Below are 54844 nucleotides of genomic sequence, written 5' to 3'. Positions count from 1 at the left end.
TCGCTGTCGAACTTGGCCACGCCCTTCAGGCGCACCTGGGCGTAGAGCGCCTCGATCTGGCCGTCGATGCGCTGCAGTGCCTGCCAGGTGTCCTGGTAGTCATTGAGCAGCGGCAGCAGGTTGTCCAGGCTGTCGTCCACCGGGTCCATGAACGGCTTGCCGAAGGGTAGGTCGGCGGGCAGCAGCTGGCGACGGCGCAGGGCGTCTTCCAGGGTGCGTTCCTTGGCTTCCAGGTCGGCGAGCTGGCGACCCACCAGCTGCAACTTGGCGGAGAGTTGCTGGACGCGTTCGGTGAAAGCATCGGCGGAGCGCTTGAGTTCGTCCTGGGTGGCTTCCAGCTGCGCCAGCTCTTCCAGTTTGGCGGGCTCTTCGGCCGCCAGGGTCTGGCTTTTGCGGAAGTCTTCCAGGGCTTTCTGGGCGTCGAGCACGTCCTGGTACAGCTTCTCGGCCTGGGCCTTGCTCGCGGCGCGGTCGGCGGCCACGGACTGCTGGGTCTTGAGCTGCTTCAGCTCGCGCTCCAGGCGGTCCTTCTGGTCGCGCAGGGCGGCGCGGTCAGCCAGGGCTTGCAGCGCCGGCGGCTCGATGTGGGACAGGTCGATGGACAGGCCCGGCACTTCGAACTGGCTGCCCTTGAACTGGTCGAGCACGGTTTCCAGGGTTTTCACCCAGGCCTCGCCGTCGTCCAGCTGAATGCCTTTCTCGCCCAGAGGCAGGCTGAACAACTGGCCATTGAACAGGCGCATCAGGCGGTCCACGTCGGCCTGGGAGAACTCTTCGCGCAGACGGGAGTAGCTGTTGTTGTCGGCATGGTCGAGCTGCTGCTTGACCGCCTTCAGGCGCTTCTCCAGATCACGCAAGCGCTCGTCCAGGTCCTCTGCGGAGAACTGGCGGGACTGCGCCAGGGCGCCGGCCAGTTCGTCGTGTGCATCCTTGGCGGCGAGCAGCTGCTGCTCCAGCACCTTGGCATTTTCCACCAGGGCGAAACGGTTCTTCAGTACCGCCAGCTCACCCAGCCAGCGCTGGTTTTCGGTGATGGCGCGCTCCAGGCGCATCATTTCCTGGGTGCCGCCGCGTTGTTCGTTCTGCAGGCCGTCCTGCTCGCCACGGTAGTGCTCGGCCTGGATCACCAATTCTTCGCGACGGGCGCCGGAATAGTCCTGCCAGGTACCCAGCAGCGAATCCAGCAACGGCGAGATGCGATGCAGCTTTCCGCGCAGAGTCTCGCGCTGGGTCACGCCGTTGGCCAAGGCTTCCACCAGCGGGCCGGCGGAAACCAGCGCCTGGTAGTCCTGTTCCATGCGGCGCACGTCGCGGAAGGCTTCTTCGCAGGCGGCGATGTAGTCCACGCTGCCCGAACGCAGGCTGTGCTCGAAGGCATCGAGGAACAGCTGCTTGAGCTTGGCCGCGGTGATCTCGCGCATGTGAAGCAGGTTGATGAACAGCGAGCGGAAGGTCTTCAGGCTCTGCTCGCTGGTGGAGCGCAGCGGGATCAGCGTCAGGTCCAGCGGGATGGAGGTGTGACCGCCCACTAGCAGGCGGCGCAGTTCATCGGGCTTGAGCTCGTAGGCCTTGATGCCTTCGCGTTCCAGACTGTTGAACAGCTCGCGCTGACGCAGGCAGGTGCCGTCGCGCTGGTAGTGCTCCAGGTTCAGTTCGCCGCGGTAGGCGAAGAACTGGTGGCCGAAGCCGCCACCCGGGCCGCGACCGGCAACGCCGATGACGTGCGGGCCGTGGGGCAGGGAGACTTCCACCAAGATGTAGCTGGTATCGGTGGCGAAGTAGAACTTGCGCGACTGCTCCAGGCTGTACTTGCCGAAGCTCATGTCCGACATGCGCGCCAGGATCGGGAACTGCAGCGCGTTGATCGACGCCGATTTACCCAGGTTGTTGGCGCCGTAGATCGACAGCGGGGTTTCCAGCGGGAACAGGCCCAGGCTGTATCCGGCGGTGTTCAGCAGGGCGAAGCGGCGGATGCCGTAGCGTTCCTGGCTCATGCGTCTTCCTCCTGGGCGGCGCGTTCTTCGGCCATGGCGCGGGCCAGGGCGTCTTCTTCGGACTCGGCGGGCGCATCGACAGCCTCGGGCTCGTCGATGGGGATGATGGCGTCGCCGCTGTCGTCATCCATCAGCACCGGAGCGCGCAGCTCCAGGTCGGTGCTGTGCAGGCTGGCGGCCAGGTCGCGGTCGTGCTGCACCGCCAGGCACACATCGAGGAAACGGTGCATCGGCGGCAGGAAGCGGTAGATACCGTTGCTGTCCTCGGCGAAGCCCAGTTGGGTGAGGCGGCGGATCACCTTCTCTTCCAGCTCTTCATGGGTGGTCACCTCGGCCTGCATGAACAGGTCGCGGTACTTCTCCAGCAGAGCCGGCAGTTCGTCGCGGCCGATGCTGCCGCCGTCGAGCACGGAAAGGGGGTCGCGGCCCTGGTCAGCCAGGTGCTCCACCAGGATGAAGGTGAACAGCGCCAGACGCTGGGCGGTCTTGTTCACCTGGGCGCCCATCTGCTCGGGCACGAAGTAGTAGAAACCGCGCGGGTCACAGACCAGTTCGAAACCGAGCGCCTTGAAAAGCGCGCGGTACTGGTCCTGCATGGTGGATAGCTGGGCGTAGCACTCCGGCTCGCTGCGGGAGAGGTGATAGCCCTTGAACAGCTCGCGGAAGATGGGCGCGAGCTGGGTCAATTCTTTCAGGTCGATATTCATCAGGAAGTCTTCTCGGCCGCGGCGGTGGGGCTCTTGATCAGGGCATAGGAGCTCAGGCTGACCTGGTGCTCGGCGGTCAGGTAGTCACGGCGCTCCAGGCGATCACGCGAGAAGCGCGCATCGCGGGACAGACGCGAGAACCAGTAGAGGAGTTCGTCGGTGGCGCCTTCGGGCTCCTGTTCCAGCAGCCAGACCATCAGGTCAGGCAGCGGCAGGGCCTGCTCGCAACGGTCGAGCATTTCCCGCGCGGTCTTCGGCGAGCGCGGCGCAGCGGTCTTGCGTGTGCCGCCGGACTTCGGGAAGTGCGCCGGTTTCGGCTGGAAGCGTGCGAGGGCATAGACGTATGCCTCCACCTGCGAGCCGCTGCCGAGGAAGGTGGTCTGCGGACGGGTGAAGAGCGGCATCGCGGCCTGGGGCACCGCGTCCAGACCCTTCTTGCGGATCACCGACAGTGCCAGGGCGGCGCCACGGGTCACGGCGTTGTGCCGGCGCGCTTCTTCGCGCAGTGGAAGCAGCAGTTCACGGGCCTTGCGCAGGGTCAGCTGGGCGCTGGTCTGCATTTCCAGGATGCGCGCGTGGGTGCGCAGCAGCAGGTCGTCGTCCACCAATTGACCGAGGCGTTGCTGCTCGCCCAGGAGACGCAGCAGCACCTGCTCGACGCGCCGCACGCCCTGTTCGAAGGCGCCGTCGGCGGCCACCAACTGGATCATCGGCTCGACGTACTCGTCCCAGGTGGCCAGCACTTCGGCGTAGCGCTGGCGCAGGGGAATCTGCCGGTCGCTGGTCTTGGCGCGATCGGCCACGGCCACCAGGGCCTGCTCGTCGTTGTCGAGCTTCTTCAGGACATCGCGAACGCGCATGTCGAGCAGACGCAGCTGGCGCGCCAGGTCGTTGCCATCACGGATTTCGAAGGCTTCCTGGATGTAGCCGGCGAGGCGTTCCAGGTGACGCAGGTAGGCTTCGATCTCCAGGCACAGGCCGAGGCGGTGTTCGCGCCGCAGGTAGGCGAGGAAGTCGTGGATCTGCGCGTTCAGCTCGAAGCGGTTCGGGCTCTTGGCCACGGGAACCAGGATATCCAGGCGCACCCAGAGGTCGAGCAGGGCGGTCACGTCGGTGGGCGTGCCCTCCGGCAACTGGCCGGCGAGCTGCACGCGCAGTTCCACCAGGCTCAGGGTGCCGGCATCGAAGCGCTCGCAGAGCGGCTCGAGCAACGTCCAGTGTTCGGCTAGGGCGCGCAGTACGCGCTTGGGATCGATCATCGATTGGCCGGGGTTCGCTGAAAAAAGAGGCGATTGTACTTCAGGTTGCCGGCAGCGATTGAGCTTCAACCGATCAGAGGAGTGACACCTGTCGCGGACTGACGTTTTTTGGCAGTTTACGACTGGCATCGTGCTATCAGAGGCCCGAAAACAGCCGGGAACCCCCGTGCAAGTGATTGAATTCGCTGGCATGTTTTCTGCGTTAGGGAGACGTCCGATGTAATGCCGCAGAAACCATGAGCCCCGAATCCGCACTTCTCGCCGACGCCCGCTGGGCCGAGCTGGAACGCCAGACCGACTTGGACTGGGACCTCGACGCCATCACCAACCGGCAAGAGGCCATCGACTTCCTGCTGCACTTCGAAAACCGCCTGTGCGTCTATTCCGCCTACGTGGAAAAGCTCTACAGCCGCTACAGCTTCGTGGTGCCGGAAGAGGAACACGGCAGCATCACCATCCTTCCCGACGAGTTGGCCTGGCACGACACCTTCCATGACATTCCCGCCGACGCCGTCCTGCCTACCGGAATCCATGTCCTTCCCGGTGAAGTGCTGGGCTCGACCGGCCTCTACCTGAAGATCCCCGGCGAGCACCGCCTCAGCGCTTCCCACGAACTGCCCTTCCAGGACGGCCTCAGATTCCTGATCCAGCGCTACCAGTCCCGTGGCGTGCAGTTCTTGCCGGTGCTGGTCAAGGGCGACCTGCGCGAGTACGAGGCACGCATGCCTTCGTTGCACCTGCATCGCATCGACACGAGCCGCCTGGGGCGCAACTCCCGGTTGGAAGTGTCGAACATCAAGGGCGCTATCGCCGACCACCTGATTGGCCTGTTCCGCCAGGGCTGACCTCGGCGTTACCCCGTTGTTGCGATGGGTAACAGCTATCCGTCGCCGACCTCCTGCCAAGCACCCTCAACTCGACTATGGGTCGGGACGCTTCCCGGCCGGCCTCCCTATAGTGGCTAGAAAGGGGACGAGTCTTCGTCGCTTGCCCATACAAGAACAATCAGGGATGTCGCCATGCGTTCGAATCCGCTGCCCGCCTGGTCGCTGAAGGCCGTTCTTCTTGCCGGCCTGTTCGCCACGTCCATCGCCCAGGCGCGCATGGAAGAGCTGGCCGACAACGAACTCTCGAACATCACCGGCCAGGCGTTCATCAACCTGACCACCGACGCCAACGCCGGGATCAACTACACCCGCGTCAACTTCGGGGTGAACGTCGATACCCAGCTGAATATGAAGAAGCTCCAACTCGGCCAGTACGACGACGCCGCAACCCGCGCGGGGGAAGTCGCCGGCTCGTCCGACATCCTCATCAACAACTTCGCCCTCGGCACCGTGAATGCCGACGGCTCGGTGAACCCTTTCCGCATCGCCGATCCCTTCGTCGAGCTGGCCTATTCCGGCAACAAGGTGGTCGGTGTGCGCATCGGCTTCGGCGAGGCCAAGGGTGTGTTGTCCGGAGATATCCAGAGCCTGACCGGGAACATTCCGGTACACATCACCGGCACCGCCCAACCCATCATTGACAAGGCTTCAGGCTGGGACCGTTTCCTGCTGGGACTGGCGGGCATCACCGGCAGCACCAAGCTGCAGGGGGACGCGACGCTGGTGAACTCCGGCGGTGATGTCGACCCGGTGCGCGGCAGCCTGGCCGGCATGCCAAACGGCGCGGCGTTGAGCTGCGTCAGCGGCTGCAACCTCGGCGGCCTCTCCGATGCCCTGCTGGGCCTGTTCAAGTCCAGCGGCTGCGGCATCCTCTCCCTGTCCACCTGCTTCCCGCTCGCCGACTTCAAGTCGCTGCCGGTGGGCAACATTTCCAACATGAACACCATGGACGGCGCCGCGAAGGGCTTCTTCATCTCCTTCCAGACCCAGGACCTGGCGTGGAAGGACATGGATCAGAACGCCTTCATGACCGCCCTCAAGGGCGCCTTCATGAATATGCCCAAGTACCGGGATGCCAACGGCAACCTGGTGTCGCCGATCAACATCGACTTCGAGCAGGCGTTCAATGGCATCCCGCGCCAGGACACCTGCCTGGGCACAGCCACCGCGGGGTGCTGAGCATGAGCAGAGCTGTCGTGATCCTGCTGTCGCTGGCCGCCGCCACAGCACAGGCTGAACTCAAGGCGCTGGACGACGCGGAGCTTTCCAATGTGGACGGTGCCGGGATCGGCTTCGTGCTGGACCAGGTCCTGCTGGACGCCAACAACGCGACCATCACCATCAATGACATCACCAACGCCGCCAAGCAGAACGTGCCGATCGCGGTGAAGGAGTTCTACCTCGGTGCCGCCGGCAGCAACAAAGGCGCGAACCTCAATCCCGTGACCATCGGCCGGCTCAACCATCCCTTCGCCCTCAACCTGGCCAAGGGCGAAGACATGCGCACCCTGCGGGACGACGGGCAGTGGGTACAGACCACCCCGAGCAATGTCACGGTCCTCGAATTCATGTTCCCCGAGCGTCTGACCGGTGCCGCTGGCCAGCCCTGTATTGCGGGTCTGGCCGCAGCCGGCAACAACTGCTCCAGCCGCGCCAGCGAAAAGGTGGACCTGGGGATTCGCTTCGACTTCCAGGTCGCCGCCGGGCGCACCGATATCCTCAACCTGGACTTCGCCGAATTGGCGATGGACGGCTCCTACCTGCGCCTGTGGGGCGACAGCAGCCGTAGCCAGATGGTGGGTGAGGCGCGCATCAACCTCTTCACCAAGAGCCTGCAGATCATGAGCTGCGCGGCCGGCACCACGGGCTGCACGACCGCCACCGAGCAGCGTGATCGGACCATCTTCCTCAATAACGCCTACGCCAATATCTCCCTCGGATACGGCAAGACTCAGCCGTTGTTGTTCGACGTGAGCAGCAACGGCCAGTTCGTGCTCGAACTGCCCAACCCCACGGCGTCTGGCACCACCCAGGCGCAGAAGGATGCGCTGGCCGCCGACTTCTACGCCAACGCGCCTCGCACCAATATCGTCATCAACAGTCTCCAGGCCGGCAGCGGCAGCTTCAGCAGTGGTGGCTACAACTTCGGCTACAACGCGCTCCAGGGCCTCAGCATCAACTATCTGAAGGTGACCAGCCATGATCTCTAGGGCGCTCTACCTGGCGGTGCTGCTAGGGCTTCCCATGCTGGCGCGAGCCGAACTGCAGGCGCTGGAGGATGCTGACCTGAGCCAGATGAGCGGGCAGGGCGGGGTGTACCTCTCTGGCGAGTTCAGCATCAACAAGAATGGCGGCGTGCTGTGGAACACCCCGGTGTCCAACAACCCCACCACCTGGAAAGCCAACGAGCGCAGCTGCGCCATCGCCGGTGCTGCCACCTCTGAAAGCTGCGGCTTGCGCATTGCCATTCGTTCCGAGGCCAATGGCGGCTGGTACGTGCTGGACAACCTCAAGGGCATCTTCAGCTTCGAGGGCCTGACCCTGAATACACGGCTGATCAACAGCGGTTTTGCTGGCGACGGTGCGGCCTTCAACCAGGACGTCCTGGCCATCGGCCTGCCCAACGAGATGCGCTTCAAGAACGGCAGCTTCGCCTTCGGCGTGGCCAACCAGGGCGGCTGGCAGAACAAGTCCGGCACCGTCGCCAACGGCGGCAACCCCAGCTACCAGCAGACCAACATTTTCTCGGCGAAAGTCGACGGCACCATCCGCATGCAGGGCAGCGTGCTGATCTTCCCGAAGAACTGAGGAACCGACCATGCGCCCAGCCCCCTTGCTGCTCAGCATGCTCCTCGCCTCCCAGGCCCAGGCCATGGAAGCGCTGGATGACTCGACCATGGCCTCGGTCAGCGGCCAGGGCGGCATCAGCCTGGAAACCTCCAGCCAGGGCTGGTCGGCCAGCAGCGTCAGCTATACGCAGGACGGCCGCAGCCTGAACCTGCGTGACGTGAGCAATCGCGCCGCCAGCGGCACCACCAGCACCTCCCAGTCCACCATCGACGTGCAGGGCGGGCAGTTGCAGGTCCAGCACAGTTCCACCCCCCAGGTGCTGGCGGTGAACAACATCGAGATGGATGGCAGCAGCAAGAGCTTCGGCTCGTTCCGCGCCTTCTACACCCTCGGCGCCACCTTGAAGCTCAAGGGCGGCGGCGCCAGCGGAGTCAGCGGGATTGCGGTGGACGACAGCCGGCTGTCCCTCACCGATGTGACCTTCTATTACCGCGACAACGGCTTCGACCTCATCGTCAAAGGCCTGTCCTTCGAGACCTATCTGAACAACGCCTACCTGGACGTCGTCAGCGGCGGCAGTGGTCAGGAGGTCAAGCTCAACCTCGGCGACGCGCGCTTCATCGGCACCATTGGTGGCATCAGCCTCGATCTCGCCCACAGCGATCCCACCGGCTCCCCCGTGACGCCTGGCGCGCCCGACCTGCGTGATCCCAACGCCAGCCGCAGCTTCGGCAAGCTGAACATGGACCTGCGCCTGGGCGGCAGCCTCAGCGTCGCCAGTGGCGGTGCCAGCGGCGAAGGCATCCGCATCCGCCCGGATCTGAATATCGGCAGCAGCCTGTTCCAGTACCAGGACGAAGGCATCCTGCGCGCCGAGAACTTCTCCGGCACCCTGCGCAGTCTTGGCGGCCTGACCTTCGACCTGGCCCAGGACGTGGGCGGCAGTTATGCACAGGTGGCGTTCCAGGACCTCAAGCTCAACGCCACGCTGGGTGGCCTGATCATCGGCAACCCGACCAACCAGAAACTCGGCAGCCTGGCCATCGACCTCAACTTCGCCGACGACGGCGCCAAGCAGAACTGGCTCAAGCTGCGGCCGGGCGGCGACCCCAATTCCGGTGCCAAGGGCCTGACCGCCGATGTCAGCTGGAACATGGCCAACAGCTCGGTTTCCCTCACCGATAACGGCAACAGCATGTGGTTCAGCGGCCTGCGCACCAACGGCACCGGCCAGATCACCCTGGACCTGACCAGGAGCTGCGCCGGCGGGGCCAGCACCGGTTGCTACGCTGGCACCCAGAGCGACATGAGCAAGGGCAGCTACAACGGCCATTTCGACGGTCTGCGCCTTGGGCTTTCCAACATCAAGGGCGGCTACAGCTTCGACGGTCTGCGCGTGGGCTCGCCCAACGCGCCGCTGCAGGGCGGCACCGAACTGCTGGTGCTGATGGAAATCTTCCCGGCCTACGACTTCACCCTGAACGGTCAGATCACCCTGATGCCAGGTGGCAGCAGCGGCGACGGCGTGCGCTACAACGCCGACTTCCTCTTCAGCGATGCCCGCGCCGCGATCTCGGTCGACGAGACCGGCAAGGGCCTGTGGCTGGCGGGCACGACCTACGACATACACTTCCGTGATGGCTCGGTGGACGTAAGTAACAACGGTGTGGAGCTGCGCAAGGGCACCTACTGGTCGAAGCTGGAAGTCAGCGACCTGCGCTGGGGCGATCGCACCACCGGCACCAGCCTCGGCCGACTGGTGCTGAAACGCTTCGAGCAGGGCTCCACCCTGGCGCTAAGTTCCGGCGGTGCCGGCGCACTCTGTGTGGGTGGCAGCGGCACCTCGGCTGGCGCCTGCTCGGCCAGCGGCGGCCGCTGGGAAGATCGCGGCAATGAAGGGGTGTCGGTGAAGTTGAAGAATGTCTTCGTCCGCGATACCGCGATCGAAAGCACCACCAACGGTGTGGCCACCGACGAGAAGCGCAACCAGATCGTCTGGGAAACCAACCGCGTCAACGGCGCCGCCGGCACCGGCAGCCAGCTGGTTGTGGATAACTTCTCCACTTCCGACGGCAACCCCAGTGATCCCAATGCCAACACCTACGGTTTCAACGCCGACCTCAACCTGGACGTGGCGCCCACCAAGGTCTGCACCAAGAACGGCGGCACCTGCAGCCCGGTCAGCCCGGACCCGCTGGGTTTCGCGGTGAACGGCCGCATCCACTTCAAGGAAATCAACGTCGACCGCCTGCAGCACGTCCACCCAACCGGCGGCGCCGTCACCTCCATGTATGGCATCAAGGTGCAGAACGCCGACATCAGCGCCAACCTGACGGCTACGCCGATCAATTGAGGAGGAGGGCGCCGCTTTTCTGTGGGGGCGAATTCATTCGCTGACCGGACCGCAGGTTCGGCCTGTGGATGCCCACAAGAATCACCGGGAGCCCAACCGTTTTGTGGGAGCGAATTCATTCGCGATTGCAGGACGCAGTCCTGCTCTTGCCCGATGGGAGCGCTTCGCACTCCTTTCGCGAATGAATTCGCTCCTACAAGGGATGCTTCCGCGTAGAAATCCACCCGCCCGCCGACCTTTCCGCCTCCCACTTTTCACGCCACAATTCCCTGATCGGGTGCCGTCGCCACAAGCAGTCCGGCACCATCAGCCTGAGCCCCGGCCGCACGCACGGTGGGGCCGTGAGGAGCGAGCCCATGAGCAGCCAAGATCGCGTCATCATCTTCGACACCACCCTGCGGGACGGCGAGCAGAGCCCCGGCGCTTCCATGACCAAGGAAGAAAAGCTGCGCATCGCCAAGGCCCTGGAACGGATGCGGGTGGACGTGATCGAGGCCGGCTTCGCCATCGCCAGCCCCGGTGACTTCGAGGCGGTCAAGGCCATTGCCGACAGCATCAAGGACAGCACCGTATGCAGCCTGTCCCGTGCCGTGGATGCCGACATCGACCGCGCCGCCGAAGCGCTGGCCGGTGCCAACTCTGCGCGCATCCACACCTTCATCGCCACCAGCCCCATCCACATGCAGTACAAGCTGCGGATGCAGCCGGACCAGGTGGTGGAGCAGGCCATTCGCGCGGTATCGCGGGCGCGCAACCTCTGCGATGACGTGGAGTTCTCCTGCGAAGATGCCGGCCGCTCCGAGATCGACTTCCTCTGCCGCATCATCGAAGCCGCGATCGATGCTGGTGCCCGCACCATCAATATCCCCGACACCGTGGGCTACGCCATTCCGCACCAGTACGCCGATACCATGCGTCAGCTCCTGCAGCGCATCCCCAATGCCGACAAGGCGGTGTTCTCGGTGCACTGCCATAACGACCTCGGGCTGGCCGTGGCCAACTCCCTGGCGGCCGTGGCAGTCGGGGCTCGCCAGGTGGAATGCACCATCAACGGCCTGGGCGAGCGCGCCGGCAACGCTGCGCTGGAAGAGATCGTCATGGCGATCAAGACCCGCCAGGACGTGCTCGGCGTCTACACCAACATCGATACCCCGCACATCCTCAGCACCTCGCGCATGGTGTCCGGCATCACCGGCTTCCCGGTGCAGCCGAACAAGGCCATCGTCGGCGCCAACGCCTTCGCGCACGAGTCCGGCATTCACCAGGACGGCGTGCTCAAGCACCGCGAGACCTACGAGATCATGTCCGCCCAGTCCGTCGGTTGGCACACCAACAAGATGGTGCTGGGCAAGCACTCCGGGCGGAACGCCTTCCGCACCCGCCTGGACGAATTGGGCATCGCGCTGGCCAGCGAGGCGGACCTGAATGCCGCCTTCGCCCGCTTCAAGGAGCTGGCGGACAAGAAACACGAGATCTTCGACGAGGACCTGCAGGCGCTGGTCTCCGACACCCTGGGCGAGGAAGCCCCGGAACACTTCAAGCTGGTCTATCTGGAGGTCGCCTCGAAGACCGGCGAAGTGCCCCAAGCCAAGCTGGTGCTGTCCATCGACGGTGTGGAACAGGGTGCCAGCGCCGACGGTTCCGGCCCGGTGGATGCCACCTTCAAGGCGATCGAAAGCCTGGCGACGTCCGAGTCGAGCCTGCAGCTCTATTCAGTCAATGCCATCACCCAGGGGACCGACTCCCAGGGTGAAGTCACCGTCCGCCTGGAAAAAGCCGGACGAATCGTCAACGGAAACGGTGCGGATACCGATATAGTTGTCGCCTCCGCAAAGGCCTACCTCAACGCGCTGAACCTGATGCAGGCCGGCGTGCGCAAGGCTCACCCACAGGTTGCTGACGTTTGATCACAGAACACCGTCGTCGCGCGTATCTCGATGCCATGCAGGTAGCCACCTGGCTACCTCGCACGGCATTGCCCTTCGCCGCGCCCTCCAATCCCGAATTGCTCGCACCGGCCCCGGAAGTTCCCCTCGAGGACACACCGGCTCCGGTCGCTGATGTAAAACCCGCAACCCCCGCAGCGGAAGCCCGCCCGGCGGCGACGCCGGTGCGCGCCAAGATCGAGGTACCCCGTCCTGGCAGCACGCCGCGTCCGACGGTGCAGCCCGAACCCGAAGCTGCCGCCGAAGCCGAAACCGCGCCGGCCAAGGCAGAGGTGCTGCCGCCGCCACGCTTCTCCCTGCAGCTGCTGCGTGCCGCCAACTGCCTGCTGCTGGTGGAATTGCCCACCGGCGAGCCCTTCCAGAGCCGCGACCCGGCGTACCTGCTGCTGAAGGACCTGTTGCGCGCCGCCGGCCTGCCGGATAGCCCGCAGATCCTCGGCGAGCCCGTGCGCTGGCCGTTGCTCAGCCGCGGCAACATGGACCAGGGCCCCGATGCCGCCCGCGACTTCATCCAGGGCTTCGTCGGCGTGCGCATGGAAGAGCAGGGCGAATGTGCCTGCCTCTGGCTCGTGGGCTTGCCGGCAATCCGATTTGCCGGTGAAGCCGACGCCACTGCGTTCGACCGAGAACTGCAGGTCGAAGGCCTCGGCGCGGCCTGGGCACTGCCTGGCCTGGAACTGTTGATGGACGAGCCCGAACGCAAGGGCGAACTCTGGCAAGCCATGCGCCGTGTGATGCGCCGCTGGAAGCACACTGAATGACCGATGCCGTTTCCTTCCGCCCGATGACCGAGGCGGACCTCGATGCAGTCCTGAAAATCGAATACGCCGCCTTCAGCCACCCGTGGACCCGCGGCATCTTCAACGACAGCCTCAAATCCTACGATTGCTGGCTGATGTTCGACGGCGATCAGCAGGTCGGCCACGGCGTGATCAACGTCATCCTCGACGAGGCCCACCTGCTGAATATCACCGTCAAGCCGGAAAGCCAGGGCCGCGGCCTGGGGCTGCGTTTGCTTGAGCGCCTGATGGAGCGCGCCCGCGAGCTGCAGGCCGGCGAATGCTTCCTTGAAGTGCGCGCCAGCAACCAGTCCGCCTACCGCCTATATGAGCGCTACGGCTTCAACGAAATCGGCCGTCGCCGCGATTACTACCCCGCCGTGGGTGGCCGCGAAGACGCCCTGGTCATGGCCTGCACGCTGATCGATTGAGCCCCGCGCAGGCCATTGCCAAAGCTCCCGGTGCTCCGTAAGGTGCCGCCAGCCAGAAGAGGAGAAGACGCATGAGCGACCTGCAACAGCTGATCGACAACAACGCGCGCTGGGCCGAGAAGATCAAACAGCAAGACCCGGACTTCTTTGCCAAGCTGGCCAAGCAGCAGGTGCCGGAATACCTCTGGATTGGCTGCTCGGATGCCCGCGTACCGGCCAACGAAATCGTCGGCATGCTGCCCGGCGACCTCTTTGTCCACCGCAACGTGGCCAACGTCGTGCTGCACACCGACCTCAACTGCCTGTCGGTCATCCAGTACGCCGTGGACGTGCTCAAGGTGCGGCACATCCTGGTCACTGGCCACTACGGCTGCGGTGGCGTCCGCGCCGCCATGCGTGACACCCAGTACGGCCTGATCGATGGCTGGCTGCGTACCATCCGCGATCTCTACTACGACCAGCGCGAGCACCTCGCCACCTTCGCCACCGAAGAGGAGCGCGTCGACCGCCTCTGCGAGCTGAACGTCATCCAGCAGGTGGCCAACGTCAGCCACACCACCATCGTCCAGAACGCCTGGCACCGCGGCCAGGAGCTCTCCGTCCACGGCTGCATCTACGGCATCAAGGACGGCATCTGGAAAAACCTCAACGTCACCGTCAGCGGCATGGAACAACTGCCGCCGCAGTACCGCCTGCGCCCACTCGGACAGAACTGAACCATGACGCAATACAACAGCCGGGCCGTTGGCCTGGCCTGGCTCGGCCTGCTCGTGGCCAGCGTATTCTGGGCGGGCAACGCCCTGGTAGCCCGCGCTTTCCACGATGCCATTCCACCCTTCACCCTGGCCTTCTGGCGCTGGACGCTGGCGCTGGCCATCCTGTTGCCCTTCGTTGCACGGCCCATGTGGGAGCATCGCAGCGCGCTGCGTCATGCCGGCTGGCGCCTGCTGGTAGTGGCCGTGCTGGGGATCAGCACCTACAGCGTGCTGCTCTACTTCGCCGCGCGCACTACCGTGGCCATCAACCTTACCCTGCTCAATACCTGCCTACCGCTGGCCACCTTCATCGGGGCTGGTGTGCTGCTCAATGAATGGCCGCCACGGCGCGCCTGGCTTGGCATGGCGGTAGCGACCAGCGGGCTGCTGGTGCTGATCGCCCAGGGCCGCCTGGCGCAATTGGCCGCGCTGTCGTTCAACCCGGGCGACCTCATCATGCTGCTTGCCGTAGTGGACTGGGCCCTCTACACCCTGTTGCTGCGCCGCTGGAACCACTACTTCAAGCTGCCGCCGCTGGTGCTGCTGGGAGCGCTGGTGGGATGCGGGGTGCCTGTGCTGCTGCCGTTCTACTTGCTGGAGCTGGCCAGCGGGCAGCGCTTCGAACTGTCTGTCGAAAACTTCGCCGCCATTGGCTACACAGGTGTCTGCGCCTCTCTCCTGGCCTATCTTTTGTGGAACCAGGGTATTCGCGTACTGGGCGTGGCCAAGGCTGTGCTCACCAACTACCTGATGCCGGTGTTCACCGCGCTGCTCGGCTACCTGCTGTTGGGCGAGGGCCTGCAGGCCTACCATTGGCTGGGTGGGGCGATGATCTTCTCCGGCCTGTTGTTGGCGACGCGCCCCTCGCTGAGGTGAGTCCATGCACAAACTAGTCGTCATCCCCGGGGATGGCATCGGACACGAAGTGGTGCCTGTGGCGGTCGAGCTGCTGGAAAAACTCCTTCCGGACCTCCAAACCGTGGAAGCGGAGGCCGGCTGGAGCTGCTTCCAGCGCCACGGCAATGCGGTTCCCGAGGCCACCTTCCAGACGATGCGTGACTGCGGCGCCGGTATTTTCGGTGCGGTCTCCTCTCCCACAGGCCAGCGTGTGCCCGGTTACCGCAGCGCCATCCTGCAACTGCGCCAGGGTCTGAAACTCAACACCAACCTGCGCCCAGTGCGCAGTTGGCCCTGTGTCTCGCCCCGGCCGGGCGTCGACCTGATGATTCTCCGAGAGAACAGCGAAGGCCTCTACAGCGGCCGCGAGCATTGGGAATCCGAAGGCGTCGCCATCGCCGAACGGGTCATCAGCCGCGATGCCACCGAAGCCCTGGCCCGCCGCGCACTGGAAGTAGCCAAGGCCCGCAAGGCAAGGCGCATCACCCTGGTCCACAAAACCAACGTCCTACCCGTGACCTGCGGCCTGTTCCGCGACACCTGCCGCGAAGTGCTGGAAGGGGAGGGGTGGGCCGCCGAACTCGACGAACGCCTGGTCGATCTCGCCGCGCTGCAACTGGTGGAGCAACCCGAAGCCTTCGACCTGATCGTCACCAGCAACCTTTTCGGCGACATCCTCTCCGACCTTGCCTGCCACTGGAGCGGCGGCCTGGGCCTGGCGCCTTCCCTCAACTGGGGCAACGGCATCGCCCTGGCTGAACCCGTCCACGGCAGCGCTCCCGACATCGTCGGCAGCGGTCGCGCCAACCCCATTGCTGCCATCCTCAGTGCGGCTCTGCTACTCCGCTACCACTGGCAGAAACCCGCCCTGGCCAATCGCCTGGAAACCGCTGTGGAAAACTTCCTGCGCGAGGAAGGCAAGGCAGACTTCGGCTTCGACACCACCCGGGTAGTAGGACAGGGCATTCTGGCTGCGCTCTAATGCTTTTGCTCCCCTCTCTCTTCAGGGAGAGGGGCCGGGGGCGAGGGCGATAACCCCGCACAGACTTCAGCTTCCACAAATAGAAAACCCCGCCAAAGCGGGGTTTCCACATTCACCCGGAATCAAGTTCCGGTGGCCCAGGCAGAGCCTTCTCTACCAGAACCAACATCCGTTTAGGCGCCCGAACCTCGAGTCGCGCCGAGCCATTCACAATCGGCCCAACCACAATCTCGATCCCCTCCGCCTTCAACATCTCCATCAACGCTGATTCGCTGACTCCTTCCAGCACCCTCAGCGTAAGCACGTCACCTTCCCTGCGTTCGCCAACATGAATCTGCATGTGGATTGCCTCGCATGGACGACCGCGCAAGGTCATCACGAAGGGTGAGAGCGGTCTATGCAGGCTAGAGCGAATCGGATAACTCCTACTAAGGCGTTCGTGGGTTCTGACGTTTTGATTCACCTTCCAGTAGCGGATCATCCAGCACGGTTAGCGGAGGGCGGTAACGTCCCAATATTATTCCAGCGATTGCAATGATTTCACCGGAGGTTCCATGGCCAGCATTACGATTCGCAACCTGGATGACGATCTCAGGGCTCGGCTTCGCGTCGTTGCGGCCAGTCATGGCCGGTCGATGGAAGAGGAGGTGAAGGTGATCCTCGCTGAAGCGCTTGCGAGACAGGACAAGCCCAGTGGAATGGGCTCCCGGATTCATAGCCGCTTTGCTGCTGTGGGTGGCGTTGATGTCGAACTACCCGCCCGCAAGACCAAGGCCCGTGCAGCGGACTTTGATGAATGATCCTGCTCGATACCAATGTGTTGTCTGAGGTATTGACGGTTGCAGTGAGTTGCTAGCCAGCATTCATGAGCTATAGACTTGTACAGTAAATTGCACATGAGGTACCGCCATGCGCGTGGTCAATTTCTCTGATGCCCGCAACAATCTGAAGAAAGTCATCGATGACGTCGTAAACGACTCAGACTTCACCGTGATTTCTCGCCGCGATGCGCCAGACGCCGTGCTGCTTTCCCTCGATAGCTTCAACAGCCTGATGGAAACCGTCCATCTGCTGAAATCGCCGGCTAACGCCGCTCACCTGGCGCGCTCTCTGGCTCAAATGGAATCCGGCAAAACGGTAGTGCGGGGGTTGATGGAGGACGAAGAGCCACCTCCTCGCAAGATTGCAGGCAGTCCGTCGACCGCTGGATCAGCCAAGCCTGAAACGAAGAAAGCGCGGGCTACAGCTGCGAAACCAGGAAAGGCAGCTCGTTGATGACAAGCCGCCTCGTTTGGTCGCTTGAGGCATGGGCTGACTATGAGTACTGGCAGGGCCAGGACAAGAAGACGCTGAAGCGCATCAACCTGCTCATCAAGGATTGCTGTCGAAGTCCATTTGAAGGAGTCGGCAAGCCTGAACCCTTGAAAGAGAACTTGTCGGGATGGTGGTCTAGGCGAATAGATGACACTAACCGACTGGTCTATCGGCAAGTGGGAGAGGCGCTGGAGATTCTGTCGTGCCGCTATCACTACTGACCGGCAACAGCGATGAGCAAAGAGGGGCGTAGCCACTATGGAGGAGGCACCATGACAATCAATGGCATGCGGCCCATTCATCCTGGAGAGATTCTGCGGGAAGAGTTCCTGGAGCCGCTGGGCATCACACCGGCCGCACTCGCTCGCGCGCTGCATGTGTCCGCGCCGACCGTGAACGATATCGTGTGTGAGCGTCGTGGGATCACTGCGGACATGGCCCTCCGACTCGGTCGCTACTTCGATACCACTGCCCAGTTCTGGATGAACCTGCAGACTGAGTGCGCCTTAGCGACTACTTACGCTGCGACTGGCGAAGAGATCGAGTGCGAGATAGAGCCGCTGCGAGCGGTCGAATAGGCTAGTTCACACACCACACGGAAGTTCAAAGCCCCCATATGAAGAAGCTCATCCTCATACTCGCTGTCGGTTTCGCTGCATGGCAGTTCTACTTCAAGCACTAGGATCGCCAGACAGTCACCAGTTACGAAAGTGATTCTGCACCTTCCAGCTTTGCCGCCCAGCCGTCTGCGCCCGCGCTTGCTCGTACCTATTCGTGTGATGGGCGGACCTACTGCTCGCAGATGAGTTCATGCGAAGAGGCGACTTACTTCCTGCAGCATTGCCCTGGAGTGAAGATGGACGGGAACAACGATGGTGTGCCGTGTGAGCAGCAGTGGTGCAACTGAGGGGAATGTAGACAGGGGGTAGTCACTTTGTAGTCACTACCCCAGAAAGCACAAAGGGCTAGCTTTCGCTAACCCTTTGATTTGTATGGTGGCTACACCGGGACTTGAACCTGGGACATCAGCATTATGAATGCTGCGCTCTAACCGACTGAGCTATGTAGCCGAGTGGCGCGCATTTTCCGTATCTCTTGGGGGACTGTCAACCCCTTCGCTTAGATAATTTTGTGATCTTTCAAGCGTTTAGGCGGTAAGAGGGTTTTCAGGAGGGCGCGGTGACGCTCGGTGGGATAGGGGAGGGGCGAGTGATGGGTTTCGCTTCACTCTACACCATCCTACGAAAGCAAAAAGCCCCGGAGGTCCGGGGCTCTTTGTGGATCAGACGTTGAAGCGGAAGTGCATCACGTCGCCGTCCTTGACGATGTATTCCTTGCCTTCCAGGCGCCATTTGCCGGCTTCCTTGGCGCCGTTTTCACCCTTGTACTGGATGAAGTCGTCGTAGGCGACCACTTCGGCACGGATGAAGCCTTTTTCGAAGTCGGTGTGGATAACCGCGGCAGCCTGCGGGGCGGTGGCGCCGACGCGGACGGTCCAGGCGCGAACTTCCTTCACGCCAGCGGTGAAGTAGGTCTGCAGGTTGAGCAGGTCGTAGCCGGCGCGGATCACGCGGTTCAGGCCGGGCTCTTCGAGGCCGAGGGCTTCGAGGAACATGTCCTTCTCTTCGCCGTCATCGAGTTCGGCGATTTCGGCTTCGATCTTGTTGCACACCGGCACCACGATCGCGCCTTCTTCTTCGGCGATGGCCCGGACCACATCCAGGTGCGGGTTGTTATCGAAGCCGTCTTCGGCAACGTTGGCGATGTACATCACCGGTTTGCTGGTGAGCAGGTGGAAGCCGCGAACCAGGCGCTTTTCGTCGTCGCCCAGGTTCTTCAGCAGGGAGCGTGCCGGCTTGCCTTCGCTGAAGTGGGGGATGAGCTTTTCCAGCAGGGCTTTCTGTGCCAGGGCGTCCTTGTCGCCACCCTTGGCGTTACGGGCGACCTTTTGCAGTTGCTTCTCGCAGCTGTCGAGGTCGGCGAAGATCAGTTCGAGGTCGATGATCTCGATGTCGCGCTTGGGATCGACGCTGTTGGAGACGTGGATGACGTTCTCGTCTTCGAAGCAGCGAACCACGTGGGCGATGGCGTCGGTTTCGCGGATGTTGGCGAGGAATTTGTTGCCCAGGCCTTCACCTTTCGACGCGCCCGCAACCAGGCCGGCGATGTCGACGAATTCCATGGTGGTGGGGATCACGCGCTCAGGCTTGACGATCTCGGCCAGGGCGTTGAGGCGCATGTCGGGCATCGGCACGATGCCGCTGTTCGGCTCGATGGTGCAGAAGGGGAAGTTCTCCGCTGCGATGCCGGACTTGGTCAGGGCGTTGAACAGGGTGGACTTGCCGACGTTGGGCAGGCCGACGATGCCGCAATTGAATCCCATGGAATGTGCCTCTGCGCGGAGTGGGTTCAGGCCTTGCGACTGTGCAGCTTCTGCATGGCGCGGGTGAGGTCACCGGCGAGCAGTTCTGGCATCACGTCGAGGGCGAAATCGATGCTGGTGTCGAGCAGTTCCTGTTCGCTGCGCGGGGCGCGGCTGAGTACGAAACCGGATACCAGGCTGCTGTGCCCCGGATGGCCGATGCCAAGCCGCAGGCGATGGAACGAATTCTGGTTGCCGAGCTGGGCGATGATGTCGCGCAACCCGTTGTGGCCGCCGTGGCCGCCGCCGGTCTTGAGCTTGGCGACTCCAGGGGGCATGTCGAGTTCGTCGTGGGCCACCAGGATGGCTTCGGGAGGAATGCGGAAGAACCCGGCCAATGCCGCTACGGACTGGCCGCTGCGGTTCATATAGGTGGTGGGGATCAGCAGACGAACGTCGCGACCTTGATGGGAGAATTTCCCGACCAGGCCGAAATACTTCTTGTCGAGGCTCAGGTTGACGCGTTCGCGATCGGCCAGGCGCTCAACGAAAAGGGCCCCTGCGTTATGCCGGGTCTGGTCGTATTCGGGGCCTGGATTACCCAGGCCGACGATCAGTTGAATGGCAGTCACTACAGGGGCCCTTTATCAGGCTGACGCAGAGTAAGAAATTACTCGGCTTCGCCTTCTTCCTTCACCACGCGGGAAGCATGGATGTTGGCAACTGCCAGGTCGTTGCCGTGGGCCAGGGCCACCAGCTCGACACCTTTCGGCAGGGTCAGGTCGGACAGGTGAACGGTCTGACCTACTTCGACCTTGGCCAGGTCAACTTCGATGAACTCCGGCAGGTCTTTCGGCAGGCAGGAGACTTCGACTTCAGCGATGGTGTGGGAAACTTCGCCGCCGCCTTGCTTCACGCCAACGGAGGTAGCTTCGTTGACGAAGTGCAGGGGCACGTGGGCGGTCAGTTTCTGGCCGGCAACTACGCGCTGGAAGTCAGCGTGCAGTACGAAGCCTTTGGCCGGGTGGCGCTGCAGGGCCTTGATCAGAACGGATTCGGTAGCACCGGCAACGTTCAGGGCGATCACGTGGCTGAAAGCAGCTTCGTTTTCCAGCAGCTTGGCCAGGTCTTTGGCCAGCAGGCTTACGGATACCGGGGCTTTCTCGCCGCCGTAGATTACAGCGGGAACCAGGTTGGCATTACGACGCAGGCGGCGGCTCGCACCTTTCCCCAGGTCGGAACGCGCTTCGGCATTCAGGGCGAAATCAGTCATTACAGTTCTCCAAAATAACCAAAACGCCCGTAATGCTTGCGACCAGCATCCGGGCGGTTGGGCAAAAAGCCCCGCCTGAGCGGGGCGCGTTTCGTCAGGGATGGCCGCTTAGCGGAACATCGCGCTGATCGATTCCTCATTGCTGATGCGGCGAACCGCTTCAGCCACAACCGGCGCGATATCCAGCTGACGGATACGCGAGCAGGCTTGTGCCGCGGCGGACAGGGGGATGGTGTTGGTCACCACCAGCTCGTCCAGCACGGAGTTTTCAATGTTCTCGATGGCACGGCCAGACAACACCGGGTGGGTGCAGTAGGCGTAGACCTTGGCAGCGCCGTGGTCCTTCAGGGCCTTGGCAGCGTGGCCCAGGGTGCCAGCGGTGTCGACCATGTCGTCGACCAGCACGCAGGTGCGGCCTTCGACATCGCCGATGATGTGCATGACTTCGGACTGGTTGGCCTTCGGACGACGCTTGTCGATGATCGCAAGGTCAACGCCGAGGGACTTGGCCACGGCACGGGCACGAACCACGCCGCCGATGTCCGGGGAAACGATCATCAGGTTCTCGAAGCGCTGGTCTTCGATGTCATCGACCAGGACCGGGGAACCGTAGATGTTGTCCACCGGAATGTCGAAGAAGCCCTGAATCTGGTCGGCGTGCAGATCGACGGTGAGTACACGGTCGATGCCGACGACGGTCAGCATGTCAGCCACTACCTTGGCGCTGATGGCCACGCGGGCGGAACGCGGGCGGCGATCCTGGCGGGCATAGCCGAAGTAGGGGATGACCGCAGTGATGCGGGAAGCCGAGGAACGGCGGAAGGCGTCAGCCATCACCACCAGTTCCATCAGGTTATCGTTGGTCGGTGCGCAAGTCGGCTGGATCAGGAAGACGTCCTTGCCGCGGACGTTTTCATTGATTTCAGCACTGATTTCGCCGTCGGAGAATTTGCCTACGGAGGCATCACCGAGGGGAATATGCAGTTGACGTACGACGCGACGCGCCAGATCGGGGTTGGCATTCCCCGTGAAGACCATCATCTTGGACACGCGCAGTACCTGCCGGCTGAGGGTAGACCTGATGAATCAAAAAGCCGTTCAAAGGCCGTGGGCTTTTGAACAGCTTTTCAAGTGTATGGCAGGGGCGGCTGGATTCGAACCAACGCATGGCAGGATCAAAACCTGCTGCCTTACCGCTTGGCGACGCCCCTATGTGTGTAACTCGCTATGCAGGATATTCGTTTCGCTGTACGCATGACCCAGTGGGTTAATGGCAGGGGCGGCTGGATTCGAACCAACGCATGGCAGGATCAAAACCTGCTGCCTTACCGCTTGGCGACGCCCCTGTATCGTACAACCGAATGCCTTGCATTCCTTCTCAAGCCAGACCTTGAAGCTTGCGGTGCAACATGGAGATGTTGCGGCCTTGGGCGACAAAGCTCGGCAGAGTGGCCGGAAGTTGGCGGCGAACTTTATCAGCATCGCCTTTGTTTGGGAAGCTCCCAAACACACAAGATCCAGTGCCGGTCAATCTAGCTGAAGTGAATTTATTCAACAAGATCAGAGCGTTACGTACATCTGGGTAACGCTTCTCGACCACCGGCTGGCAATCGTTACGACCGCCCCCCTCAAGAAGGCTGCGAACTTTAATGGGCGGCGAATTCCGTGTCAACTCAGGATCGGAGAAAACTTCTGCTGTGCTGACAAAGACTTGCGGCACAGCGACGAGGAACCACGGCTCTGGCAGTTCAACCGGCGTCAGCTGCTCGCCGACGCCTTCAGCAAAGGCCGCGCGACCGCGCACGAAAACCGGCACATCGGCGCCCAGGGTAAGTCCCAGGGAGGCGAGTCGATCCTCGCTCCAGCCCAGGTTCCACAGGCGATCGAGGGCGAGCAGGGTGGTCGCGGCGTCGGAGCTGCCGCCACCGATCCCGCCCCCCATGGGCAGGCGTTTCTCCAGCCAGATGTCCGCGCCGAGTCGGCAGCCCGACTCGGCCTGGAGCTTGCGCGCTGCGCGGACGATCAGGTTGCTGTCATGGGGAACGCCAGGCACGTCGGTTCGCAGGTGGATTTCACCATCGTCGCGCAAGGCGAAGCCCAGCTCGTCGCCGTGATCGAGAAACTGGAAGAGGGTCTGCAGCTCGTGATATCCGTCGGCCCGGCGGCCGAGGATGTGCAGCATCAGGTTGAGCTTGGCCGGTGCCGGCAGGATGAGTTGCGCATCCTGCATGTCACTGGCCGAGCTGGCGTGGCTGCCAGTCCTTGATCACGAGGGTGACGTCGAGGTTCTCGCCGCTGAGTTTGATGCGCTCGGGCAGTGTGTAGCCGTTCTGTTCGACGTAGCTCAGGTACTGCACCTGCCAGCCATCCTGCTCGAGGCGGGCAAGGCGGCTATCACCGTCCAGCGTCAGGCGGCTGCGGCTGTCCGGTGCGGGCAGGCCGCGTACCCACCAGAGCAGGTGGGAAACGGGCAGACGCCAGCCGAGTTGTTCTTCGAGCAGCGCCTCGGGGGAATCAGCCTGGTAGCGGCCCTGGTTGGCCACTTCCAGCTCGATATTGCCCGGACGGCCAGTCAGGCGGGCCGCGCCGCGACCCAGTGGGCCGGACAGGCGAATGTCGTAATAATCCTGGCGCTGCAGCCAGAACAGGGTGCCGCTGCCGGAATCCTTGGGTGCACGGATGCCGACCTTGCCGCTGATCTGCCAGCCATCGAGGGTGCTGACCTGTTCCTTGTGAGCTTTCCAGGTGGCCTGGTTACCCTGGCCTTCGAGGGTTTCGCGCGGGGCGAGGGCGGAGCAGCCGGTGAGCAGGACTAGCGCACCGACGGCCAGGAGATTACGTAAACGCATGGATCAGAGGTTTCCGGAGCCAGTCAGGCGTTGCAGGGTGTCACGGAGGATGGCGCTGTCGGGCTGCTTCTGCAGGGCTTCCGCCCAGACCTTGCGGGCTTCGACCTGTTTGCCCTGGGCCCAGAGCACTTCGCCGAGGTGGGCAGCCACTTCGTGGTCGGGGAACTCCTGCAGTGCCTGGCGCAGCAGTCGTTCGGCCTCCGACAGGTTGCCCATGCGGTAATTCACCCAGCCGAGGCTGTCGAGGATCGCCGGGTCGTCCGGGTTCAGCTTGTGGGCCTGCTCCACCAGCTTCCTGGCTTCGTCGTAGCGCGTCGTGCGGTCGGCGAGGGTGTAGCCAAGGGCGTTCAGCGCCATGGCGTTTTCCGGCTCACGTTCGATGATGAAGCGCAGGTCCTTTTCCAGTTGGGCCAGGTCGTTGCGCTTCTCGGCCAGCATCGCGCGGGTGTAGAGAAGGTTGAGGTCGTCCGGGAACTGCTGCAGCCCCTGATGGATGACCTTCCAGGCGCGCTCCGGCTGTTGGCGCTCGGTCAGGCTCTCGGCTTCGATCAGGTAAAGCTGGATGGCGTAATCAGGCTGGGCATCACGGGCCTTGGCCAGGCGTGCCTCGGCTTCATCGGCGCGGCCGCTTTCGAGGAGGATTTCCACCTGACGCACCTGCGCGGGCAGGTAGTCGTTGCCGGGGCCGACCAACGCGTACTCGATCAGAGCGCTTTCCTTGTCGCCGCGCTTTTCGTAGACCTGGCCCAGGTTGAAGTGGGCGGAATCGACGTGGCTACCGCGCTCCACCAGCTCCTCCAGGTAGACCTGGGCTTCGTCCCAGGCTTCGCCTTCCAGGCAGACCAGTGCCAGGGAGTAGCGGAGGTCGTCGTCGTCGGGGAACTGCTGTACCAGGCCGGCAAACTCGGACTTGGCTTCGTCCAGGCGGTCCTGCTCCACCAGCATGCGGGCGTAGGTCAGGCGCAGGCGCTTGTCGTCCGGGTGCTGCTTGATGGCTTTCTGCAGCAGCGGCAGGGCTTCATCGCCACGCTTGAGGCTTTGCAGCAGGCGAGCGCGGAGCAGGATCGGGGCGATTTCCTTGTCGTTGGCGGGGACGCCTTCGAGCAGGGTAAGGGCTTCTTCGGTGCGACCGTCCTGTTGCAGCAGCACGGCCTTGCCGAACACCAGCTGGCTGTTGTCGGGGTGCTTGGCCAGCAGGCGGTCGAAGCTCTGCAGCAGGCCGGCGCGGGTATCGGCGTCGGTTTCCGCGGCGGAGAGTGCGAGGAAGTCGAAGTGGGTGTCGCCCTGGCCCTGGAGCACTTTCTCCATATAGGCCATGGCTTCGTCGTAGCGTCCGGCGCGGGCCAGCTGCACGGCAGCGGCGCGCTGGGCGTCGAGGTTGTCAGGGGCGCTTTTGGCCCAGATCAGCGCGGTATCCAGCGCAGCCTGGTCGGCACCCAGGTATTCGGCGATGCGGAAGGCGCGCTCGGCCACGGCCGGGTCCTGCGTGGCATTGGCCTGTTGCACATAGTTGCCGAGGGCGATATCGAAGCGATTGCGCTGCCCGGCCAGTTCGGCGGCGAGCAGTGCGTAGAGGGTTTCGCGGTTGAACGAGCCATAGACCTCGGGCTTGGCGGGCGCGGAGGCCTGGTTGCCTTCCTCGACCGGGGGAGTGCCGTCCGGGGACTTGTGGGTCAAGCTCTGACAGCCGCCGAGGAACAGCAAGGCGGTCAGCAACGCGAGGGATCTATTCATATAGGAAGGAGGGGGCTAACCAGCGAGTGGCCCATCATGACACAAGCCGTCAGGCTAGCACATGGGGCGGGGGCCGACCTGCGGCGGGGCAAAACCTGTGCGGGCAGACAATTATCGGCAATGGTTGTCGTCGTTCGGGTGAAGTAGGACAATTGCGCGCCCTCCCGTTTCAGTTAGCGACCCTGCATGGCCTTCATTGCTCTTGGTATCAACCACAAGACCGCCTCGGTGGACGTCCGCGAACGCGTGGCCTTCACCCCCGAGCAGCTGGTGGAGGCCCTGCAGCAGCTGTGTCGCATCACGCCCAGCCGTGAAGCGGCCATCCTCTCCACCTGCAACCGCAGTGAGCTCTACCTGGAGCAGGATCACCCGAGCACCGATGAAGTCCTCGCGTGGCTGGCCGGCTATCACAACCTCAGCCTGGAAGAGTTGCGCGCCTGTGCCTACGTGCACCAGGACGATGACGCCGTTCGCCATATGATGCGCGTCGCCTCCGGGCTGGACTCCATGGTCCTTGGCGAACCCCAGATTCTCGGCCAGATGAAGTCCGCCTACGCCGTAGCGCGTGAGGCCGGTACCGTCGGCCCGCTGCTCGGTCGCCTGTTCCAGGCCACCTTCAGTACTGCCAAGACGGTGCGCACTGACACCGCCATCGGCGAAAACCCGGTTTCCGTGGCCTTCGCGGCGGTCAGCCTGGCCAAGCAGATTTTCTCCGACCTGCACCGCAGCCAGGCGCTGCTGATCGGCGCGGGCGAAACCATCACCCTGGTCGCCCGCCACCTGCATGAGCAGGGCGTGAAGCGCATCGTCGTCGCCAACCGGACCCTTGAGCGCGCCAGCATCCTCGCCGAGGAGTTCGGTGCCCATGCGGTGTTGCTGGCTGACATGCCCCAGGAGCTGGTCAACAGCGACATCGTCATCAGTTCCACCGCCAGCCAGCTGCCGATCCTTGGCAAGGGCGCGGTGGAGCGCGCACTGAAGCAGCGCCGGCACAAGCCGATTTTCATGGTGGACATCGCCGTCCCGCGCGACATCGAGCCCGAAGTCGGCGAACTGGACGACGTCTACCTCTACACCGTGGACGACCTGCACGAGGTGGTCGCGGAGAACCTCAAGAGCCGCCAGGGCGCGGCGCAAGCCGCTGAAGAACTGGTAGGCGCCGGCGTCGACGAGTTCATGCAGCGCCTTCGCGAGCTGGCCGCAGTCGACGTGCTGCGTGCCTATCGCCAGCAGGCCGAGCGTCTGCGTGATGAGGAAGTGGCCAAGGCCCAGCGTCTGCTGCAGAACGGCACCTCGGCCGAGGAAGTGATGGCGCAACTTGCCCGCGGCCTCACCAACAAGCTGCTGCACGCCCCCAGCGTGCAGCTGAAGAAACTCTCCGCCGATGGCCGCTTCGACGCGCTGGTCGTGGCCCAGGAACTCTTCGCCCTCGACGAGGGCTCGGATAAACGTTCGCAATGAAAGCTTCCCTGCTGAACAAGCTCGACCTCCTCCAGGACCGTTACGAGGAACTCACCGCCCTGCTCGGCGATGCCGAAGTCATCACTGACCAGGGCAAGTTCCGTGCTTACTCCAAGGAGTTCGCCGAGGTCGAGCCGGTGATCCTCGCCTTCCGCGAGTTCCGCAAGGTTCAGGGGGACCTCGAGGGCGCCCAGGCGCTGCTCAAGGACAGCGACCCTGACCTGCGCGAGATGGCCGAAGAAGAAGTGGGCCAGGCTCGAGAGCAGTTGGTGGAGCTGGAGGACCGTCTCCAACGCATGCTGCTGCCGAAGGACCCCAATGACGGCCGCAACGTCTTCCTGGAAATTCGTGCCGGCACGGGCGGTGACGAGGCGGCGATCTTCTCCGGCGACCTGTTCCGCATGTATTCCCGGTATGCCGAGCGCCAGGGTTGGCGTGTCGAGATCCTCTCCGAGAACGAGGGGGAGCACGGCGGATACAAGGAAGTGATTGCCCGCGTCGAAGGCGAGAACGTTTACGCCAAGCTCAAGTTCGAGTCCGGCGCGCATCGCGTGCAGCGGGTGCCGGAAACCGAATCCCAGGGTCGCATCCATACCTCCGCCTGCACCGTGGCCGTGTTGCCCGAGCCGGACGAGCAGGCCGCAATCGAGATCAATGCCGCCGATCTGCGTGTCGATACCTATCGCGCTTCCGGCGCCGGTGGCCAGCACGTGAACAAGACTGACTCGGCGGTGCGCATCACCCACATCCCGTCGGGCATCGTCGTCGAGTGCCAGGAAGAGCGTTCCCAGCACAAGAACCGCGCCAAGGCCATGGCCTGGCTGGCGGCCAAGCTGAACGACCAGCAGGAAGCCGCAGCCCACAAGGAAATGTCCGATACCCGCCGTTTGCTGGTGGGCTCCGGCGATCGCTCCGAACGTATCCGCACCTACAACTATCCGCAGGGCCGGGTCACCGACCATCGCATCAACCTCACGCTCTATGCGCTGGACGACGTCATGGCCGGTAGCGTCGAGGCCGTGATCGAGCCGCTGCTTGCCGAATACCAGGCTGACCAGCTGGCAGCGCTGGGAGACTGACGTGACTATCATCGCCAGCCTCCTCGGCGAAGCCCGCCTGCCGGACTCGCCCACCCCGCGCCTGGACGCCGAACTGCTGCTGTCCGCCGCCCTTGGCAAGCCGCGCAGCTTCCTGCACACCTGGCCAGAGCGCGTGGTTTCCAGCGAAGTGGCCGAACGCTACGCCAGCTTCCTGGAGCGTCGCCGCACCGGTGAACCGGTCGCCTACATCCTTGGCCACCAAGGCTTCTGGAGCCTGGACCTGGAAGTGGCCCCGGATACCCTGATTCCGCGCCCGGACACCGAATTGCTGGTGGAAACCGCCCTGGCGTTGCTGCCCGCGAATCCGGCCGAGGTGCTCGACCTGGGCACTGGAACTGGCGCCATTGCCTTGGCCTTGGCGTGCGAACGCCTGGGTTGGAAGGTCACCGGTGTCGATCGCATTGCCGCCGCCGTGGAACTGGCCGAGCGCAACCGCGCGCGACTGAAACTGAACAATGCCCGGTTCGTGGAAAGCCACTGGTTCTCCGCGCTGGGCGAACAACGCTTCGCGATGATCGTCAGCAACCCGCCCTACATTCGCGCCCAGGACCCGCACCTGGCCGAGGGCGATGTGCGCTTCGAACCCTCCAGCGCCCTGGTGGCCGGAGCGGATGGCCTGGACGACATTCGCCGGATCATCGCCGACGCGCCGCGGCATCTGCTGCCGGGTGGCTGGCTGCTGCTGGAACACGGTTACGACCAGGCCCCGGCCGTGCGCGACCTGCTTGTTCAGCAGGGCTTCCAGCAGGTGGAGAGCCGCCGCGACCTGGGCGGTCATGAACGTATTTCTCTTGGGCAATGGCCATGCTGAGTGACCAGGAACTCCTTCGCTACAGCCGGCAGATCCTCCTGCCGCAGATCGATATCGATGGTCAGCTGCGCCTGAAGCAGGGCCGCGTCCTGATCGTTGGCCTCGGCGGCCTCGGCTCGCCGGTTTCCCTCTACCTGGCCGCTGCCGGCGTGGGTGAGCTGCATCTCGCGGACTTCGACAGCGTCGACCTGACCAACCTGCAGCGGCAGATCGTCCACGACAGCAACAGCGTCGGGCTGAGCAAGGTCGACTCGGCCATGGCCCGGCTTGCCGCGCTGAACCCCGAGGTCCGTCTGGTGCCGCATAGCCGCGCGCTGGACGTGGACTCCCTGGCCGCGGCAGTCGCCGCCGTCGACGTGGTTCTGGATTGCACCGACAACTTCGGTACCCGCGAAGCGGTGAACGCGGCGTGCGTGGCTGCCGGCAAGCCATTGGTGTCCGGCGCCGCGATCCGTCTCGAAGGCCAGCTTTCGGTTTTCGATCCTCGTCGCGACGACAGCCCCTGCTACCACTGCCTCTACGGCCATGGCAGCGAAGCCGAACTGACCTGCAGCGAAGCCGGCGTGGTCGGCCCGCTGGTTGGACTGGTGGGCAGCCTGCAGGCCCTGGAAGCGCTCAAGCTGATCGCCGGCTTCGGTGAGCCCATGGTCGGCCGCCTGTTGCTGGTGGACGCCTTGGGCAGTCGCTTCCGGGAGCTGCGAGTGAAACGCGACCCGGCCTGCGAAGTCTGCGGAGTGCGGCATGCCTGAGGCGGCGGTTGGGGTCTTCGACTCAGGCGTCGGCGGCCTTTCCGTACTCCGGGAAATCCGTTCTTTGCTGCCTCGCGAATCCCTTCTCTACGTAGCGGACAGTGGCCACGTGCCCTACGGCGAGAAAAGCGCGGACTTCATCCGCGAGCGCAGCCATCGTATTGCCGAGTTCCTGCTCGACCAGGGTGCCAAGGCGCTGGTGCTGGCCTGCAACACAGCCACCGTGGCTGCCGTGGCCGACCTGCGGGAACGTTATCCACAGCTGCCTATCGTCGGCATGGAGCCGGCAGTGAAGCCGGCTGCGGCAGCGACGCGCAGCGGCGTGGTAGGGGTGCTGGCGACCACTGGCACCCTGAAGAGCGCCAAGTTCGCCGCATTGCTGGATCGGTTCGCGGGCGATGTGCGCGTCATTACCCAGCCCTGCCCGGGGCTGGTCGAACGCATCGAGGCTGGCGACCTGATGGGGCCGGAAACGCGCGCCCTGCTGACGGCCTACGTCGAGCCGCTGCTGGCCGAGGGCAGCGATACCTTGATCCTCGGCTGTACTCACTACCCCTTCCTGCGCCCCTTGCTGCGCGAGATGGTGCCGGACTCGGTCAGCCTGATCGATACCGGCGCGGCGGTCGCCCGGCAGTTGCAGCGGCTGCTCGAGGCACGCGGCCTGTTGGCGGAAGAAGAGGCCGAGGCCTGCCTCTTCTGGTCCAGCGGCGATCCATCGGCGATGCAGGAAATCTTGCCGATTCTCTGGGGCGAATCCGTCCATGTGGACAGGTTTCCGGATTGATACAAAAGTCCGCCAGATGTCTTTCCCCGATTAAAAAGCTATCTATAATCGCCGTCAGATATTAAGAATTTTCTGCCTGCACTTCAGAAAAAGGATTGGTTTCATGAAGAAGCTTTTCTGCTGGGCCGCCGCTGCAACCCTTTCCCTCGGCCAAGTCGTTTCCGCGCAAGCTGCGGACGTTTCCCTGGACATCGGCCAGACTGGCGAATCCACCATGGTGTATCGCCTGGGGACCCAGTTCGACTTCTCCAGCAGTTGGTTTCAGACCAATGTAGGGCGTCTGACCGGTTACTGGGATGCCGCCTACACCTACTGGGAAGGTGATGAGACCTCCAGCAACAACAGCCTTTCCTTCACTCCGGTGTTCGTTTACGAGTTCGCTGGTGAAACCGTGAAGCCTTACATCGAGGCTGGTATCGGCGCGGCCGTGTTCTCCGATACCGACCTGGAAGACAACGACCTGGGTTCCTCCTTCCAGTTTGAAGACCGCATCGGCCTGGGCCTGCGCTTCGCCAACCAGGAAGTCGGCGTGCGCGCCATGCACTACTCCAACGCCGGCATCAAGCAGCCGAACGATGGCGTGGAGACCTACACCCTGCACTATCGCCTGTCCTTCTGAGGCGAATCCGCAGTATCGAAAGCCGGGCCAAGCGCCCGGTTTTTTATTGGCCGCGAATCTTCAAACGGTGCGTTCCGAAAGGTTCCGGAATGCCTCCAGTGCCCGATCGCGGCTGGCATAGAGGTCCACCAGGGGCAACGGATACCCCGTCACACCGTACAGGCCACCCAGCCCGGCCGGGTTGTGGATATCGCGCTTGTCGAGATGAGCGAGCTCCGGTAACCACTGACGCAGGAAGCGGCCGTCCGGGTCGAATTTCTGCGACTGGCTAATGGGGTTGAAGATGCGGAAGTAAGGAGCCGCATCGGTTCCGGTGGAGGCGCTCCACTGCCAACCTCCATTGTTCGCCGCGAGGTCACCGTCGATAAGGTTACGCATGAACCAGCGCTCGCCTTCGCGCCAGTCGATCAGCAGGTTCTTGGTGAGGAACATGGCCACCACCATGCGCAGGCGGTTGTGCATCCAGCCGGTGGCGAGCAACTGGCGCATCGCCGCGTCGACGATGGGAATCCCGGTGCGACCCTGCTGCCAGGCTTCCAGTTCCTCCGGCGCTCGGCGCCAATGCAGCGCTTCGGTTTCCTTGCGGAAAGGCCGGTGGCGGGAAACCCGTGGAAAGGCCACCAGGATGTGCTTGTAGAACTCGCGCCAGAGCAGCTCGTTGATCCAGCAGACGGCGCCGGGGTTGCCACTGTCGAACTCCCCTTGGTTGTTGCGCAGCGCCGCGTGCAGGCACTGGCGGGGTGAAAGCACACCGGCGGCGAGGTAGGGCGAAAGCTGGCTGGTGCCGGCTGCCGCAGGGAAATCCCGGCGTTCCTCGTAGCACCAGAGCTCTTCCAGGGCGAAGGCATCCAGGCGTTCGCGTGCGGCCTCTTCGCCAGCCGGCCAGAGTTGGCGCAGGCTTTCCGGGGGTATCGGGAAGCCTTCCACCAAAGCCGGGAGCGTATCGCTGGGGATATCCAGTTCCTCCTGCGCCACAGGGGGCGGCAGGCACCTCGGTAGCGCGGTGTGCAGGCGCTGGTAGCAGGCCTTGCGGAACTGGCTGAAGACCTGGAAGCAGGTGCCGGACTGGGTCAGCACGCTGCCGGGACGGAACAGCAATTGGTCGAGATGGCTGTGCAGGACGATATTGTCTGCCGCCAATAGATCGGCCACCTGGCGGTCGCGCCGGGCCTCGTTGATGCCGTATTCCTCATTGACCTGCACCGAGCCGATGTCGAACTCATGGCAGACCTCGCGCAGCACTTGTGGCGCTTCGGCCCAGGTGTCGACGTGGCGAACCAGAAGCGGCACGTTCAGCCGGTCCAGTGCCCAAGCCAGCTCAGCCAGGTTGCGCAGCCAGAAATCCACCTTGGCAGGGGCGTCGTCGTGCACCTGCCACTGACCCGGGCTGATGAGGTACAGCGCCAGCGTGGGGCCGGAGGTGAGGGCGGCCTGCAGGGCTGTGTTGTCCTGCACGCGCAGGTCGGTGCGGAACCAGATGAGCTGGCGCATGGCGCATTCCTTTATCGGTTGTGCAGCAGGCCGAGGTCTGACAGGGCCTGCAAGGCGTCGAGCGGGCTTTGGGCCAGGATGACGCCGGGAGTGGGATCCGCTTGGTGGATGGCCGCTGCGGGGCCTGCCAGCAGAAATGGACAGTGTTGGCCGTTGAGCAGTCTGGGCAATTGCCCCGGGCTTAGCGGCTGGCTGGAATAGAGCAACAACGCGCAGGGCTGGATACGCGCCACGGCCAGGGCCAGTTCGGCGGCGGGCACCGGCCAGTCGAAGACGACTACTGTGCAATCGGCGCTGCTGGCGAGCCAGGCCGTGAGCCAGAGTCCGGGCTCCATTGGCAGCTCCGAAACATTGATCATCAGGATCGGTGCCCCGCTGTACTGGCGGTTGTTGTGGTAGAGCCTCGCGCCCAATTTGGTACGCAGCCAGGCGTGCAGGAACACACGCTCCACCTGGCTGCCGAACTGGCCGCGCCAACGTTGATCCAGTTCTTCCAGCAGGGGCTGCAACAATTGCCGGTAGAGGGTCTGTGGCGGATAGAGCGCCACGGCGGCGTTGAAGTATTCGTCCAGTGGGCGTTCGGCGAGATTGCCGATGGCTTCCAGCAGGTGCCGGCGCTGCTGGTCCCAGGGTGAGTCCTGCGTGGGCTCGACGAGGGGCAGTGCAGATTGTTCCTTGAGGAGCCCCTTGACCTGGCCGACGGCGACGCCTCGGTCCAGCCAGGTGAGGATCAGGCGAATGCGCGCTACATCCTCCGCCGTGTAAAGACGATGGCCCTTGCGGGTGCGCAGCGGCACGACCAGCCCGTAGCGGCGTTCCCATGCGCGCAGGGTCACCGGGATCACGCCGGTCTGGCGCGCCACTTCGCGTATGGGCAGCAGCCCCTGAGACAGCGCAGCCTGGTAGTCGATTTCCATGGAGGTTTCGCTTGGGCTGTCCATGGCTAGACGGCGTTGCGCAGGCTGAGTTCTTCCGGATGCGGCTGCAGATAGGCCTGCTGGGCGATGTAGCGATCCGGGTGACTGTTGAAGTGATGCTTGAGCAGGGTGATAGGCACAACCAGCGGGATGACGCCGCTGCGGTACTGCTCGATCAGGCGCTGGAGCTCGGCCTTTTCCATGGGCTTGAGGTGGGTTTTGAGATAACCACTGAGGTGCTGCAGCACGTTGCTGTGGGTGCCACGCGTGGCGCATTTGCCAAGGGCCGTCATGAGTGCGGAGAAATAGCGCGGCCCAATCTCCGTTGCCAGGTGCGCGCCGATGTCGCCAAGCAGTCGGCCAAGGACTTTGTACTGCACCGGGTCGTGGGCCATCAGCTGGTACTTGTAGCGGGAGTGGAACGCGATGATCGCCTTGTGCGTCAGTCCCTCGCGGCACAGTGCTTGCCACTGCGCATAGGCGTAGACGCGGGTGAAGAAGTTTTCCCGCAGCACAGGGTCGTTGAGGCGACCTTCTTCCTCCACCGGCAGATCCGGACGCAGGGCGCAGAAGGCGTGGGCGAAGATGCCTCGGCCGCCGCCTTCAATAGCCTGGCCACTGACCTGATGGACCCTGACCCGTGCCAGCCCGCAGGAAGGTGACTTCTGCATGAAGATGTAGCCACTGATGTCGTCGAGCTGCTCGGCCATGACCTTGCCGAATTCGGCCAGCGCTTCGGTGTGATCGTGCTGCGGCTGGCGCGTGCCGACCGCGCGCGGTGCTTTGGGGTCGCCAATCAGTCGTATGGGCGCGCGGGGTATGCCGAGTCCGATGGCCACTTCCGGGCACTGGGGAACGAAGTCGAAGTACGCCGCCAGACTGTGACTGCACAGCCGTGACGCCTTGTGCCCACCATTGAAGCGCACGGGTTCACCAAGCAGGCAGGCACTGATACCCAGTTTGGGACGCTGTGTCAGATCGAAATGCATGGCCATGGGTGTTACCTGGACATGAGTTGTACAAGGCGTGAATCTTGTACATATTTTCTGAAATCATAGAGCTTTACTTGTACAAGTCAAATGTCTTGTACAAGTTATGGTTGAGGGGAATCAGTGACAGCCGAGCAGTCAGGACGTCACTTCTCATCGATGACGGGAGGGGCGGACGGGGACGTGTTTTCCGTGTCTGGACGGCCGCAGGGCCGTCCATTTCGAGCGCGGGAATTTGCGCAGGTCGGGTCGCGCGATTACAGGTGCTCGAGCAGACGCCGAGCGGCTTCCTGGCCACTGAGCCAGGCACCTTCCACGCGGCCGGACAGGCACCAGTCGCCACAGGCGTAAAGACCCAGATCGGCATCGGCGAGTGCGCCCCACTGGTGCGCCTGGCTTGGCCGCGCGTAGAGCCAGCGATGCGCCAGGCTGAAGTTCGGCGCGGGAACGGCGCAGCCGATCATCTCGGCGAAGGCACCGTGCAAGTGTTCGATCACCGCGTCTTTGGGCATGTCCAGGTGTTGCTTGCTCCAGTTGCTGGTGGCGTGCAGCACCCAGGTATCCAGGCTGGTTTCGCGGCCGGGCTTGGAGCGATTGCGGGCGAGCCAGTCCAGCGGGCTGTCTTGCAGGAAGCAGCCTTCGACGCGGGTATCCAGCGGTTCACTGAAGCCCAGCGCCACGGCCCAGGTCGGCTCCATGGCGACGCTCGCGGCGGCACCGGCGAGCTTGGGCGCGGCGGCCAGCAAGGCTGCAGCGTGGGGTGCCGGGGTCGCGACTATCACATGACTGAACGGACCGTGACTCAGGCCTTCGGCATCCTGAAGGCCCCAGTGGCGTTCGCCACGGAAGACCTCGGTGATGCGGCAGGCGAAATTCACCGGCAGGGCACCGAGCAGGGCGCGGGTGATGGCGCTCATGCGTGGTGTGCCGACCCAGCGGATCTGCTCGTCGGGGGAGGGCAGCAGCTGGCCTTCGCTGAAGTGGTAGAGACTGGGCGACCATTCTGCGACCCAGCCACGATCGCGCCATTGCTGCACCACCTCGGCGAAACGACGGTCGCGGGCGGTGAAATATTGAGCGCCAAGGTCCACGGAGCCGGCGTCGCTGCGTTTGCTGGCCATGCGTCCGCCGCTGCCGCGGCTCTTCTCGAAGAGCTCCACGTTCTGCCCAGCCGCATGCAGCGCCTGGGCAGCGGAGAGGCCGGCTATGCCGGTACCGATGATGGCGATAGGTGCACTCATGGTCTACCTCGTTACCTATGGCTACAGGCTACGCTTTAGACAACACCTGTACAAATTTCAAGCTTTGTACAGGTCGATCGGTTCCAATCGCTGACTTCTGCATTTCTGACGATACGTGGCCCGAACCGGGGCACGTTGATTCGTCATAAACCAGACTAGGGCGATATCCGCAGTTAGCGCCATGCGAGGAGGATGCCATGCACATATTGCTGACCGGCGGTACTGGTCTGATCGGCCGTGCGCTCTGCCAGCGTTGGCTCGCGGAAGGTCATCAGCTCACAGTGCTGAGTCGGCGGCCGCAGAGCGTGGCAAGTCTCTGCGGTCGCACGGTGCGTGGCATCAGTCAGTTTCCCGAGTATGGCGATGAACCCTTGGACGCCATCGTCAACCTGGCGGGCGAACCCATTGCCGACCGGCCGTGGAGCAACAAGCGCAAGGCACAGCTTTGGGGCAGCCGCATCACCCTCACCGAGCAGATGCTGGAGTGGCTGGAGAAGCGCGGCCAGATGCCGCAGGTCCTGCTCAATGGCTCCGCGGTTGGCTGGTACGGCGATGGGGGCGAGCGGGAACTGACTGAGGATTCACCTCCGGTGACCGACGATTTCGCCAGCCAGTTGTGCGTGGCCTGGGAGGAGACCGCGCAACGCGCAGAGGCATTCGGCATCCGCGTGGTGCTGGTGCGCACCGGTCTGGTGCTGGCGCGTGACGGTGGGTTCCTCAAACGCCTGGTGCCGCCCTTTCGCCTGGGGCTGGGCGGCCCCTTGGGCAATGGTCGGCAATGGATGCCGTGGGTGCACCTCGACGACCAAATTGCCCTGATGGATTTTCTCTTGAAGCGAAGCGACGCGCGCGGTCCTTATAATGCGTGCTCGCCGCAGCCCGTGCGCAACCGCGACTTCGCCCGAAGCCTGGGTCGCGCATTGGGGCGGCCAGCCTTCATGCCGGCGCCGGCGTTCGTCCTGCGCCTGGTGCTGGGCGAACTGGCCGGTCTGTTGCTCGGCGGCCAGCGTGCGGTACCGGCCCGATTGCGGGCGGCGGGATTCACCTTTGCATTCACCGATCTGGACATGGCCCTCGGCGACCTGCTGAAGCCTAAGGATGTTTGATGACTGATCACGCGCTGCTGCTGGTCAACCTGGGTTCTCCGGCTTCCACCAAGGTGGAGGACGTACGGAGCTACCTCGATCAGTTCCTCATGGACCCCTATGTAGTCGACCTGCCCTGGCCGCTGCGGCGCCTGCTGGTTTCGCTGATCCTGATCAAGCGTCCGGCGCAGTCGGCTCACGCGTATTCGTCCATCTGGTGGCCGAACGGCTCGCCGCTGATCGTCCTCAGTCGCGAATTGCAGGACGCGATCGTTCCCCACTGGCGGCATGGCCCGGTGGAACTGGCGATGCGCTATGGCGAACCTTCCATCGAAAGCGCCCTGCGCAAGTTGGCAGCACAGGGCATCAAGCGTGTGACCCTGGCACCGCTCTATCCGCAGTTCGCCGATAGCACCACCACGACCGCCATCGAGGAAGCTCGCCGGGTGATCCGCGAGCAGGGCCTCAAGCTGGACGTTGCGGTGCTGCCACCCTTCTTCGCCCAGCCGGATTACCTGGACGCCCTGGTGGCCAGCGCCAAGCCCTACCTGGAGCAGGACTTCGACCACCTGCTGCTGAGCTTCCACGGTTTGCCCGAGCGGCATATCCGCAAGCTGGTCAAGGGTATCGACCCGCAACATGACTTGAGCGCCGCCGACAGCCGTGGTGTCAGCGACGAGGTCCTGGCAGTCTGCTACCGCAGCCAATGCCAGCGCACGGCGGAAGCCTTCGCTGAGCGCGCCGGCCTTGCGCCGGGCAAGTGGTCGGTGTCCTTCCAGTCGCGCCTGGGCAAGGACAAGTGGATCGAGCCTTACACCGAAGCGCGGCTCGATGAACTGGCGAAGCAGGGCGTGAAGAAGCTGCTGGTGATGTGCCCGGCCTTCGTTGCCGACTGCATCGAGACGCTGGAAGAAATCGGCCAGCGTGGCAGCGAGCAGTTCCAGGAAGCGGGCGGCCAGGAGCTGGTGCTGGTGCCGTGCATGAACAGCCATCCGCAATGGGTTTCGGCCCTGGCGAAACTCTGCGAAACCGCAGTGCGGCCTCTGTGACCCCACGTACGTAGGAGTGAGCTGGAGCTCCTTCGCGAGCAGAGCTCGCTCCTACGATGTTTTCAGGGGTAGCTATTAGCCGAAGGGCACGGATCGCATTCAGCCTGCCTATATGACGACCGTTCTCGTATTCAGGCCGCCCATGGCCACCTAAGCTGGGCTCTTCTTCAACCGTCGTGCGCCGCACCGGCGGCGCCGAGGAGAGCCCATGCAGAACAAGAACAATGGCTATCCCTCGGGCCTGAGAGCCTGGACCACCGTTGCCATCCTGATGGTGGCCTACGTGCTGTCCTTCATCGATCGGCAGATTCTCAACCTGCTGGTGGAGCCCATCCGCCGTGACCTGGTCATCAGCGACACGCAGATGAGCCTGCTGATGGGCCTCTCCTTCGCGCTCTTCTATACCGTCTGCGGCATTCCCCTGGGGCGTCTGGCCGACAGCCGCAGCCGGCGTGGGTTGATCGCCGTCGGCGTGCTGTTCTGGAGCGCCGCCACTGCCGCGTGTGGCATGGCCAAGCTCTACTGGCAATTCCTGCTCTGCCGCATCGGCGTAGGCGTGGGCGAGGCGGCCCTATCGCCGGCGGCCTATTCGCTGATCGCCGACAGTTTCCCCAAGGAGCGGCGTGCTACGGCCATCAGCGTCTACTCCATGGGCGTCTATCTCGGTTCCGGGTTGGCCTTCCTGCTGGGTGGGCTGGTGATCAAGTTCGCTTCGGCCCAGGGCGAGGTGCACTTGCCGGTGCTGGGCGAGGTCCGTCCATGGCAATTGATCTTCCTGATCCTTGGCGCCGCCGGCGTGCTCTTCACCCTGCTGATGCTGGCGGTGCGCGAACCGCAGCGGCGTGGCATTGGTGCTGGCGTGGTGGTGCCCCTTTCGGAGGTCGGTCGTTACCTGCGCAGCAATCGGCGCACCGTCATCTGCCACAACTTCGGCTTCGCCGGCCTGGCCTTCGCCGGTTATGGCAGCGCTGCGTGGATTCCCACCTTCTACATCCGTACCCATGGCTGGGACGCCGGCCAGGTTGGCGTGATCTACGGCAGCCTGGTGGCCGTGTTCGGTTGCCTGGGGATCGTATTCGGTGGGCGCCTGGCGGACTGGATGGCCAAGCACGGTCGCGCGGATGCCAACATGCGCGTCGGCCTCTTCGCCGCCCTCGGCGCCTTGCCGCTGGTGGTGCTGTTTCCTCTGCTGGATGACGCTTTCTGGGTGACAGTGCTGATGGCGCCTACAGTGTTCTGCTTGAGCATGCCCTTCGGCGTGGCGCCGGCCGCCATCCAGGAAATCATGCCCAACGCCATGCGCGGCCAGGCTTCGGCCATCTACCTGTTCGTGATCACCCTGATCGGCCTCGGCTTCGGTCCCACCGCCGTCGCGCTGGTGACCGACTACGTGTTCGCCGACGACAAGGCCCTGCGTTACTCGCTGCTGATTGTCACCACCATCGCGGTGGCGAGTTCGGTGGTGCTGCTGTGGGCCGGGCTCAAACCTTATCGCGAGAGCCTGCAGCGGCTGCAGAGTTGGGGCGCGGAGTCGCAGGACGACAGCATGCTGCGCGAGGCACAGCCTTCCACGTAGGTTGCGGCTGAGTGCAGCGAAGCCCAACGCAGTGTTTCGGATTGTTGGGCTTCGCATAGCTCAGCCACAACCTACAGTGCGGCGTTACCCAACCGGCAAAAGAAAAGCCCCGCATTCGCGGGGCTTTTCTTTCATGGCGCGGCCTCAGATATGCGGCGCGTCGTCCGCAGCTTGATGCTTCCAGGTCTGGTGCCCCGGCAGAATCAGGTTGAGGGCGATGGCGACGATGGCGCAGAGGGCGATGCCTTTCAGGCCGAAGTCGTCCTGGCCGGTACCTGTGCCCACCAGCATGCCGCCGATGCCGAACACCAGGGTGACGGAGACGATCACCAGGTTGCGGGCTTCGGCCAGGTCCACCTGGTGGCGGATCATGGTGTTCAGGCCAACCGCTGCAATGGAGCCGAACAGCAGGCAGAGGATGCCGCCCATGACCGGTACCGGGATGCTCTGCAGGATGGCGCCGAACTTGCCGATGAAGGCCAGGCCGACGGCGAAGACCGCTGCCCAGGTCATGATCTTCGGGTTGTAGTTCTTGGTCAGCATCACGGCGCCGGTCACTTCGGCATAGGTGGTGTTCGGCGGGCCACCGAACAGGCCGGCGGCCGACGTGGCCAAGCCGTCGCCGAGCAGGGTGCGGTGCAGGCCGGGCGTCTTGAGGTAGTTGCGGCCGGTCACGCTGCCCACGGCGATCACGCCGCCGATGTGCTCGATGGCCGGGGCCAGTGCCACCGGGACGATGAACAGGATGGCCTGCAGGTTGAACTCGGGGGCGGTGAAGTTCGGCAGTTCCAGCCAGGGGGCGGCGGCGATCTTCGCGGTGTCCACCACGCCGAACCAGAAGGACAGGGCGAAGCCGACGATCACGCCGGAGATGATCGGCACCAGGCGGAAGATGCCCTTGCCGAACACGGCGACGATCAAGGTGGTGAGCAGCGCCGGCATGGAGATCCACATGGCGGTGGCATAGGGGATCAGCTCGGCGCCGTCACCGCCCTTGCCCATCGCCATGTTGGCGGCGATGGGGGCCATGGCCAGGCCGATGGAAATCACCACCGGGCCAATCACTACCGGCGGCAGCAAGCGGTCGATAAAGCCGGTGCCTTTGATCTTCACCGCGAGGCCGAGGAAGGTGTAGACGAAGCCCGCCGCCACCACGCCGCCCATTGTCGCGGCCAGGCCGAACTGGCCCTTGGCGAGGATGATGGGGGTGATGAAGGCGAAGCTGGAGGCCAGGAAGACCGGCACCTGGCGCCCGGTAACCAGCTGGAACAGCAAGGTACCGAGACCGGCGGTGAAGAGCGCTACGTTCGGGTCCAGTCCGGTGATCAGCGGCATCAGCACCAGGGCGCCGAAAGCCACGAAAAGCATCTGGGCGCCGGAAATGACCTGGCGCCAGAGCGGGTCCTTGAAGTCGTCGCTCATCGATCAGTTTTCCTTCTGCTTGGTGCCGAAGATCTTGTCGCCGGCATCCCCGAGGCCGGGGATGATGTAGCCGTGCTCGTTGAGCTTCTGATCGATGGACGCAGTGAAGATCATCACGTCCGGGTGGGCATCGTTGACCACCTTGATGCCTTCCGGCGCGGCGACCAGCACCATCGCGCGGATCTCCTTGCAGCCGGCGCGCTTGAGCAGGTCGATGGTGGCGACCATGGAACCGCCGGTGGCCAGCATCGGGTCGATGATCAATGCCAGTCGCTCGTCGATCTCCGGCGCCAGTTTTTCCAGGTAGGTGTGGGCTTCCAGGGTTTCTTCATTGCGGGCCACGCCCACGGCGCTGACCTTGGCACCCGGGATCAGGCTGAGGACGCCGTCCAGCATGCCGATGCCAGCGCGCAGGATGGGCACGACGGTGATCTTCTTGCCGGCGATCTTCTCCACCTGCACGGTGCCGGCCCAACCCTGGATTTCATAGTTTTCCAGGGGCAGGTCGTTGGTCGCTTCGTAAGTCAGCAGGGCGCCGACTTCCTGTGCCAGTTCGCGGAAGTTCTTGGTGCTGATGTCGGCGCGGCGCATCAGGCCGAGCTTGTGGCGGATCAGCGGGTGGCGGATCTCACGGATGGGCATGGGAAGGTTCTCCGGCGGGCTGGCAAAAAAATTGCGTTAGCTTAATTCATTGATCACGGGCTGTGCTGCACTGACTGGTGGGTCCAGGCCCCGGATGTCGCGGCGATGCAAGGAACTGTCACACGCGGCAGCAGCCTGCTGCAGTATGGTCGACACTCGTCTGTCGGGACTTGCTCCGAGGCAGGCGGATGAGTACCTTTGCCGACTTTTATCTTGACGCCCCGTTCAAGTTTTCATCGGGAACCCTGCCTGTTCCCCGCAGAACCCAGAGGAATTGCCATGTCCGCCGATCTCGCACACATCCGCCAGGTAAGGGCCGAAGCCGATTGCCTGTACACCGACGCCCAGGTCGAGGCGGCCATCGCCCAGGTCGCCACCGCCATCAACGGCGAACTGGCCGAACGCAACCCGGTGGTGTTCTGCGTGATGAACGGCGGCCTGATCTTCGCCGGCAAGCTGCTGCCCAAGCTGGACTTCCCGCTGGAGCTGTCCTACCTGCACGCCACCCGTTACCGCAACGAAACCAGCGGCGGCGAGTTGTTCTGGAAAGCCAAGCCGGAAATCTCCTTCATCGATCGCGATGTGCTGATCATCGACGACATCCTCGACGAGGGGCACACGCTGGCGGCCATCATCGATTTCTGCAAACACGCCGGGGCTGCCAAGGTGCACACCGCCGTGCTGATCGACAAGACCCACGACCGCAAGGCCCGCCCGGACCTGAAGGCCGACTACGTGGGCCTGCCCTGCGAAGACCGCTACATCTTCGGCTACGGCATGGACTACAAGGGCTACTGGCGCAACGCCGCCGGCATCTTCGCGGTCAAGGGACTCTGAGCCATGAGTTCGCCGCGCTTCCTTGATCAGGCCCTGTTCACCGAGTTGGCCGAGAAGGCCGCGGCAAGCCCGCGCAAGCGCCAGCATCACAACTTCCACGCCATGGAAGAGCCCTGCCATCGCCTGGCGGTGGGGTTGCAGCCCGGAACCTACATCCCCCCGCACCGTCACCTGTCCGCCGACAAAGCGGAAAGCCTGCTGGTGATCAAGGGACGCCTGGGCCTGCTGATCTTCGACGAAGACGGCAAGGTGATCGACCAGCGTGAACTCGAGGCGGGTGGTGACTGCGTTGGCGTCGACGTGCCACCGGGGGTGTTCCACGCGCTGGTGGCGCTGGAACCGGACACCATCCTGTTCGAATGCAAGGCGGGTCCTTATCGTCCGGTGGGCGAAGGTGAATTGCCCGCCTGGTCACCCCGCGAGGGTGAAGCGGGCGTGGCGGACTACCTGGCCTGGATGACCTCTCTGTTCAACTGAGACTCCTCAGGCTCCAGCCATCGCAATGCCTTGGCGCGAGCCTGTTCCAGGGTTTTCACGTAGGCCAGTTTTCCCGTCTCCCGATGCACGCCTGCGCGGCGTAGTTTCAACCGCACTCGGGGCGAGGTGCCGACCAGCACCAATCCGATGCCCTGGCGACCGTAGTCGTGCAGCAGGTTTTCCAGGGCCGCCAGCGCGGTCATGTCCAGCATCGGTACCGCCGACATTTCGACGATCACCACCTTCACCTCGGGATTTAAGCGGCGCAGCACGCTCAGCGCTTTTTCTGCAGCGCCGAAGAACAGTGGCCCACGAATGGCGTAGACCAGTACCTGTTCGGGCAGATCGCGCAGGGCCTCGTGAAAGTGGCGGGGCAGGGGCGCGGTGTCGGTAAGGTCGCTCATGCGCTTGATGAACAGGCCGGCGGCCAGCAGCAGGCCGACGCCGACTGCCAACACCATGTCGAACAGCACTGTCAGCACCAGGCAGGTGAGCAGGACCAGCACGTCGTTGCGCGGGGCTATGCGCAGGGTGTGCGCCACGTGCCGCGCTTCGCTCATGTTCCACGCCACCATCAACAGCAGTGCCGCCAGCGCCGCCATGGGCAGGTAGCTGAACAACGGCGCGAGCAGCAGCATCGCCAGCAGTACAACGCCGGTATGGATGATGGCTGCGAGGGGCGAACGGGCACCGGCGCGCACGTTGGCCGCGCTGCGGGCGATTGCCGCGGTGGCGGTGATACCGCCGAACAGTGGCGCGATCAGGTTACCCAGACCCTGGCCGAGCAGTTCTGCATTGGGATCGTGGCGTGTACCCGCCATGCCATCCGCCACCACGGCGCAAAGCAGCGACTCGATGGCACCGAGCATGGCGATGGCGAAGGCCGGGGCCAGCAACTGGCGGATCAGTTCGAACGACAGGCCCAGGGGCTGGCCATCGGGGCCGGGCAGTAGCCACGGCCAGGCGAATGTTGGCAGGAAGGGCGGAATGCCGGGATGGCGGATGCCGTCCACGACATGGCTGAAGCGCTCGCCGAGGGTCGCAACGGGAATGCCCAGGGCTTCCAGCAGCAGTCCGAGCAAGGCCCCCAGCGCCAACGCCACGAGATGGCCCGGGACCTTGGGAACCAGGCGCGGCCAGATCACCAGTACGGCCAAGCAGGTGACGGCCACCAGGGCATCACCCAGGTGCGCGGTCGGCAGGGCTCCGGCCAGCAGGTGCAACTGGTCCACGTAGTTCTGCGGCGTCCCGGGCAACTGCAGGCCGAGCAGGTCCTTGATCTGCAAGGTGGCGATGACGATGCCGATGCCGGCAGTGAACCCCAGCGTCACCGGGTAGGGGATGAACTGGATCAGCCGGCCAAGACGTGCCAGTCCCATGGCGATGAGAATCAGCCCTGCCATCAGCGTGCAGAGCAGCAGGCCGCCAAGCCCGAACTGCTGGGTGATGGGCAGCAGGATCACCACGAAGGCGGCGGTAGGTCCGGAAATATTGAAGCGCGAGCCTCCAGTAAGGGCGATCAGCGGCGCCGCCAGCAGTACCGTGTAGAGGCCATGTTGCGGCGCCACGCCGACCGCGATGGCCAGCGCCATGGCCAGGGGGATGGCGATGATGCCGACGGTGACACCGGCAGACAGGTCGCCGCGCAGGTCGGCCAGGGAGTAGCCCTCGCGCAACGTCTGGCGCAAGGCCGCGAACAGGGGAGGGAGGTATCGGGACATGGTCGCTCCTGTGGCTGAGGTCCCGAGTATAGGAGGCAAGCTCCGAGAGGTAAGTCGGCAAGGGTCGAATGCCGCTGTCCGAAAACCCCGTGCTAGAGTGTTCGCCCGCTGAATCCGGAGTCTTCGATGTTGCTTCCCTTGCGTTTCGGGGCCTGCTTGGCCCTTCTCCTGAGCCTGCCGTTGGCCGCCGCCGAAAATGCTCCCATGCATGCCCAGTTCCTGCCCCCCGACGACCTCTCGCTGCGTCAGGAGCAGCCCGATCAGCAGCAACTGATCCAGATCACCGAGTACTCGGTCGTGCTGGGCAGCCAGCGCCAGTCCAACCAGCAGCCGATTCCCATCACCTCGCCCGCCGTGCTGCGCCTCAAGGGCAAGCCGCTCAGCAAGGGCGCCGACGTGCGGCAGGTGGTGATCCAGTTCGATGCCGAGGGCAAGAGCCTGAAGAAGCCCGGCTACGACCCGCAGACCCGCATCCTCAGCCTGAACTATCCGATGACGCAGTATGCGGCGGTGCTCGATCTGCTGCGTAACGGGCCGGTGTACTGCCAGTTCCTCAGCTACCCCAATGGTCATGTCTGGGCCGATCTGCACAGCGGAGCGGTACGCCTGCGTTGAGCGCGCAGGCCCGGCGGGGGTAAACTGCCCGCCCCGTGATACCCGGCCCGAGAGATGTGAGCGATGCGTAAAGACAAGAAGCAGGTGATTGGCGAAGAAATCTCCGAAGACTCGATCAAGCTGTTCCTCGCGGTCGAGCCGGCCGACTCCACTCCGCCTTCGCTGCACAAGCTGATCAAGGCCTACCGTGGCCTGCGTATCGACGACTTCGAGCGTTTCGTCGGCTTCTTCGTCGAAGCGGGTTACGACCTCAACGCCAAGGATGAGAAGGGCAACGACTTCATCGCCCTGATCCAGGACCAGCGCCAGGCTGAGCCCTATATCGAAGTGATCAAGGCCGCTCGCGGCTGATCCCTTTGCGCTGTTGAAGAGCCCGCCATTGAGCGGGCTTTTTCATGGGCGCGGGGACTGGCCCTAGAACCGTAGGATGGGTGGAGCGGAGCGATACCCATGCGGACAAGGCGGACATTGGCGCGGACAACATTCACGGATGCGAGCGTTCGCGAGCAGAGCTCGCTCCTACGAAAAGCGTTTCTGCGGGCAACAAAAAACCGCCCCGAAGGGCGGTTTTTCTTTCAGCGTGCTGCCGGGACTCAGGCGATGCTCTGGGTCGCGGTGTCGACGCTGGTCAGGCCAAGCGCCGCATCGGAGCGGGCGCTGACTTCGCGGTACAGGGCTGCATCGCTTTCCAGGGCCTTTTCGCGAGCCGGGAAGATTTCCTTCAGCTTGGCCGTCCATTGCTCGGAACGCGCCTGCTCGGCGAAGCAGCGCTCGATCAGGTTGAGCATGATGGAAACGGTCACCGAAGCGCCCGGAGATGCGCCCAGCAGGGCCGCGATGCTGCCGTCTTCGGCCGAGACCAGCTCGGTACCGAACTGCAGTACGCCGCCTTTGCCTGCGTCCTTCTTGATGATCTGCACGCGCTGGCCGGCCACTTCCAGGCGCCAGTCCGCCGGGTTCAGGTCCGGATAGAACTTGCGCAGGGCATCCAGGCGCTGCTCCTGGGACTGCATCACTTCCTTGATCAGGTAGCGAGTCAGGTCCATGTTGTCGCGGGCCACCGAGAGCATCGGCAGGAGGTTGCTCGGACGGACCGAAAGCGGCAGGTCCATGAAGGAACCGTGCTTGAGGAACTTGGTGGTGAAGCCGGCGTAAGGTCCGAACAGCAGGGATTTCTTGCCGTCGACCACGCGGGTGTCCAGGTGCGGCACGGACATCGGCGGTGCGCCGACTTCGGCCTGGCTGTAGACCTTGGCCTGGTGCTGCTTGACCACTTCGGGGTTGTCGCAACGCAGCCACTGGCCGCTGACCGGGAAGCCGCCGAAGCCCTTGCCTTCCGGAATGCCGGAGAGCTGCAGCAGCGGCAGGGCACCACCGCCGGCACCGAGGAACACGAAGCGCGCGGACACTTCACGAGTGGCGCCGGTCTCGGTGTTCTTGACGCTGACTTTCCAGCCCTTGTCGGTGCGGCTGAGGTTGGTGACCTTCTGGAAGTAGCTGACGCGGGTGTCCTGCAGGCTGGAGAGGTACTGCAGCAGCTGGTTGGTGACGGCGCCGAAGTTGACGTCGGTACCATTCATGGCGCGGGTCGCAGCGATTTTCTCGGACGCGTCGCGTCCTTTCATCATCAGCGGCGTCCATTTGGCCATGGTGGCGCGGTCTTCGGTGTACTCCATCCCGCTGAAGGCGTGGTGCTGGCGGAGCAGCTCGAAACGCTTCTTGAGGAAGGCCGTGTCCTTTTCACCGCGCACGAAGGAGAGGTGCGGAACGGCGTTGATGAAAGTCTTGGGCGAGCCGAACGCGCTCTTGCCGCTCATGTAAGCCCAGAACTGCTTGGACACCTCGAACTGGGCGTTGATGTTGGCGGCCTTCTTGATGTCGATGGAGCCATCAGCCGCCTGGGGCGTGTAGTTGAGCTCGCAGAGGCCCGCATGACCGGTGCCTGCGTTGTTCCAGGGGTTGGAGCTTTCGATGGCTCCCGATTCCCGGAGTTCGGCGATCTCCAGCTTCATACCGGGATCGAGCTCTTTCAGCAGTACCGCCAGCGTAGCGCTCATGATGCCGGCCCCGACCAGCAACACGTCCACTGCTTCGTAATCGTTTTGCGCCATTTGCTCGCCACTCTCTCGTGAAGTAGTGAAAAACCGTCATCTCACGCTCTTTTGGAGACGTGAACCTCAAAAGGATCGGCTACCCCCAGGCAGGCCGCTTCCGTCTGCATACGTGTTGCTACGCATGCGTCCCTGCAAAAAAGCGTTTGCAATTCGGGCGGAAGGATGCGGCCAGCCAACGAGTGGCAGCGCGAAAAGTGGACGGCTCTCTGTGGGGCTGTGCGGATGACCAAGCTGGCGCGAGGTGCGGTGTTGCGAGGCCCGATCAGGAGACGACCTTATAATCGGGGGGCGATTATAACGATGAAATGGACGGAATAGGGCGCTCGGTGTGACTTTTATTCATCCACCGGTCAGGCTGCCAACGCGCGGCGGCGCGAAGGTTGTCTGACGACCGGTGCGACGCGGGCGCTGGCGGGCAGCGGCTGGTCGAGCCAGGCGAGGCTGGTTTCGCTCACTTCCACCCAGTTTCCGCTGGCCGGACGGTCGGCACCGTGGTGCAGGCCACGGCAGATCCCAGCGTTGTCCACGAGGGCGAAACGGCGGCGTTGCGGGCGGCGGGCGAACAAGGACCAGAGAAGGAACATCATGACGACTCCTGTGGGGCTGGCGCCTTTATGCCAGCCGGGCGTGACAGGGGAATGACAGGAACCGCGTTCGCGGATGGCGGTCTGACATTGCATGGGAGCTGGCGCTCTGTCAGTACCTCGGCCGGGTGGTTATACTGCCGGCCGTTTTGCCTTCATTCCTGGAGAGATAAAAGCATGCTGAAACGCCCGTTGCTTGGCCTGCTGGCCGCCCTCAGCCTGACCCTGGTCGGCTGTGCCCTCAGCCCGCAACAACTCAGCCCGCAACCCAAGCTCACCGGCCCGCTGACTCCGGTTGGCCAAGGTCAGCCAGTGGTGGTGCGCGTGGCCGACGGTCGTCCTTCTCCGGTCCTCGGTACCCGTGGCGGCATCTATGCCGATACCAGCGCCATCAGCGTGCAGGGCCAGGACATCCTGCCGCGCTTGCAAGCCGAGGCCGAGGCCGCTGTGCGTTTGCTGGGCTTCACCCCGTCGCCGAACGCCTATAACGCCCCGCAACTGACCCTGACCCTGGCTGACCTGAAGTACCAGTCGCCCAAGGAGACCTATGTCACCGAGGCCAACATCAGTGCCAGTTTCCGTGTCGACGTGCAGAACAGCAGCCGCCGCTACAGCGGCAAGTACGGTGCCTCGCTGAACCAGCGCTTCGGTACTGCACCGAACCAGCAGACCAACACCAAGCTGGTGAGCGATGTGCTGAGCGATGCCATGACCCGCGCCTTCAAGGACCCGACCATCGGTCAGGTTCTGTCGCAGCAGTAAGCGCACCCCGCCTCGGAGAGCCCGGCCAAGTGCCGGGCTTTTTCTTGCCCCCGCAGTCCCTTGGGCTTTCATGACTCCGGCGGCATTCGTCGGAAGGAGCGAATGGGCAGGCCGCGGTTTCGGTAAACTCGCGTCTTTCCTATAGACCCCCCGGATCAGGGCGGGCAGATATTTGTCTTGCAGGTTGAGTGCACGGTGGCACCTCCTGAAGCGGAGTTCGAGATGTCGCTGCAGGCGCTTTGGGCCATGTTCCTGGCCCACCCCGCACAGGTCGTCAATGGCCTGGCCCTGTTCTTTGCTGGTGCTGGCGCCTGGGTGCTGCTGGCTACTCGTCTGCGGGAGCGGCGCTCCATCGCACGCCTGGCCGCCGAAAGCGATCTGGACGAAGCCACCGATATGCTGGATGAGGGCGCCCGACGCCTGAACCGCTTCTTCTACGCCTTCGGCTATTTCAGCCTGGCGGTGGCCTTGGGGGTTTCCTGGGCCAGTACGCAAATCTGATGCCATCGGGCTAAAACAAAAACGGCGACCCCAGGGTCGCCGTTTTTGCATTCCGAATCCGTGTTACAGGGGCAGTCCTGCCTTGATCCGGTACTGATTGCGTACGGGAGTGGCGTACTGCTGGATCAGGTAAGGGCGCTGCTCCTCGGGGCAGGCGTCGAGACGTTTCTGCCATTCGGCCTTGGCGCGGGCCAGTTCGTCGCCTTTGAACACCTCGGCGGCAGTCGGCACGCGCAGTTCAGGATCGCGTTCGCCCCACATGGCGTAGGCCAGGTAATGCACGGGGAACAGGCGATAACCGCCGAGAATCTGCTTGTCGATTTCCTGGGCCAGTTGTTTGGCGTCTTCGCTGGCGCTGCCGATCTCACTGCCGAAGGCAATGTGCACACGACCTTTGTAGCCGGTGATGCCCAGCGCAATGCTCGCATCGTCTTCCCCCGGAGCCTTGGTGTAGCTGCCGGTGCTGGCGCGGATCTGCAGCTCGCGGGCCTTGGCCTGGTCGCAGGGATCGTACTCGTAGCTGATGGACACCGGGATCAGGTGCAGGTCGCGAATCACATCAGCGAACGCCTCATCCTTGCGGCTCATGTGGAACATCTTGAGGATTGCCGAATCGGTACGGTCGTCACCGTCTTTGGCGCGGCCCTCGGCCTGCGCGATCCAGATCGATTGGACATCCTTCTGGATCGAATGATTGATGTACGCCGACAGCAGCTGGAAAGCCGCCAGCTTCTCGCGGCGCCCGGCGAGGTTGCGATGCACGATGAAGCTCTTGTTCAGGCGCATCAGGTCGCTGACGAAGGGCTTCTGCAGCAGGTTGTCACCGATGGCGATACGCGGCGTCGGCAGTCCGGCGTGGTACACGGCGTAGTTGACGAAGGCCGGGTCCATGACGATGTCGCGGTGGTTGGCCAGCAACAGGTACGCGGTGCCCGGCTTCAGGCGCTCGACGCCCGAGTAGGTCACGCCGTCGGTGGCGCGCTCGATGGTGTTGTCCACATAAGGCTCGATACGGTCCTGCAGTGCGGACACTGAATCGATGCTGGCGAACTCCCGGCGCAGCCGATGAGCTATAACAGGCTTGAGGAGCCAGCCCAGTGGCCCCGCCAGTTTCGGAAAACGATAGCGGGTGAGGGTGCCGAGGAAAGCGTCGTCGGCGAACAGGCGCGCAAGCACCGTCGAGACCTCGGCATCGTCATAGGGTCGGATGGCTTCGAATTCGCCCATTAGTCACTCTTGTTCTGGAATCGGCTGGGTATTGGGTGGAGGCCCCGCAGCACGGAGCCTGAAGTAGACCGGCGATTATACAGGCAAGTCACACGGGAGGCGGGATGCTGGAGACAGAGGACTACCAATGCCCCTATTGCGGCGAGCCGGCCGAAGCCGTGCTCGACCTTTCCGGTGGCGACCAGCAGTACATCGAAGACTGTCCGGTGTGCTGCCGGCCCATCCTGTTCCTGCTCTGGACCGATGGCCAGGACTGGAGCCTGGAGGTTCGCCGGGAGGATGACTGATGCGACGCGTCTATGAGCCCAGGGACATGATCGAAGCCGAACTGCTGCTGGGCATGCTCGCCAGCGAGGGCGTGGAGGCCCACCTGGCCGGTGCGCACCTGCTGGGCGGAATCGGTGAGTTGCCCATGTTCGGCCTGCTCGGCCTGCTGGTCGAAGACGAAGACGCCGAGCGCGCCAGCGGTCTGATCGCCGCGTACAATGCCGCGCAACCCTTGCCGGGCGAAGAGCCCGACAGTTACCCCGGGACTCTGCTCTGCTGAGGCCCGCACACCGACTGGCCACCTCATGTCTGGACGTTTCGCACTGTTCCGCTGGTCGCCCGCTCTGGCCGCCATTCCCGGTTTTCCCGCCGACCAAAAACCCCACTGGAACCTGGCGCCCGGCAGCCGCGTGCTGATGCTGCGCGAACTGGACGGCCAGCGCCGTGTCGACCTGGCCCGCTGGGGCCTGACGCCGGCCTGGCTCACCGATCTGTCGAAGACCCCGTCGCATGCCCGTATCGAAACCCTGGCCGACCAGCCGATGTTCCGCGAGCCTTTCCGCTCGCGGCGCTGCCTGATCCTGGCCAACGGTTTCTATGAGTGGCGCGGCGTGCGCAAGCGGCCTTACTGGGTCAGTGCCGAAGGCGGGACCCTGTTCCTCGCCGCGCTCTGGGAGGCCTATCCGGTGGGCGATGTGGAGTATCTCAGCCTGGCGATGATCACCCAGCCAGTCGCCGACCTGCGTCGCCCGCGGGTGCTGGACGAGGAGGGCCAGCGCCTCTGGCTGGCCGCCGATTCGACGCCGATGCAATTGCTGGAACTGCTGGCCAGGCCCGGCCCGCAGCTGCGCGAACGCGCCCTGGCGACCCTGGTCAACAATCCTAAGCTCGACGGGCCGGAGTGCCTGACACCGGCCTGATATCTCGCAGTACCAATCCCGGTCAGCTGTGTGTTGGGCTTCGCGGAGCTCAGCCACAACCTACAAGAGCAGTTCGCAGGCCAAAAAAAGCCCCTCGTGTGAGGGGCTTTTTCTTACACCTTGAACTGATTGATCAGCCGCCTTTGCTGCTCGGCCAGCTTGGTCAGCTCGGCGCTGGCCTGGGACGCTTCGTCGGCGCCGCCGGCGACTTCGTTGGCGACCTGGCCGATGTTGATCACGTTGCGGTTGATGTCCTCGGCCACCGCGCTCTGTTCCTCGGCGGCGCTGGCGATCTGCGTGTTCATGTCATTGATCACCGATACCGCCTGGGTGATGGACTCCAGCGCGTGGGCGGCCTCGTTGGCGTGCTGCACGCTGGTGTCGGTCTTGTCCTGGCTGTCCTGCATCACTTTCACCACTTCGCGGGTGCCGTGCTGCAGTTGCTGGATCATCGTCTGGATTTCTTCAGTGGCCTGCTGGGTCTTCTGCGCCAGGTTGCGCACTTCGTCCGCTACCACCGCGAAGCCGCGACCCTGCTCGCCCGCGCGGGCCGCTTCGATGGCCGCGTTCAGTGCCAGCAGGTTGGTCTGCTCGGCGATGCCGCGGATGGCGACCAGGATGGCGTTGATGTTCTCGCTGTCCTTGGCCAGGGTCTGCACCACGCCCACGGCCCGGCCGATTTCGGTGGCCAGGGCGGAGATGGCTTCGGCGGTGCTGTGGACGATGCGCTTGCCGTGGTTGGCCGCCTGGTCGGCGTGGCTGGCGGCTTCCGCTGCGTGGGTGGCGTTGCGGGCGACGTCCTGGGCGGTGGCGGTCATCTCATGGACGGCGGTGGCCACCAGCTCGATTTCCGCCAGTTGCTTCTGCACGCCCTGGTTGGTGCGGATGGCGATGTCGGCGGTGTGCTCGGAAGAGTCGCTGACCTTCTGCACCGAGGTGACCACCTGGCTGATCATCGACTGCAGCTTGCCGAGGAAGGTGTTGAAACCGCCGGCGATGGCGCCCATCTCGTCGGCGCGGTTGTTGTGCAGGCGCTGGGTCAGGTCGCCGTCACCCTTGGCGATGTCATCCAGCATGCCGACCATCTGGCGCAGCGGACGGGCAATGCCGTAGCCGACGAACCAGATCACCAGCAGGCCGAGGCCGGCGATCACCAGGCCCACGAGAGCCATGCCGAAGATATCGGCGTCGCGTTGCGTGGCGAGGTCGGTCTGGAGCTGCTTGAGGTCGCCGTATACGGCTGTCTGTGGCAATTGCAGGAAAAGTGTCCAGCGCACGCCGGTATCGGCAATGGTGAAGGGCATCAGCAACTGGATCTGCTCGCCATCGGCGCTGAAGGCCGGCTTGCCGTCGGACAGGTTCGTCAGTTGCCTGATCGCCTCGCCCGGAATGACCGTGTCGGCCGGTTCACCCAGCTTGCTGGCGTCTTTGGTGAAGGCTACCAGGCGGCCGTTGGCAGAGATCAGCGCCAGTTCGCCTGCACCCTCGTAAAGCTGGTTGTCGGCGTTGCGCAGCAGGTCCTGGATGAAGTCCAGCGACAGGTCGGCACCCACCGAACCGCGGAACTGGCCATCGACCAGGATCGGCGCGTTGAACGAGGACATCATGACCATCTTGCCACCCATTTCGTAGGGCGCCGGGTCGACGATGCAGGGGCGGCGTGTTTCCTTCGGGCACAGGTAGTACTCGCCCTCGCGGATACCGGTGGCCAACTTTTTCTGGCTTTCCAGTGTGTCGCCCATCGGCTCGACGGTCAGGGTGCCGTCGGCTTTGCGGTACCACCAGGGCATGAAGCGTCCGTCCTGGCTGAAGCCTTCAGCCGTGCGCCCGGCATACTCGCTGTCGCTTCCGGCGAAGGCGTTGGGCTCCCAGGCGGCGAAGGCATCCAGCAGTTTCGGGTTGTCGGTCACGGTGGCGCGTAGCAGTTGCGACATCTCTTCGCGCACCAGGCCCAATTCCGGTTGCCCGTCGGCGCCGGTCAGGCCCATCAGGCGGTTGGTGCTGGCCAGGCCCTTCACCACGGTCAGGGGATACTCCAGTTCCCGCTGGATCTGGCTGACCTGGGCGCGTGCCAGCGCCACCAGGCGTTCCTTGATGCCCTGTTCGAGCAGCGCCTGGGTGCGTTGTTGGACCAGTTCCTGGGTGCGGGCGCCGGAAAACAGCGCGTAGAGCACCAGGGCTGCGACCACCGCCAGCACACTGGCTCCTGCCAAGGCTGCGATGGAGAACTGAATGGACCTGAACTTCATGTGGGCTCCGGAATGCGATTTCACCGTGGTTCCTTATATCGGCCGCACTGTGAAATTTCCTAAGCCGCAGATGCAGATAAAAGCGCCGCATGCTTGTCTACATACGACGTGGTTGCCGGGTTTTCTGGCCAGCCGTAGCATTACCGACCTCGCAAAGAGATGGAGAGCCACCATGGCCAAGCTGTTTTACCTGTCCGGGCTGACTGCGGCCCTGCTCCTGGCAGGATGCCAGGCCGTCAATACCACCAGTGGCGGAGCAGTCGGCGTCGAGCGCAAGCAGTACATGTTCAGCATGCTGTCGAGCTCCGAGCTGAATCAGCTGTACGCCCAGTCCTACCAGCAGACGCTCACCGAAGCGCAGCAGAAGGGCGTGCTGGACAAGAACAGCAGCGACGCCCGCCGTGTCGACGCGATCGCCAAGCGGCTGATCGCCCAGACGCCCGCGTTCCGTCCGGACGCCGCGCAATGGGCCTGGGAAGCCAACGTGATCGACAGTGAAGAGCTCAACGCCAACTGCGGTCCGGGTGGCAAGATCATCGTCTTCAGCGGCCTGATCGATAAGCTCCAGCTCACCGACGATGAACTGGCCGCGGTCATGGGCCATGAGATCGCCCACGCGCTGCGTGAACACAGCCGCGAAGCCATGTCCAAGGCCTATGGCGTGCAGATGGCCAACCAGATCGGCTCGGTGCTCGGTGTCGGCCAGGCCGGCCTGGGGATGGCCAACGCTGGCGTGGAATACCTGATGACCCTGCCCAACAGCCGTTCCAACGAGAACGAGGCCGACCTGATCGGTCTGGAACTGTCCGCGCGCGCCGGCTACAACCCGAACGCCGCCATCACTCTCTGGCAGAAGATGGAGAAGGCCGGGGGCGGAGCGCCGCCGGAGTTCATGAGCACCCACCCATCGTCCGGCTCGCGCATGTCGTCACTGCAGGCCGCGATTCCCAAGGTGATGCCGTTTTACGAGCAGGCGAAGGGACAACGCTAGGAACATCCGGGTTGTCGGCGATCCCCGGCTGGCATCCCGGCAACCCGCGTTCTAGACTGCTCGCCGCCACCTCGAAGCGTCGAGGTGGCGAATCTCCAGCGGATGAGGAGTCGCAGTGAAAATCGCCGTACTGGGAGCAACCGGCCTGCTCGGCCATCACGCGGCACGGGCGGTGAAGGCCGCCGGGCACCGACTGGTGCTGATCCACCGGCCGACTTCACGGATCGAACGCCTGGCGTACCTGGAGCCCGAGTGCCGGGCCGCCGAACTGCTCGACCATGCCGGCCTCACGCGTGCACTCAGTGGTATCGATGGCGTGATCTTCTGCGCC

57 protein-coding genes, 3 tRNA genes and 1 pseudogene (2 of these 61 cut by a window edge) are annotated in these 54844 nt (G+C 63.8%); 36 read left to right on the top strand and 25 right to left on the bottom strand.

Annotated elements, in window-relative coordinates; translation table 11 throughout:
* The 3 genes in view from mksF to mksB are tightly spaced (each overlapping or abutting the next) and all read right to left on the bottom strand, a layout consistent with a single transcriptional unit that may run on beyond the window.
* Window positions 1-1994 carry the 5' portion of an Mks condensin complex protein MksF gene (gene mksF, locus DM872_RS16845; protein ID WP_179060545.1) on the bottom strand. It extends 841 nt beyond the left edge of the window, so 1994 of the gene's 2835 nt are visible here — the first part of the coding sequence; it begins with the start codon at window positions 1992-1994; its stop codon lies beyond the left edge, outside the window.
* Window positions 1991-2701 (bottom strand): Mks condensin complex protein MksE, encoded by a 711-nt coding sequence (gene mksE / locus DM872_RS16840; RefSeq protein WP_179060544.1) that lies wholly within the window; start codon window positions 2699-2701, stop codon window positions 1991-1993. The genes mksF and mksE overlap by 4 nt, the downstream gene beginning before the upstream one ends.
* Window positions 2701-3960 carry an Mks condensin complex protein MksB gene (mksB, locus tag DM872_RS16835; RefSeq protein WP_179060543.1) on the bottom strand — a complete coding sequence of 420 codons (1260 nt, stop codon included), beginning with the start codon at window positions 3958-3960 and terminating at the stop codon, window positions 2701-2703. Before mksB ends, mksE begins: the two co-directional genes overlap by 1 nt.
* Window positions 3961-4196: 236 nt before the next feature.
* On the opposite strand from mksB, the gene DM872_RS16830 reads away from it, so the two are divergent.
* The 11 genes from DM872_RS16830 (at window position 4197) to DM872_RS16780 (ending at window position 15780) form a co-directional block, all read left to right on the top strand.
* Window positions 4197-4805 carry a hypothetical protein gene (locus DM872_RS16830; RefSeq protein ID WP_179060542.1) on the top strand — a complete coding sequence of 203 codons (609 nt, stop codon included), beginning with the start codon at window positions 4197-4199 and terminating at the stop codon, window positions 4803-4805.
* A 174-nt stretch (window positions 4806-4979) separates the two neighbouring features.
* Window positions 4980-6026 carry a DUF6160 family protein gene (locus tag DM872_RS16825; protein WP_179060541.1) on the top strand — a complete coding sequence of 349 codons (1047 nt, stop codon included), beginning with the start codon at window positions 4980-4982 and terminating at the stop codon, window positions 6024-6026.
* Between the two features lie 2 nt (window positions 6027-6028).
* Window positions 6029-7057, top strand: a complete 1029-nt coding sequence (locus DM872_RS16820; RefSeq protein WP_179060540.1) for a hypothetical protein — start codon at window positions 6029-6031, stop codon at window positions 7055-7057.
* Window positions 7047-7655 (top strand): DUF6160 family protein, encoded by a 609-nt coding sequence (locus DM872_RS16815; RefSeq protein ID WP_179060539.1) that lies wholly within the window; start codon window positions 7047-7049, stop codon window positions 7653-7655. The genes DM872_RS16820 and DM872_RS16815 overlap by 11 nt, the downstream gene beginning before the upstream one ends.
* 10 nt (window positions 7656-7665) lie before the next feature.
* A complete protein-coding gene (locus tag DM872_RS16810) occupies window positions 7666-9990 on the top strand; it encodes a DUF6160 family protein (protein ID WP_179060538.1) in 2325 nt (774 codons plus the stop codon).
* Between the two features lie 356 nt (window positions 9991-10346).
* Window positions 10347-11897: a 2-isopropylmalate synthase gene (locus DM872_RS16805; RefSeq protein WP_179060537.1), complete on the top strand. Its 1551-nt coding sequence runs from the start codon at window positions 10347-10349 to the stop codon at window positions 11895-11897.
* Complete coding sequence (locus DM872_RS16800) at window positions 11894-12697, top strand: energy transducer TonB (RefSeq protein WP_179060536.1); 804 nt, start codon at window positions 11894-11896, stop codon at window positions 12695-12697. Before DM872_RS16805 ends, DM872_RS16800 begins: the two co-directional genes overlap by 4 nt.
* Window positions 12694-13146 (top strand): ribosomal protein S18-alanine N-acetyltransferase, encoded by a 453-nt coding sequence (rimI, locus tag DM872_RS16795; protein ID WP_179060535.1) that lies wholly within the window; start codon window positions 12694-12696, stop codon window positions 13144-13146. Before DM872_RS16800 ends, rimI begins: the two co-directional genes overlap by 4 nt.
* A 71-nt stretch (window positions 13147-13217) precedes the next feature.
* Window positions 13218-13862, top strand: coding sequence for a carbonate dehydratase (can, locus tag DM872_RS16790; protein ID WP_179060534.1), 645 nt, complete (start codon window positions 13218-13220; stop codon window positions 13860-13862).
* Window positions 13863-13865: 3 nt separating this feature from the next.
* Window positions 13866-14777, top strand: a complete 912-nt coding sequence (locus DM872_RS16785) for a DMT family transporter (protein ID WP_077524261.1) — start codon at window positions 13866-13868, stop codon at window positions 14775-14777.
* A gap of 4 nt (window positions 14778-14781) precedes the next feature.
* Window positions 14782-15780 carry an isocitrate/isopropylmalate dehydrogenase family protein gene (locus DM872_RS16780; RefSeq protein ID WP_179060533.1) on the top strand — a complete coding sequence of 333 codons (999 nt, stop codon included), beginning with the start codon at window positions 14782-14784 and terminating at the stop codon, window positions 15778-15780.
* A gap of 112 nt (window positions 15781-15892) precedes the next feature.
* Here DM872_RS16780 and DM872_RS16775 read toward each other — a convergent pair whose 3' ends face one another.
* Window positions 15893-16120, bottom strand: a complete 228-nt coding sequence (locus DM872_RS16775) for a hypothetical protein (RefSeq protein ID WP_179060532.1) — start codon at window positions 16118-16120, stop codon at window positions 15893-15895.
* Between the two features lie 214 nt (window positions 16121-16334).
* On the opposite strand from DM872_RS16775, the gene DM872_RS16770 reads away from it, so the two are divergent.
* The 5 genes and pseudogenes from DM872_RS16770 to DM872_RS30950 all read left to right on the top strand — a co-directional run bounded on the left by DM872_RS16770 (window position 16335) and on the right by DM872_RS30950 (window position 18001).
* Entirely contained in the window at window positions 16335-16580 is a 246-nt protein-coding gene (locus DM872_RS16770) for a FitA-like ribbon-helix-helix domain-containing protein (protein ID WP_179060531.1), read from the top strand.
* A gap of 109 nt (window positions 16581-16689) precedes the next feature.
* Window positions 16690-17055, top strand: coding sequence for a type II toxin-antitoxin system Phd/YefM family antitoxin (locus tag DM872_RS16765; protein WP_179060530.1), 366 nt, complete (start codon window positions 16690-16692; stop codon window positions 17053-17055).
* Window positions 17055-17315, top strand: coding sequence for a Txe/YoeB family addiction module toxin (locus DM872_RS16760; RefSeq protein WP_179060529.1), 261 nt, complete (start codon window positions 17055-17057; stop codon window positions 17313-17315). The genes DM872_RS16765 and DM872_RS16760 overlap by 1 nt, the downstream gene beginning before the upstream one ends.
* A gap of 51 nt (window positions 17316-17366) precedes the next feature.
* Window positions 17367-17672, top strand: a complete 306-nt coding sequence (locus DM872_RS16755) for a HigA family addiction module antitoxin (RefSeq protein ID WP_179060528.1) — start codon at window positions 17367-17369, stop codon at window positions 17670-17672.
* Between the two features lie 38 nt (window positions 17673-17710).
* A pseudogene (locus DM872_RS30950) lies at window positions 17711-18001 on the top strand (excalibur calcium-binding domain-containing protein).
* An 86-nt stretch (window positions 18002-18087) separates the two neighbouring features.
* On the opposite strand, the gene DM872_RS16745 reads toward DM872_RS30950, so the two are convergent.
* The 10 genes from DM872_RS16745 to DM872_RS16700 form a co-directional block, all read right to left on the bottom strand.
* Window positions 18088-18164, bottom strand: a tRNA-Met gene (locus DM872_RS16745).
* A 212-nt stretch (window positions 18165-18376) separates the two neighbouring features.
* Window positions 18377-19477 carry a redox-regulated ATPase YchF gene (gene ychF, locus DM872_RS16740; protein WP_179060527.1) on the bottom strand — a complete coding sequence of 367 codons (1101 nt, stop codon included), beginning with the start codon at window positions 19475-19477 and terminating at the stop codon, window positions 18377-18379.
* Between the two features lie 26 nt (window positions 19478-19503).
* Window positions 19504-20088, bottom strand: coding sequence for an aminoacyl-tRNA hydrolase (gene pth / locus DM872_RS16735; RefSeq protein ID WP_077524268.1), 585 nt, complete (start codon window positions 20086-20088; stop codon window positions 19504-19506).
* A gap of 38 nt (window positions 20089-20126) precedes the next feature.
* On the bottom strand, window positions 20127-20729 hold the full coding sequence (locus tag DM872_RS16730) for a 50S ribosomal protein L25/general stress protein Ctc (protein WP_179060526.1): 603 nt from the start codon (window positions 20727-20729) through the stop codon (window positions 20127-20129).
* A gap of 108 nt (window positions 20730-20837) precedes the next feature.
* A complete protein-coding gene (locus DM872_RS16725; protein ID WP_028629917.1) occupies window positions 20838-21779 on the bottom strand; it encodes a ribose-phosphate pyrophosphokinase in 942 nt (313 codons plus the stop codon).
* An 86-nt stretch (window positions 21780-21865) separates the two neighbouring features.
* Window positions 21866-21940, bottom strand: a tRNA-Gln gene (locus DM872_RS16720).
* Window positions 21941-22000: 60 nt separating this feature from the next.
* Window positions 22001-22075 (bottom strand) — tRNA-Gln (locus DM872_RS16715).
* A gap of 32 nt (window positions 22076-22107) precedes the next feature.
* Window positions 22108-22959, bottom strand: a complete 852-nt coding sequence (gene ispE / locus DM872_RS16710; protein WP_179060525.1) for a 4-(cytidine 5'-diphospho)-2-C-methyl-D-erythritol kinase — start codon at window positions 22957-22959, stop codon at window positions 22108-22110.
* 1 nt (window position 22960) lies between these two features.
* Complete coding sequence (gene lolB, locus DM872_RS16705; RefSeq protein ID WP_179060524.1) at window positions 22961-23578, bottom strand: lipoprotein insertase outer membrane protein LolB; 618 nt, start codon at window positions 23576-23578, stop codon at window positions 22961-22963.
* A gap of 3 nt (window positions 23579-23581) precedes the next feature.
* Entirely contained in the window at window positions 23582-25312 is a 1731-nt protein-coding gene (locus DM872_RS16700; protein WP_179060523.1) for a tetratricopeptide repeat protein, read from the bottom strand.
* 186 nt (window positions 25313-25498) lie between these two features.
* Here DM872_RS16700 and hemA point away from each other — a divergent pair, with 186 nt between their 5' ends.
* The 6 genes from hemA to DM872_RS16670 all read left to right on the top strand — a co-directional run bounded on the left by hemA (window position 25499) and on the right by DM872_RS16670 (window position 30836).
* On the top strand, window positions 25499-26773 hold the full coding sequence (gene hemA / locus DM872_RS16695) for a glutamyl-tRNA reductase (protein WP_179060522.1): 1275 nt from the start codon (window positions 25499-25501) through the stop codon (window positions 26771-26773).
* On the top strand, window positions 26770-27852 hold the full coding sequence (prfA, locus tag DM872_RS16690) for a peptide chain release factor 1 (protein ID WP_077524274.1): 1083 nt from the start codon (window positions 26770-26772) through the stop codon (window positions 27850-27852). The genes hemA and prfA overlap by 4 nt, the downstream gene beginning before the upstream one ends.
* Window position 27853: 1 nt before the next feature.
* Window positions 27854-28684 carry a peptide chain release factor N(5)-glutamine methyltransferase gene (gene prmC / locus DM872_RS16685; RefSeq protein ID WP_179060521.1) on the top strand — a complete coding sequence of 277 codons (831 nt, stop codon included), beginning with the start codon at window positions 27854-27856 and terminating at the stop codon, window positions 28682-28684.
* A complete protein-coding gene (locus DM872_RS16680; protein WP_179060520.1) occupies window positions 28678-29433 on the top strand; it encodes a molybdopterin-synthase adenylyltransferase MoeB in 756 nt (251 codons plus the stop codon). The genes prmC and DM872_RS16680 overlap by 7 nt, the downstream gene beginning before the upstream one ends.
* Window positions 29426-30217, top strand: coding sequence for a glutamate racemase (gene murI, locus DM872_RS16675; RefSeq protein ID WP_179060519.1), 792 nt, complete (start codon window positions 29426-29428; stop codon window positions 30215-30217). The genes DM872_RS16680 and murI overlap by 8 nt, the downstream gene beginning before the upstream one ends.
* Before the next feature lie 103 nt (window positions 30218-30320).
* On the top strand, window positions 30321-30836 hold the full coding sequence (locus tag DM872_RS16670; protein ID WP_179060518.1) for an acyloxyacyl hydrolase: 516 nt from the start codon (window positions 30321-30323) through the stop codon (window positions 30834-30836).
* A 60-nt stretch (window positions 30837-30896) separates the two neighbouring features.
* On the opposite strand, the gene phrB is transcribed toward DM872_RS16670, so the two are convergent.
* The 4 genes from phrB to DM872_RS16650 all read right to left on the bottom strand — a co-directional run bounded on the left by phrB (window position 30897) and on the right by DM872_RS16650 (window position 35474).
* Window positions 30897-32327 (bottom strand): deoxyribodipyrimidine photo-lyase, encoded by a 1431-nt coding sequence (gene phrB / locus DM872_RS16665; RefSeq protein ID WP_179060517.1) that lies wholly within the window; start codon window positions 32325-32327, stop codon window positions 30897-30899.
* Window positions 32328-32338: 11 nt separating this feature from the next.
* Entirely contained in the window at window positions 32339-33268 is a 930-nt protein-coding gene (locus tag DM872_RS16660; RefSeq protein ID WP_179060516.1) for a MerR family transcriptional regulator, read from the bottom strand.
* A gap of 2 nt (window positions 33269-33270) precedes the next feature.
* Window positions 33271-34239 carry a YbgA family protein gene (locus tag DM872_RS16655; protein ID WP_179060515.1) on the bottom strand — a complete coding sequence of 323 codons (969 nt, stop codon included), beginning with the start codon at window positions 34237-34239 and terminating at the stop codon, window positions 33271-33273.
* 251 nt (window positions 34240-34490) lie between these two features.
* On the bottom strand, window positions 34491-35474 hold the full coding sequence (locus tag DM872_RS16650) for an NAD(P)/FAD-dependent oxidoreductase (protein ID WP_179060514.1): 984 nt from the start codon (window positions 35472-35474) through the stop codon (window positions 34491-34493).
* Between the two features lie 197 nt (window positions 35475-35671).
* Between DM872_RS16650 and DM872_RS16645 the strand changes: the two genes are divergently transcribed.
* From DM872_RS16645 to DM872_RS16635, 3 genes are all read left to right on the top strand, one after another.
* Entirely contained in the window at window positions 35672-36580 is a 909-nt protein-coding gene (locus DM872_RS16645) for a TIGR01777 family oxidoreductase (protein WP_179060513.1), read from the top strand.
* The gene (gene hemH / locus DM872_RS16640; RefSeq protein WP_179060512.1) at window positions 36580-37608 is read left to right on the top strand and encodes a ferrochelatase; all 1029 of its coding nucleotides are present in this window, start codon (window positions 36580-36582) and stop codon (window positions 37606-37608) included. The genes DM872_RS16645 and hemH overlap by 1 nt, the downstream gene beginning before the upstream one ends.
* A 208-nt stretch (window positions 37609-37816) precedes the next feature.
* Window positions 37817-39184: a spinster family MFS transporter gene (locus tag DM872_RS16635; protein WP_179060511.1), complete on the top strand. Its 1368-nt coding sequence runs from the start codon at window positions 37817-37819 to the stop codon at window positions 39182-39184.
* 144 nt (window positions 39185-39328) lie between these two features.
* Here DM872_RS16635 and DM872_RS16630 read toward each other — a convergent pair whose 3' ends face one another.
* Window positions 39329-40606 (bottom strand): uracil-xanthine permease family protein, encoded by a 1278-nt coding sequence (locus DM872_RS16630; protein WP_179060510.1) that lies wholly within the window; start codon window positions 40604-40606, stop codon window positions 39329-39331.
* A gap of 3 nt (window positions 40607-40609) precedes the next feature.
* Complete coding sequence (upp, locus tag DM872_RS16625; RefSeq protein ID WP_028629936.1) at window positions 40610-41248, bottom strand: uracil phosphoribosyltransferase; 639 nt, start codon at window positions 41246-41248, stop codon at window positions 40610-40612.
* 279 nt (window positions 41249-41527) lie between these two features.
* On the opposite strand from upp, the gene DM872_RS16620 reads away from it, so the two are divergent.
* Window positions 41528-42085 (top strand): hypoxanthine-guanine phosphoribosyltransferase, encoded by a 558-nt coding sequence (locus tag DM872_RS16620; protein ID WP_179060509.1) that lies wholly within the window; start codon window positions 41528-41530, stop codon window positions 42083-42085.
* Between the two features lie 3 nt (window positions 42086-42088).
* Window positions 42089-42562, top strand: coding sequence for a WbuC family cupin fold metalloprotein (locus DM872_RS16615; RefSeq protein WP_179060508.1), 474 nt, complete (start codon window positions 42089-42091; stop codon window positions 42560-42562).
* On the opposite strand, the gene dauA is transcribed toward DM872_RS16615, so the two are convergent.
* Complete coding sequence (dauA, locus tag DM872_RS16610) at window positions 42529-44283, bottom strand: C4-dicarboxylic acid transporter DauA (protein WP_179060507.1); 1755 nt, start codon at window positions 44281-44283, stop codon at window positions 42529-42531. The genes DM872_RS16615 and dauA overlap by 34 nt on opposite strands.
* Before the next feature lie 126 nt (window positions 44284-44409).
* Here dauA and DM872_RS16605 point away from each other — a divergent pair, with 126 nt between their 5' ends.
* Entirely contained in the window at window positions 44410-44898 is a 489-nt protein-coding gene (locus DM872_RS16605; RefSeq protein ID WP_179060506.1) for a hypothetical protein, read from the top strand.
* Between the two features lie 63 nt (window positions 44899-44961).
* Window positions 44962-45249 carry a PA4642 family protein gene (locus tag DM872_RS16600; protein ID WP_077526302.1) on the top strand — a complete coding sequence of 96 codons (288 nt, stop codon included), beginning with the start codon at window positions 44962-44964 and terminating at the stop codon, window positions 45247-45249.
* Window positions 45250-45491: 242 nt separating this feature from the next.
* Here the strand turns inward: DM872_RS16600 and mqo are convergent, their stop codons facing one another.
* Window positions 45492-47009, bottom strand: coding sequence for a malate dehydrogenase (quinone) (gene mqo / locus DM872_RS16595; RefSeq protein ID WP_179060505.1), 1518 nt, complete (start codon window positions 47007-47009; stop codon window positions 45492-45494).
* A 353-nt stretch (window positions 47010-47362) separates the two neighbouring features.
* Window positions 47363-47599: a hypothetical protein gene (locus DM872_RS16590; RefSeq protein ID WP_373273719.1), complete on the bottom strand. Its 237-nt coding sequence runs from the start codon at window positions 47597-47599 to the stop codon at window positions 47363-47365.
* Window positions 47600-47773: 174 nt separating this feature from the next.
* Here DM872_RS16590 and DM872_RS16585 point away from each other — a divergent pair, with 174 nt between their 5' ends.
* Window positions 47774-48358: a YajG family lipoprotein gene (locus DM872_RS16585; RefSeq protein ID WP_179060504.1), complete on the top strand. Its 585-nt coding sequence runs from the start codon at window positions 47774-47776 to the stop codon at window positions 48356-48358.
* 222 nt (window positions 48359-48580) lie between these two features.
* On the top strand, window positions 48581-48859 hold the full coding sequence (locus tag DM872_RS16580; RefSeq protein WP_179060503.1) for a hypothetical protein: 279 nt from the start codon (window positions 48581-48583) through the stop codon (window positions 48857-48859).
* 63 nt (window positions 48860-48922) lie between these two features.
* Here the strand turns inward: DM872_RS16580 and DM872_RS16575 are convergent, their stop codons facing one another.
* A complete protein-coding gene (locus tag DM872_RS16575; RefSeq protein ID WP_179060502.1) occupies window positions 48923-50086 on the bottom strand; it encodes a 1-acyl-sn-glycerol-3-phosphate acyltransferase in 1164 nt (387 codons plus the stop codon).
* Window positions 50087-50190: 104 nt separating this feature from the next.
* On the opposite strand from DM872_RS16575, the gene DM872_RS16570 reads away from it, so the two are divergent.
* Genes DM872_RS16570 through DM872_RS16560 form a run of 3 tightly spaced genes read left to right on the top strand, consistent with a single transcriptional unit; the run spans window position 50191 to window position 51273 of the window.
* Window positions 50191-50373, top strand: a complete 183-nt coding sequence (locus DM872_RS16570) for a CPXCG motif-containing cysteine-rich protein (RefSeq protein WP_028629947.1) — start codon at window positions 50191-50193, stop codon at window positions 50371-50373.
* On the top strand, window positions 50373-50633 hold the full coding sequence (locus DM872_RS16565) for a putative signal transducing protein (protein ID WP_077526297.1): 261 nt from the start codon (window positions 50373-50375) through the stop codon (window positions 50631-50633). Before DM872_RS16570 ends, DM872_RS16565 begins: the two co-directional genes overlap by 1 nt.
* 25 nt (window positions 50634-50658) lie before the next feature.
* A complete protein-coding gene (locus DM872_RS16560; protein WP_179060501.1) occupies window positions 50659-51273 on the top strand; it encodes an SOS response-associated peptidase in 615 nt (204 codons plus the stop codon).
* Window positions 51274-51386: 113 nt separating this feature from the next.
* Here the strand turns inward: DM872_RS16560 and DM872_RS16555 are convergent, their stop codons facing one another.
* Window positions 51387-53522, bottom strand: a complete 2136-nt coding sequence (locus tag DM872_RS16555; protein WP_179060500.1) for a methyl-accepting chemotaxis protein — start codon at window positions 53520-53522, stop codon at window positions 51387-51389.
* A gap of 172 nt (window positions 53523-53694) precedes the next feature.
* Between DM872_RS16555 and DM872_RS16550 the strand changes: the two genes are divergently transcribed.
* Together DM872_RS16550 and DM872_RS16545 are read left to right on the top strand one after the other, a co-directional pair.
* Window positions 53695-54513, top strand: a complete 819-nt coding sequence (locus DM872_RS16550) for a M48 family metallopeptidase (protein WP_179060499.1) — start codon at window positions 53695-53697, stop codon at window positions 54511-54513.
* A gap of 115 nt (window positions 54514-54628) precedes the next feature.
* Window positions 54629-54844 carry the start of an NAD-dependent epimerase/dehydratase family protein gene (locus tag DM872_RS16545; protein ID WP_179060498.1) on the top strand. It continues 768 nt past the right edge of the window, so only the first 216 of its 984 coding nucleotides appear in the window; it begins with the start codon at window positions 54629-54631; its stop codon lies off the right edge, out of view.

This window comes from Pseudomonas taiwanensis (assembly GCF_013393345.1).
Classification (GTDB): Bacteria; Pseudomonadota; Gammaproteobacteria; order Pseudomonadales; family Pseudomonadaceae; genus Metapseudomonas; species Metapseudomonas resinovorans_C.
Note: the sequence above shows the minus strand (reverse complement) of the source record. Positions and strands in the feature narration are given on the sequence as shown.

Coding starts and splice junctions, on each gene's coding strand:
- upp (WP_028629936.1), bottom strand. CDS start 41,248: ATGCCCATCCGTGAGATCCGCCACCCGCTGATCCGCCACAAGCTCGGC.
- mqo (WP_179060505.1), bottom strand. CDS start 47,009: ATGGCGCAAAACGATTACGAAGCAGTGGACGTGTTGCTGGTCGGGGCC.
- DM872_RS16560 (WP_179060501.1), top strand. CDS start 50,659: ATGTCTGGACGTTTCGCACTGTTCCGCTGGTCGCCCGCTCTGGCCGCC.
- DM872_RS16755 (WP_179060528.1), top strand. CDS start 17,367: ATGACAATCAATGGCATGCGGCCCATTCATCCTGGAGAGATTCTGCGG.
- DM872_RS16805 (WP_179060537.1), top strand. CDS start 10,347: ATGAGCAGCCAAGATCGCGTCATCATCTTCGACACCACCCTGCGGGAC.
- ispE (WP_179060525.1), bottom strand. CDS start 22,959: ATGCAGGATGCGCAACTCATCCTGCCGGCACCGGCCAAGCTCAACCTG.
- DM872_RS16630 (WP_179060510.1), bottom strand. CDS start 40,606: ATGAGCGACGACTTCAAGGACCCGCTCTGGCGCCAGGTCATTTCCGGC.
- DM872_RS16820 (WP_179060540.1), top strand. CDS start 6,029: ATGAGCAGAGCTGTCGTGATCCTGCTGTCGCTGGCCGCCGCCACAGCA.
- mksB (WP_179060543.1), bottom strand. CDS start 3,960: ATGATCGATCCCAAGCGCGTACTGCGCGCCCTAGCCGAACACTGGACG.
- DM872_RS16760 (WP_179060529.1), top strand. CDS start 17,055: ATGACAAGCCGCCTCGTTTGGTCGCTTGAGGCATGGGCTGACTATGAG.
- DM872_RS16565 (WP_077526297.1), top strand. CDS start 50,373: ATGCGACGCGTCTATGAGCCCAGGGACATGATCGAAGCCGAACTGCTG.
- mksE (WP_179060544.1), bottom strand. CDS start 2,701: ATGAATATCGACCTGAAAGAATTGACCCAGCTCGCGCCCATCTTCCGC.
- phrB (WP_179060517.1), bottom strand. CDS start 32,327: ATGCGCCAGCTCATCTGGTTCCGCACCGACCTGCGCGTGCAGGACAAC.
- DM872_RS16730 (WP_179060526.1), bottom strand. CDS start 20,729: ATGACTGATTTCGCCCTGAATGCCGAAGCGCGTTCCGACCTGGGGAAA.
- DM872_RS16830 (WP_179060542.1), top strand. CDS start 4,197: ATGAGCCCCGAATCCGCACTTCTCGCCGACGCCCGCTGGGCCGAGCTG.
- DM872_RS16620 (WP_179060509.1), top strand. CDS start 41,528: ATGTCCGCCGATCTCGCACACATCCGCCAGGTAAGGGCCGAAGCCGAT.
- DM872_RS16550 (WP_179060499.1), top strand. CDS start 53,695: ATGGCCAAGCTGTTTTACCTGTCCGGGCTGACTGCGGCCCTGCTCCTG.
- hemH (WP_179060512.1), top strand. CDS start 36,580: ATGACTGATCACGCGCTGCTGCTGGTCAACCTGGGTTCTCCGGCTTCC.
- DM872_RS16680 (WP_179060520.1), top strand. CDS start 28,678: ATGCTGAGTGACCAGGAACTCCTTCGCTACAGCCGGCAGATCCTCCTG.
- DM872_RS16700 (WP_179060523.1), bottom strand. CDS start 25,312: ATGAATAGATCCCTCGCGTTGCTGACCGCCTTGCTGTTCCTCGGCGGC.
- DM872_RS16555 (WP_179060500.1), bottom strand. CDS start 53,522: ATGAAGTTCAGGTCCATTCAGTTCTCCATCGCAGCCTTGGCAGGAGCC.
- DM872_RS16775 (WP_179060532.1), bottom strand. CDS start 16,120: ATGCAGATTCATGTTGGCGAACGCAGGGAAGGTGACGTGCTTACGCTG.
- DM872_RS16810 (WP_179060538.1), top strand. CDS start 7,666: ATGCGCCCAGCCCCCTTGCTGCTCAGCATGCTCCTCGCCTCCCAGGCC.
- lolB (WP_179060524.1), bottom strand. CDS start 23,578: ATGCGTTTACGTAATCTCCTGGCCGTCGGTGCGCTAGTCCTGCTCACC.
- DM872_RS16585 (WP_179060504.1), top strand. CDS start 47,774: ATGCTGAAACGCCCGTTGCTTGGCCTGCTGGCCGCCCTCAGCCTGACC.
- DM872_RS16645 (WP_179060513.1), top strand. CDS start 35,672: ATGCACATATTGCTGACCGGCGGTACTGGTCTGATCGGCCGTGCGCTC.
- DM872_RS16770 (WP_179060531.1), top strand. CDS start 16,335: ATGGCCAGCATTACGATTCGCAACCTGGATGACGATCTCAGGGCTCGG.
- DM872_RS16765 (WP_179060530.1), top strand. CDS start 16,690: ATGCGCGTGGTCAATTTCTCTGATGCCCGCAACAATCTGAAGAAAGTC.
- rimI (WP_179060535.1), top strand. CDS start 12,694: ATGACCGATGCCGTTTCCTTCCGCCCGATGACCGAGGCGGACCTCGAT.
- prfA (WP_077524274.1), top strand. CDS start 26,770: ATGAAAGCTTCCCTGCTGAACAAGCTCGACCTCCTCCAGGACCGTTAC.
- DM872_RS16780 (WP_179060533.1), top strand. CDS start 14,782: ATGCACAAACTAGTCGTCATCCCCGGGGATGGCATCGGACACGAAGTG.
- murI (WP_179060519.1), top strand. CDS start 29,426: ATGCCTGAGGCGGCGGTTGGGGTCTTCGACTCAGGCGTCGGCGGCCTT.
- hemA (WP_179060522.1), top strand. CDS start 25,499: ATGGCCTTCATTGCTCTTGGTATCAACCACAAGACCGCCTCGGTGGAC.
- DM872_RS16785 (WP_077524261.1), top strand. CDS start 13,866: ATGACGCAATACAACAGCCGGGCCGTTGGCCTGGCCTGGCTCGGCCTG.
- DM872_RS16570 (WP_028629947.1), top strand. CDS start 50,191: ATGCTGGAGACAGAGGACTACCAATGCCCCTATTGCGGCGAGCCGGCC.
- DM872_RS16600 (WP_077526302.1), top strand. CDS start 44,962: ATGCGTAAAGACAAGAAGCAGGTGATTGGCGAAGAAATCTCCGAAGAC.
- DM872_RS16580 (WP_179060503.1), top strand. CDS start 48,581: ATGTCGCTGCAGGCGCTTTGGGCCATGTTCCTGGCCCACCCCGCACAG.
- dauA (WP_179060507.1), bottom strand. CDS start 44,283: ATGTCCCGATACCTCCCTCCCCTGTTCGCGGCCTTGCGCCAGACGTTG.
- can (WP_179060534.1), top strand. CDS start 13,218: ATGAGCGACCTGCAACAGCTGATCGACAACAACGCGCGCTGGGCCGAG.
- DM872_RS16670 (WP_179060518.1), top strand. CDS start 30,321: ATGAAGAAGCTTTTCTGCTGGGCCGCCGCTGCAACCCTTTCCCTCGGC.
- DM872_RS16615 (WP_179060508.1), top strand. CDS start 42,089: ATGAGTTCGCCGCGCTTCCTTGATCAGGCCCTGTTCACCGAGTTGGCC.
- DM872_RS16605 (WP_179060506.1), top strand. CDS start 44,410: ATGTTGCTTCCCTTGCGTTTCGGGGCCTGCTTGGCCCTTCTCCTGAGC.
- DM872_RS16575 (WP_179060502.1), bottom strand. CDS start 50,086: ATGGGCGAATTCGAAGCCATCCGACCCTATGACGATGCCGAGGTCTCG.
- DM872_RS16590 (WP_373273719.1), bottom strand. CDS start 47,599: ATGATGTTCCTTCTCTGGTCCTTGTTCGCCCGCCGCCCGCAACGCCGC.
- ychF (WP_179060527.1), bottom strand. CDS start 19,477: ATGGGATTCAATTGCGGCATCGTCGGCCTGCCCAACGTCGGCAAGTCC.
- DM872_RS16825 (WP_179060541.1), top strand. CDS start 4,980: ATGCGTTCGAATCCGCTGCCCGCCTGGTCGCTGAAGGCCGTTCTTCTT.
- DM872_RS16660 (WP_179060516.1), bottom strand. CDS start 33,268: ATGGACAGCCCAAGCGAAACCTCCATGGAAATCGACTACCAGGCTGCG.
- DM872_RS16655 (WP_179060515.1), bottom strand. CDS start 34,239: ATGGCCATGCATTTCGATCTGACACAGCGTCCCAAACTGGGTATCAGT.
- DM872_RS16635 (WP_179060511.1), top strand. CDS start 37,817: ATGCAGAACAAGAACAATGGCTATCCCTCGGGCCTGAGAGCCTGGACC.
- DM872_RS16650 (WP_179060514.1), bottom strand. CDS start 35,474: ATGAGTGCACCTATCGCCATCATCGGTACCGGCATAGCCGGCCTCTCC.
- DM872_RS16815 (WP_179060539.1), top strand. CDS start 7,047: ATGATCTCTAGGGCGCTCTACCTGGCGGTGCTGCTAGGGCTTCCCATG.